This window comes from Buttiauxella sp. JUb87 (genome assembly GCF_004361975.1).
GTDB lineage: Bacteria > Pseudomonadota > Gammaproteobacteria > Enterobacterales > Enterobacteriaceae > Buttiauxella > Buttiauxella ferragutiae.
Window position 1 is genome coordinate 461373 of sequence record NZ_SNVY01000001.1, and the last position, 57671, is coordinate 519043.

54 protein-coding genes (2 of these 54 cut by a window edge) are annotated in these 57671 nt (G+C 49.7%); 18 read left to right on the forward strand and 36 right to left on the reverse strand.

Features of this window, described 5'->3' with window-relative positions:
- Positions 1-108, reverse strand: partial view of a cytochrome b561 gene (gene cybB, locus EC843_RS02060; RefSeq protein ID WP_064546492.1) — the 5' end (the start) only. Its footprint begins 423 nt before the window's first position; the window shows 108 of its 531 coding nt (coding positions 1-108); its start codon is at positions 106-108; its stop codon lies off the left edge, out of view.
- 190 nt (positions 109-298) lie between these two features.
- Here cybB and gap point away from each other — a divergent pair, with 190 nt between their 5' ends.
- Positions 299-1300 carry a type I glyceraldehyde-3-phosphate dehydrogenase gene (gene gap / locus EC843_RS02065; RefSeq protein WP_133521514.1) on the forward strand — a complete coding sequence of 334 codons (1002 nt, stop codon included), beginning with the start codon at positions 299-301 and terminating at the stop codon, positions 1298-1300.
- Positions 1301-1347: 47 nt separating this feature from the next.
- On the opposite strand, the gene dbpA is transcribed toward gap, so the two are convergent.
- Entirely contained in the window at positions 1348-2721 is a 1374-nt protein-coding gene (gene dbpA, locus EC843_RS02070; RefSeq protein WP_064546489.1) for an ATP-dependent RNA helicase DbpA, read from the reverse strand.
- A 353-nt stretch (positions 2722-3074) separates the two neighbouring features.
- Between dbpA and EC843_RS02075 the strand changes: the two genes are divergently transcribed.
- Together EC843_RS02075 and ttcA are read left to right on the forward strand one after the other, a co-directional pair.
- Positions 3075-3365: a Bor family protein gene (locus EC843_RS02075; RefSeq protein ID WP_064546488.1), complete on the forward strand. Its 291-nt coding sequence runs from the start codon at positions 3075-3077 to the stop codon at positions 3363-3365.
- Between the two features lie 228 nt (positions 3366-3593).
- A complete protein-coding gene (gene ttcA / locus EC843_RS02080; RefSeq protein ID WP_133521515.1) occupies positions 3594-4514 on the forward strand; it encodes a tRNA 2-thiocytidine(32) synthetase TtcA in 921 nt (306 codons plus the stop codon).
- Between the two features lie 37 nt (positions 4515-4551).
- On the opposite strand, the gene EC843_RS24460 is transcribed toward ttcA, so the two are convergent.
- Positions 4552-4701 carry a hypothetical protein gene (locus tag EC843_RS24460; RefSeq protein ID WP_157092952.1) on the reverse strand — a complete coding sequence of 50 codons (150 nt, stop codon included), beginning with the start codon at positions 4699-4701 and terminating at the stop codon, positions 4552-4554.
- A gap of 276 nt (positions 4702-4977) precedes the next feature.
- Complete coding sequence (gene zntB / locus EC843_RS02085) at positions 4978-5961, reverse strand: zinc transporter ZntB (RefSeq protein ID WP_064546484.1); 984 nt, start codon at positions 5959-5961, stop codon at positions 4978-4980.
- 218 nt (positions 5962-6179) lie between these two features.
- Between zntB and EC843_RS02090 the strand changes: the two genes are divergently transcribed.
- The gene (locus EC843_RS02090; protein WP_121813537.1) at positions 6180-7268 is read left to right on the forward strand and encodes a GGDEF domain-containing protein; all 1089 of its coding nucleotides are present in this window, start codon (positions 6180-6182) and stop codon (positions 7266-7268) included.
- A gap of 14 nt (positions 7269-7282) precedes the next feature.
- Positions 7283-7381 carry a YoaK family small membrane protein gene (locus EC843_RS24465; protein ID WP_157092951.1) on the forward strand — a complete coding sequence of 33 codons (99 nt, stop codon included), beginning with the start codon at positions 7283-7285 and terminating at the stop codon, positions 7379-7381.
- Positions 7382-7443: 62 nt separating this feature from the next.
- On the opposite strand, the gene EC843_RS02095 is transcribed toward EC843_RS24465, so the two are convergent.
- Positions 7444-9063 (reverse strand): ABC transporter substrate-binding protein, encoded by a 1620-nt coding sequence (locus tag EC843_RS02095; protein WP_133521516.1) that lies wholly within the window; start codon positions 9061-9063, stop codon positions 7444-7446.
- Between the two features lie 357 nt (positions 9064-9420).
- On the opposite strand from EC843_RS02095, the gene mpaA reads away from it, so the two are divergent.
- Positions 9421-10131, forward strand: a complete 711-nt coding sequence (gene mpaA, locus EC843_RS02100) for a murein tripeptide amidase MpaA (RefSeq protein ID WP_064546478.1) — start codon at positions 9421-9423, stop codon at positions 10129-10131.
- A 4-nt stretch (positions 10132-10135) separates the two neighbouring features.
- Here mpaA and ycjG read toward each other — a convergent pair whose 3' ends face one another.
- Positions 10136-11101, reverse strand: coding sequence for an L-Ala-D/L-Glu epimerase (gene ycjG, locus EC843_RS02105; RefSeq protein WP_133521517.1), 966 nt, complete (start codon positions 11099-11101; stop codon positions 10136-10138).
- A gap of 141 nt (positions 11102-11242) precedes the next feature.
- Between ycjG and tpx the strand changes: the two genes are divergently transcribed.
- Positions 11243-11749: a thiol peroxidase gene (tpx, locus tag EC843_RS02110; RefSeq protein WP_133521518.1), complete on the forward strand. Its 507-nt coding sequence runs from the start codon at positions 11243-11245 to the stop codon at positions 11747-11749.
- A gap of 193 nt (positions 11750-11942) precedes the next feature.
- Here tpx and tyrR read toward each other — a convergent pair whose 3' ends face one another.
- From tyrR to EC843_RS02125, 3 genes are all read right to left on the reverse strand, one after another.
- Positions 11943-13505 carry a transcriptional regulator TyrR gene (gene tyrR / locus EC843_RS02115; protein ID WP_064546470.1) on the reverse strand — a complete coding sequence of 521 codons (1563 nt, stop codon included), beginning with the start codon at positions 13503-13505 and terminating at the stop codon, positions 11943-11945.
- A 217-nt stretch (positions 13506-13722) separates the two neighbouring features.
- Positions 13723-14784, reverse strand: coding sequence for a YcjF family protein (locus EC843_RS02120; RefSeq protein WP_133521519.1), 1062 nt, complete (start codon positions 14782-14784; stop codon positions 13723-13725).
- The gene (locus EC843_RS02125; protein WP_133521520.1) at positions 14781-16178 is read right to left on the reverse strand and encodes a YcjX family protein; all 1398 of its coding nucleotides are present in this window, start codon (positions 16176-16178) and stop codon (positions 14781-14783) included. The genes EC843_RS02120 and EC843_RS02125 overlap by 4 nt, the downstream gene beginning before the upstream one ends.
- A 182-nt stretch (positions 16179-16360) precedes the next feature.
- Between EC843_RS02125 and EC843_RS02130 the strand changes: the two genes are divergently transcribed.
- Positions 16361-17371 carry a LacI family DNA-binding transcriptional regulator gene (locus tag EC843_RS02130; RefSeq protein ID WP_064546465.1) on the forward strand — a complete coding sequence of 337 codons (1011 nt, stop codon included), beginning with the start codon at positions 16361-16363 and terminating at the stop codon, positions 17369-17371.
- Positions 17372-17469: 98 nt separating this feature from the next.
- Here the strand turns inward: EC843_RS02130 and EC843_RS02135 are convergent, their stop codons facing one another.
- The 25 genes from EC843_RS02135 to pspA all read right to left on the reverse strand — a co-directional run bounded on the left by EC843_RS02135 (position 17470) and on the right by pspA (position 42914).
- Positions 17470-18381 carry an OmpG family monomeric porin gene (locus tag EC843_RS02135; RefSeq protein ID WP_133521521.1) on the reverse strand — a complete coding sequence of 304 codons (912 nt, stop codon included), beginning with the start codon at positions 18379-18381 and terminating at the stop codon, positions 17470-17472.
- Between the two features lie 75 nt (positions 18382-18456).
- Positions 18457-19536, reverse strand: a complete 1080-nt coding sequence (locus EC843_RS02140) for an ABC transporter ATP-binding protein (protein ID WP_064546460.1) — start codon at positions 19534-19536, stop codon at positions 18457-18459.
- A gap of 15 nt (positions 19537-19551) precedes the next feature.
- Positions 19552-20229 (reverse strand): beta-phosphoglucomutase, encoded by a 678-nt coding sequence (gene pgmB / locus EC843_RS02145; protein WP_133521522.1) that lies wholly within the window; start codon positions 20227-20229, stop codon positions 19552-19554.
- Positions 20226-22508, reverse strand: coding sequence for a glycoside hydrolase family 65 protein (locus EC843_RS02150; RefSeq protein WP_133521523.1), 2283 nt, complete (start codon positions 22506-22508; stop codon positions 20226-20228). Before EC843_RS02150 ends, pgmB begins: the two co-directional genes overlap by 4 nt.
- Complete coding sequence (locus EC843_RS02155; protein ID WP_064546454.1) at positions 22505-23545, reverse strand: Gfo/Idh/MocA family oxidoreductase; 1041 nt, start codon at positions 23543-23545, stop codon at positions 22505-22507. Before EC843_RS02155 ends, EC843_RS02150 begins: the two co-directional genes overlap by 4 nt.
- Before the next feature lie 13 nt (positions 23546-23558).
- Positions 23559-24347 (reverse strand): sugar phosphate isomerase/epimerase, encoded by a 789-nt coding sequence (locus EC843_RS02160; protein WP_133521524.1) that lies wholly within the window; start codon positions 24345-24347, stop codon positions 23559-23561.
- Between the two features lie 154 nt (positions 24348-24501).
- Positions 24502-25551: a zinc-binding alcohol dehydrogenase gene (locus EC843_RS02165; RefSeq protein ID WP_133521525.1), complete on the reverse strand. Its 1050-nt coding sequence runs from the start codon at positions 25549-25551 to the stop codon at positions 24502-24504.
- 78 nt (positions 25552-25629) lie between these two features.
- A complete protein-coding gene (locus EC843_RS02170; RefSeq protein ID WP_133521526.1) occupies positions 25630-26475 on the reverse strand; it encodes a carbohydrate ABC transporter permease in 846 nt (281 codons plus the stop codon).
- Positions 26472-27344, reverse strand: coding sequence for a sugar ABC transporter permease (locus tag EC843_RS02175; protein WP_133521527.1), 873 nt, complete (start codon positions 27342-27344; stop codon positions 26472-26474). The genes EC843_RS02170 and EC843_RS02175 overlap by 4 nt, the downstream gene beginning before the upstream one ends.
- A gap of 30 nt (positions 27345-27374) precedes the next feature.
- On the reverse strand, positions 27375-28667 hold the full coding sequence (locus tag EC843_RS02180) for an extracellular solute-binding protein (protein WP_133521528.1): 1293 nt from the start codon (positions 28665-28667) through the stop codon (positions 27375-27377).
- Between the two features lie 15 nt (positions 28668-28682).
- The gene (locus tag EC843_RS02185) at positions 28683-30368 is read right to left on the reverse strand and encodes a sugar phosphorylase (RefSeq protein ID WP_133521529.1); all 1686 of its coding nucleotides are present in this window, start codon (positions 30366-30368) and stop codon (positions 28683-28685) included.
- A gap of 262 nt (positions 30369-30630) precedes the next feature.
- The gene (locus EC843_RS02190; RefSeq protein WP_133521530.1) at positions 30631-31791 is read right to left on the reverse strand and encodes a PapG chaperone-binding domain-containing protein; all 1161 of its coding nucleotides are present in this window, start codon (positions 31789-31791) and stop codon (positions 30631-30633) included.
- An 81-nt stretch (positions 31792-31872) separates the two neighbouring features.
- Entirely contained in the window at positions 31873-33033 is a 1161-nt protein-coding gene (locus tag EC843_RS02195; protein ID WP_133521531.1) for a PapG chaperone-binding domain-containing protein, read from the reverse strand.
- A gap of 11 nt (positions 33034-33044) precedes the next feature.
- The gene (locus tag EC843_RS02200; protein WP_133521532.1) at positions 33045-33593 is read right to left on the reverse strand and encodes a fimbrial protein; all 549 of its coding nucleotides are present in this window, start codon (positions 33591-33593) and stop codon (positions 33045-33047) included.
- A gap of 10 nt (positions 33594-33603) precedes the next feature.
- Positions 33604-34164: a fimbrial protein gene (locus tag EC843_RS02205; RefSeq protein WP_133521533.1), complete on the reverse strand. Its 561-nt coding sequence runs from the start codon at positions 34162-34164 to the stop codon at positions 33604-33606.
- Positions 34161-34661, reverse strand: coding sequence for a pilus-assembly fibrillin subunit (locus tag EC843_RS02210; RefSeq protein WP_133521534.1), 501 nt, complete (start codon positions 34659-34661; stop codon positions 34161-34163). The genes EC843_RS02205 and EC843_RS02210 overlap by 4 nt, the downstream gene beginning before the upstream one ends.
- A gap of 22 nt (positions 34662-34683) precedes the next feature.
- Positions 34684-35403, reverse strand: a complete 720-nt coding sequence (locus EC843_RS02215) for a fimbria/pilus periplasmic chaperone (protein ID WP_064546432.1) — start codon at positions 35401-35403, stop codon at positions 34684-34686.
- 83 nt (positions 35404-35486) lie between these two features.
- Positions 35487-37961, reverse strand: a complete 2475-nt coding sequence (locus tag EC843_RS02220; protein ID WP_121813549.1) for a fimbria/pilus outer membrane usher protein — start codon at positions 37959-37961, stop codon at positions 35487-35489.
- A 171-nt stretch (positions 37962-38132) separates the two neighbouring features.
- Positions 38133-38735 carry a fimbrial protein gene (locus EC843_RS02225; protein WP_157092949.1) on the reverse strand — a complete coding sequence of 201 codons (603 nt, stop codon included), beginning with the start codon at positions 38733-38735 and terminating at the stop codon, positions 38133-38135.
- 61 nt (positions 38736-38796) lie between these two features.
- Positions 38797-39330 (reverse strand): fimbrial protein, encoded by a 534-nt coding sequence (locus tag EC843_RS02230; protein ID WP_064546428.1) that lies wholly within the window; start codon positions 39328-39330, stop codon positions 38797-38799.
- A 920-nt stretch (positions 39331-40250) separates the two neighbouring features.
- Complete coding sequence (locus EC843_RS02235) at positions 40251-40841, reverse strand: tyrosine-type DNA invertase (RefSeq protein ID WP_064546426.1); 591 nt, start codon at positions 40839-40841, stop codon at positions 40251-40253.
- A gap of 448 nt (positions 40842-41289) precedes the next feature.
- On the reverse strand, positions 41290-41520 hold the full coding sequence (pspD, locus tag EC843_RS02240) for a phage shock protein PspD (protein WP_064546424.1): 231 nt from the start codon (positions 41518-41520) through the stop codon (positions 41290-41292).
- A gap of 74 nt (positions 41521-41594) precedes the next feature.
- Positions 41595-41954 (reverse strand): envelope stress response membrane protein PspC, encoded by a 360-nt coding sequence (gene pspC, locus EC843_RS02245; RefSeq protein ID WP_064546422.1) that lies wholly within the window; start codon positions 41952-41954, stop codon positions 41595-41597.
- Complete coding sequence (gene pspB / locus EC843_RS02250) at positions 41954-42181, reverse strand: envelope stress response membrane protein PspB (protein WP_064546420.1); 228 nt, start codon at positions 42179-42181, stop codon at positions 41954-41956. The genes pspC and pspB overlap by 1 nt, the downstream gene beginning before the upstream one ends.
- Before the next feature lie 61 nt (positions 42182-42242).
- A complete protein-coding gene (gene pspA, locus EC843_RS02255; protein WP_064546418.1) occupies positions 42243-42914 on the reverse strand; it encodes a phage shock protein PspA in 672 nt (223 codons plus the stop codon).
- 173 nt (positions 42915-43087) lie between these two features.
- Between pspA and pspF the strand changes: the two genes are divergently transcribed.
- From pspF to sapF, 6 genes are all read left to right on the forward strand, one after another.
- Complete coding sequence (gene pspF / locus EC843_RS02260) at positions 43088-44068, forward strand: phage shock protein operon transcriptional activator (RefSeq protein ID WP_133521535.1); 981 nt, start codon at positions 43088-43090, stop codon at positions 44066-44068.
- Between the two features lie 156 nt (positions 44069-44224).
- Positions 44225-45877 carry an ABC transporter substrate-binding protein SapA gene (sapA, locus tag EC843_RS02265; RefSeq protein ID WP_064546414.1) on the forward strand — a complete coding sequence of 551 codons (1653 nt, stop codon included), beginning with the start codon at positions 44225-44227 and terminating at the stop codon, positions 45875-45877.
- Positions 45874-46839 (forward strand): putrescine export ABC transporter permease SapB, encoded by a 966-nt coding sequence (sapB, locus tag EC843_RS02270; RefSeq protein WP_064546413.1) that lies wholly within the window; start codon positions 45874-45876, stop codon positions 46837-46839. Before sapA ends, sapB begins: the two co-directional genes overlap by 4 nt.
- Positions 46826-47716 (forward strand): putrescine export ABC transporter permease SapC, encoded by an 891-nt coding sequence (gene sapC, locus EC843_RS02275; RefSeq protein WP_064546411.1) that lies wholly within the window; start codon positions 46826-46828, stop codon positions 47714-47716. The genes sapB and sapC overlap by 14 nt, the downstream gene beginning before the upstream one ends.
- Positions 47717-48709, forward strand: a complete 993-nt coding sequence (gene sapD / locus EC843_RS02280; RefSeq protein WP_064546409.1) for a putrescine export ABC transporter ATP-binding protein SapD — start codon at positions 47717-47719, stop codon at positions 48707-48709.
- The gene (sapF, locus tag EC843_RS02285) at positions 48709-49515 is read left to right on the forward strand and encodes a putrescine export ABC transporter ATP-binding protein SapF (RefSeq protein ID WP_064546407.1); all 807 of its coding nucleotides are present in this window, start codon (positions 48709-48711) and stop codon (positions 49513-49515) included. The genes sapD and sapF overlap by 1 nt, the downstream gene beginning before the upstream one ends.
- Before the next feature lie 107 nt (positions 49516-49622).
- On the opposite strand, the gene EC843_RS02290 is transcribed toward sapF, so the two are convergent.
- Both EC843_RS02290 and EC843_RS02295 read right to left on the reverse strand, forming a co-directional pair.
- Positions 49623-50960: a carbohydrate porin gene (locus EC843_RS02290; protein ID WP_064546405.1), complete on the reverse strand. Its 1338-nt coding sequence runs from the start codon at positions 50958-50960 to the stop codon at positions 49623-49625.
- A 510-nt stretch (positions 50961-51470) separates the two neighbouring features.
- Positions 51471-51881 (reverse strand): SRPBCC family protein, encoded by a 411-nt coding sequence (locus EC843_RS02295; protein WP_208111302.1) that lies wholly within the window; start codon positions 51879-51881, stop codon positions 51471-51473.
- 246 nt (positions 51882-52127) lie between these two features.
- On the opposite strand from EC843_RS02295, the gene fabI reads away from it, so the two are divergent.
- From fabI to pdeR, 4 genes are all read left to right on the forward strand, one after another.
- Positions 52128-52919: an enoyl-ACP reductase FabI gene (fabI, locus tag EC843_RS02300; RefSeq protein WP_064546403.1), complete on the forward strand. Its 792-nt coding sequence runs from the start codon at positions 52128-52130 to the stop codon at positions 52917-52919.
- Positions 52920-53119: 200 nt separating this feature from the next.
- On the forward strand, positions 53120-54280 hold the full coding sequence (locus tag EC843_RS02305; RefSeq protein WP_133521536.1) for a CMD domain-containing protein: 1161 nt from the start codon (positions 53120-53122) through the stop codon (positions 54278-54280).
- A gap of 101 nt (positions 54281-54381) precedes the next feature.
- On the forward strand, positions 54382-56316 hold the full coding sequence (locus EC843_RS02310) for an exoribonuclease II (protein ID WP_121813554.1): 1935 nt from the start codon (positions 54382-54384) through the stop codon (positions 56314-56316).
- A gap of 301 nt (positions 56317-56617) precedes the next feature.
- Positions 56618-57671: the 5' portion of a cyclic di-GMP phosphodiesterase gene (gene pdeR / locus EC843_RS02315; protein WP_064546397.1), read on the forward strand. It continues 938 nt past the right edge of the window; 1054 of the gene's 1992 nt are visible here — the first part of the coding sequence; the start codon lies at positions 56618-56620; its stop codon lies beyond the right edge, outside the window.

The following is a 57671-nucleotide window of genomic DNA, read 5'->3' on the forward strand; positions in this document are numbered from 1 at the left end:
AGAACGAGGTGCAAAACCTTTGAGTTCCATCGCGCAATACGCCCCAACGACCAGTAAAAAAACCAACCAATGAAGCGTTATCTGTAACGCGGTGTATTTGCTACGCATTTGACTGCCCTGCTTTGTGACAATGATTTTGCCAGGATAACGGCAATTACTTAGAAAATCATTAACATCACCTAAAATGACCTAACATTTCCGCTAACAGCGGGAGTTTGCCACCCCCTCATTTCTGAACTATCACTACAGTTGATTAAGATTTAAGCAGCCATCAACAGTTAGACATGAGGTTCTGGTCATGAAAAAAATCGGTATTAATGGTTTTGGACGTATTGGTCGACTGGTGTTGCGCCGCGTTCTGGAAACCAAAAGTGAAGTTGAGATTGTGGCTATCAATGATTTGACGTCGCCAAAGGTGCTGGCTTACTTGCTCAAGCATGACTCCAGCTATCGTAACTTCGACGGCACCGTAGATTTCACCGACGATTCTCTGGTGGTCAATGGCAATAAAATAGCGGTGTATGCCGAGAAAGACGCCAAAAATATCCCATGGGGGAAAGATGGCGTTGAGATAGTGATTGAATGCACTGGCTTCTATACTTCGGAAGAAAAAGCCAGTGCGCATCTGGAGGCTGGAGCGAAGAAAGTGTTAATTTCTGCCCCAGCGGGGGATATGAAAACCATCGTGTTCAACGTTAACTGCAACACCATCACGCCTGAGGATAAAATACTTTCCGTCGCCTCCTGCACTACGAATTGTCTGGCACCAATGGCAAAAGCGCTGCACGACAACTTTGGCATTAAACTCGGCACTATGACCACGATTCATGCCTATACCGGTACGCAATCGCTGGTTGACGGCCCGCGAGGCAAAGATCTGCGTGCTTCTCGTGCCGCCGCGCAAAATATCATTCCCCATACTACCGGTGCGGCAAAAGCCATTGGGCTGGTTATCCCTGAACTGCAAGGCAAACTCAAAGGACACGCGCAACGCGTGCCAACGTTGACTGGTTCAGTCACGGAGCTGGTGTCGATTCTGGGGAAAAAGGTCACGGTCGAAGAGATTAATGCAGCGTTGAAAAAGGCCACCGAGGGCAATGAGTCGTTTGGTTATACCGACGAAGAGATTGTTTCGTCCGATATTGTCGGGACACATTTTGGTTCCGTGTTCGATGCGACTCAAACAGAAGTGACTGAGGTCGGTGATTTGCAGTTAGTGAAAACTGTGGCCTGGTACGATAACGAATACGGTTTTGTGACTCAGTTGGTGCGGGTTTTGGACGCTGTAGCGAAAGAGTGATAGCTACCCTCTCCCTGCGCTTATCCGGCGGGGAGAGGGTTATAAACTTACTTCAGCAAACGCACTTTAACGGATTTGCCTTTGATTTTACCCTGCTGCAATTGCTTCCAGGCATGACGTGCAACGGATTCACGAACCGCGACATAAACGTGCATTGGATGAACATCAATCTTACCGATATCCGCACCATCCAGCCCCATATCACCGGTCAATGCGCCGAGGATATCACCCGGACGCATTTTCGCTTTCTTGCCACCATCGATGCAGAGTGTAGTCATGGTCGCTTCAAGCGGCTTAATGCTGCCGCCCGTTGGGGCTGGTTGCCAGTTCAGAGACAAATTCAGCATTTCAGCTAACACACTGGCACGCTGTGCTTCTTCTGGAGCGCACAGGCTAATCGCCAGGCCGCTTTCGCCTGCACGAGCAGTACGCCCGATGCGGTGCACGTGGACTTCCGGGTCCCACGACAACTCGTAGTTAATGACCATTTCCAGTGCTTTGATATCCAGACCACGCGCGGCAACATCGGTCGCCACCAGCACGCGGCTGCTGCCATTGGCGAAACGCACCAGCGTTTGATCGCGGTCGCGCTGTTCCATATCACCGTGTAGCGCCAACACACTTTGGTTGCTTTCCGTCAGCGCATCGCATACGGCCTGGCAATCTTTTTTGGTATTACAGAACACGACACAAGACGCAGGCTGATGCTTGCTGAGTAATTTTTGCAACAGGCTGATTTTGCCGCTGCGGGAGATTTCATAAAACTGCTGCTCAACAGACGGCAATTCGTCTACTGAATCAATTTCGATAGTTTCTGGCGTGCGCTGCACACGAGAACTGATAGCGGCAATGGCGGTTGGCCACGTTGCGGAGAACAGCAACGTTTGCCTGTCTTGCGGCGCATGGCTGATGACTTCGTCAATTGCATCCGCAAAGCCCATATCCAACATCCGGTCAGCTTCATCCAGTACCAGTGTTTGCAGGGCATCTAAATTAACGGTCTCTTTTTTCAGGTGATCGAGCAAACGACCTGGCGTTGCCACAATCACATGAGGCGCGTGTTGCAGCGAGTCGCGCTGCGCACCAAACGGCTGGCCACCACAAAGCGTCAACACTTTGATATTTGGCATATAGCGCGCGAGACGACGTAGCTCTTTCGCCACCTGGTCTGCGAGTTCACGAGTTGGGCATAACACTAACGATTGAGTAATAAACTGGCTGGCATCAATGTGTTGCAGCAAGCCCAGACCGAATGCTGCCGTTTTACCACTGCCAGTTTTCGCCTGTGCACGGACATCTTTCCCAGCCAGAATCGCGGGTAATGCGGCCGCCTGAACAGGCGTCATGGTGTGGTAACCAAGTTCGGTGAGATTGGCGAGTTGTTCTGCTGGCAGAACGTTTAGGGTAGAAAAAGATGTCACAGTTATACTCTCAATTAATGGGCTGTCAGACAGCGTCTGGCGCGCATGTTAGCAGATTTGAGGGGGCTTCGCGGCAGTTTCCAGCAAAAGGAAGGCAATTAAAGGTACGACCTATATTTAAGTTGCAGCAGTCGATCCTGAATTGAATAAAGCCAGATGTGGGTAAAATATTGTGTTTTGTGCAAACGGTATCCGAAACGGACCAGGTAATAATGGATAAGTTTGGATTTACAGATATTAAACGGTGGTTAAACGAATATAAGTAAATTCTCATACAGCTAATCGCAAGGCTGTAAATCCCTATATTTCAATGCGAGACTACGCGAAGTTCACACATAAAAAATAGGGTTGTTATGAAAAAGTTAATGATAGCGGTAGTAGCAGCAGCGGCATTATCTGGTTGTGCACAGCAGACTTTCACAATTAACAAAGATATTGCTGAGAAACCACAGCAAACAACGACACATCACTTCTTTGTTAGCGGAATTGGCCAGACCAAAACTGTTGATGCGGCGGCTGTATGTGGCGGTGCCGATAAAGTGGTTCGTACTGAAGTTCAACAAACGTTTGCCGATGGTTTCCTGGGCTTTATTACCTTTGGTATCTATACCCCACGTGATGCACGCGTTTACTGCTCTAAATAAGTATCATTGCCGGTGTCATTCACCGGCAGTTAATTATAAAAATAACCTTCCAGAATGATGCTATCCGACCATTGTCAGGCTGGCTGAAACGACAACCGTACTTCACTTGATGTTCATACCTCTTCCGAAACAGCGGTTACTGCAAAACGTGCTGGCATTCGGCGCGCTAATCCGTACCATACACGCCAGAATTACGCGTTATGCGTGTTGGTTTAGCCTGAGAACTTCATGACCAGTCAAAAAGAAACTTACAACCTGAACAAATTACAGAAGCGCCTGCGTCGTAACGTGGGTGAAGCGATCGCTGATTACAATATGATTGAAGAAGGCGACCGCATTATGGTCTGCCTGTCTGGCGGCAAAGACAGCTACACCATGCTGGAAATTCTGCGCAATTTGCAGCAGAGCGCGCCAATCAACTTCAGCCTGGTTGCCGTTAACCTCGATCAGAAACAACCGGGGTTCCCTGAGCATATCCTGCCCCAGTATCTGGAAAGCATCGGCGTTGAGTACAAAATCGTCGAAGAAAACACTTACAGTATCGTCAAAGATAAGATCCCAGAAGGCAAAACCACCTGCTCGCTGTGCTCTCGTTTACGCCGTGGCATTCTTTATCGTACTGCTACTGAGTTGGGCGCGACGAAAATCGCCCTGGGTCATCACCGCGACGACATCCTCCAGACGCTGTTCCTGAATATGTTCTACGGCGGCAAGATGAAAGGCATGCCACCAAAGCTGATGAGCGATGACGGCAAGCATATTGTGATTCGTCCGCTGGCTTACTGCCGTGAAAAAGACATCGAGCGCTTTGCCATTGCTCGTGAGTACCCGATTATTCCGTGTAATTTATGCGGTTCGCAGCCGAATCTGCAACGTCAGGTGATAGGCGATATGCTGCGTGACTGGGATAAACGCTACCCTGGCCGTATCGAAACCATGTTCAGTGCGATGCAGAATGTGGTGCCTTCACACATGTGTGATACCGAACTGTTTGACTTTAAAGGTCTTCAACATGGTGCCGATGTGGTTGATGGCGGCGATTTAGCCTTTGACCGCGAAGAGTTGCCGATGCAACCAGTGAGCTGGCAGCCAGAAGAAGACGACAACGAGCAACCTTTGCAGCGCCTGGATATTCTCGAAATCAAATAAACACCTCGTCCCTCTCTCGCCCGAGAGAGGGAATTCCCTACATGTGCGGTGGCGGATCAATAATCGGCTTTGGGTCGGGGTCTAACGGATCGGGAAGTGGTTGCGGTCTTGGGATCGGGTCTGGAACGGGAGTCGGTTCACTCGGAAAGGTCGGGTCGCTCATCGTTAGGCTTCGATATGCAGTCATGATTGCCTCCTGTAGTACTCCGTTGAAACACGTTCCTTAAGCATAGACAACAAATCGCAGACAAAAAAAAGCCGACTTATAGTCGGCTCGTACGAATCAATTGTGCTATGCAGTAATTCTAAAAAAGGAAGTAAGACAATATGGAGCGCAACGCCCATCGCTTGACGTTGCATTCACCTGCGAGAGAGATAGTGCCTTGAACCGACGTTCCATTTATTGACCTCGCTCAATTATCACCGCCTTTTTTAGTCCGCCTGATGTTAAAAATGTTAAATTTTACAGCCATTTACTACGATGTAACCACCAGGCAACACCACCTATAAGAACCACCAACATGATGCAGAACATGCTGAAACCAAAATGCCAGCCGCCGCCAGGAATTCCTCCTAAATTCACCCCAAACAACCCAGTCAAAAATGTGCTGGGTAAAAAGACCATCGCCATCAACGACATGGTGTAAGTGCGTCGCCCCATCGCTTCCTGCATCACCTGAGCGATTTCGTCCGTCATCACAGCGGTACGCGCAATACACGCATCTATTTCATCCAGTCCGCGTCCTAGCCTGTCGGAAATATCCTGCATCCGGCGACGATGATCGTCGGTCATCCACGGTAAGCGTTCGCTGGAAAGCCGGGCGTAAACATCACGTTGTGGTGCCATATAACGGCGCATTACGATCAGTTGTTTGCGCAGCAGGGCAAGATAGCCGCGTGGCGGGATTTGCTGGTCAAGCAGGTTATCTTCCAGGTCGATGATTTTATCGTGCAGCTGTTCGATAAATTCGCTGGCGTGATCGGTCAGCGCATCACAAACATCCACCAGCCAGGAGCCGCTGTCGTTCGGGCCTGCGCCCTCTTTAAGATCGTTGACCACATCATCCAGCGCTAATACCTGTCGCTGACGCGTAGAGACAATCAGCCGTTCATCGATATACAAACGCATGGCGACAAGCTGGTCCGGGCGTTCATCTGTGCTACCGTTAATGCAACGCAGAGTGATAAGAGTGCCCTCTCCTATGCGTGACACGCGCGGGCGCAAGCTTTCCCCTGCCAGAGCATCGCGAGCATAATTTGGTAGCACTGACGTCTTCGCCAGCCAGTTCGCACTCTCTGAATGGGTATAATTCAAATGCAGCCAGGCAGGATGCTCAGCATCAATAGTGTCGTTACTCTCGATGCTATCGACACCGCCTTTGCCATCCAATTGCCAGGCAAATACAGCATCCGGCACAATTAACTGATGTCCCTTGATGGTTTCCACTGCATTTCTCCACGTGTGACCACATTAATGCAGTTAGTCTAGCCGTCTTCTTTTGTTATGTAACTCGGAAAAATAGGCAAACACGCTGAATTTGCTCAATAAATAATGTTACATTTCTGTTGGTTTTTTAAATATTGCAATGCCAAAGCGGCATACGGAGATAAGCTTTGCGAGAAAGACGTAACGAGAGTCCTGATTTAGACTTTCGCCTTAAGAGCATGCGACAGCGCGCTATCACCGTGAGCGGCCCATGGTTTCTATGGGTTAACCTATTGTTCTGTTTATTTATATTAGGCCGTCATTATTTCTCACCGCTGAAGCAGGTGGCCAGTATTACGCAGTCTTACCCCGCTATGGAAATCATCATGGCGCTGATTCTGGTTATTGCATCGTCGGCAATTTTTATTCTGCGTATGGCTCATGATCAATATGCGGAGTGGTTGAGCAAGTTTCTGCACGGAGCCCTAATGTGCATCAGCGCGTTATGGGTGGGCTGTTTTTACTTGTTTCTCGCCAGCGGTGATTCACGGATTGTTTTTCCCTTCGCAGCGCTACTGATTTTCACTGCGCTAATTTCACTTTATTTTGATGGCCGCGTGTTGCTCAGTTTCACTTTGCCTATTTGGGTGGTGATTCTGATATGTAATTTTGTCTACCCCTCAGAACTGACCGTACTCAATGCCTTACTCTACGTGCTGCTGGCCTGTCTTTTTGAGTCTGGTCGCCGGATTTTACGCGGCTGGTTTGTGTTAGCCATCAACCGCGAGCAAGAAAACAGAGTACTGATTAAGCAATTACAGAATCTGGCGAACCACGACCCACTGACTGGCCTTGCCAATCGCCGCTCTTTCCACTTGCTGTTGGATAAAGCAATGCAACGCCACGAGCAATGCGGTACGTCCGTATCGTTAATTATGTTGGATGTCGATTATTTTAAGAAATATAACGACCATTACGGGCATCAGGCGGGTGACGAGTGTCTGGTGAAGATTGCAAAATGCCTTGAGGCTGCAACACGTTCAATACATGATGTTGCCGCACGTTTTGGCGGAGAGGAATTTATTATATTGCTGCCTGAAGCCAATCAGCAGCAGGCCATTGAAGTGGCAAAACGAATCCAACAAAATATCCAGGATCTGGCGATTCAACATGCCGCCTCGCCTGTTGCACCTTATGTAACCATAAGCCTGGGTATTACGAATTTAACACCTGCGACTAACGCAACGCGTTTTATCGCTCAAGCCGATGCGGCGTTGTATAAAGCCAAAGAAGCGGGCCGCAACCAGTGGCAAATTTTTTCTAACTGACAAATGAGATAAAAATGAAAATTGGCGTTCTGTTTCCTATTGCGATCATCATTGCTGCAATCGTCTTCATCACCTGGTTTATTGTCGGCGGCTACGCAACCTCAACCTCCTGAAACGCAGTTTACTAAGGCTTATCCGCCCTTTTTAGTCGCGCGGATAAGCGTAGTGTTACCGGTTAATGTGCCACGATATACATGGTGCGGCTGTACGCGACATCTTCAGGGTTATTAATCGGATAACCTTTCAGCCACGGTTTGATCAAGCGACCATTGGTGTATTGATAAATCGGGGCGATTGGCGCCTGTTCCTGAATGATTCGCTCAGCCTGGTTGTAATCTTTATTCCGCGCAACATCCGTTGTTTCCTGGCTTGCCTGTTGCATCAGCTTGTCATATTCCGGCGAATTGAAGCGCGAAATATTACCACTGTGAGTAGAAGTTAACAGTGACAAGAAGGTGGATGGTTCATTGTAATCACCAACCCAGGACGCACGAATAACATCGAAATTGCCGGTATTACGGCTGTCGATATACGTTTTCCATTCCTGGTTTTGCAGTTTCACGTCCACGCCAAGGTTCTTCTTCCACATAGATGCCACCGCAATAGCAATCTTCTGATGGTTTTCCGAAGTGTTGTACAGCAGTGTCAGATTAAGTGGTTTGTTGGGGCCATAACCTGCCGCTTGCAGCAAAGTTTTTGCCTGAGCGTTGGCCTCTTCCTGGCTCATTTGCTCAAATGGTGAAGGTTCTGGTTTAAAGCCTGCGGTCACATCAGGGGTAAAGCGCCACGCTGGCTTCTCACCGGTACCCAACACCTTATCTGCCATGATGTGACGGTCAATGGTCATGCTCAGAGCCAGACGAACGCGTGCATCAGCGGTTGGCCCTTTCTGGGTATTAAACGCGTAGTAATACGTTCCTAATTGTGGCGGCGTATAAACCTGGCCTGGAATATCTTTTAGCAGCTTTTGGTAGAGATTTTTTGGGAAGGATTCGGTGATATCGATATCCCCTGCCAGGTAACGTTTGGTCGCTGACGACTCCTGGTTAATCGGAATAAAGGTCACCTGGGTAATGACCGTTTTGCTGTTATCCCAGTAATTTTTGTTCTGCACCGCGACCAGTTTTTCGTTCACAACACGGTCTTTCAGGGTGTAAGCACCATTGCCCACCAAATTACCGGGTTTGGTCCAGTCGTTACCGAATTTCTCTACCACTGCTTTGGGTACTGGATAGAACGAGAAGTTGGCCGTCAGATTGGGGAAATATGGCACCGGTTTATCCAACTGGATGCGCAATGTTCTGGCATCGACTGCCGTTACACCCAGTTTATCTGCTGGCATTTTTCCATCTATGATAGCTTGCGCATTATTGATACCCGCAAGGGCGGCAAACCAGGCGAAAGGTGAAGTGTTTTTTGGGTCAACCAGCCGCTGCCAGCTATAGACGAAATCTTGTGCTGTGACTGGCGTACCGTCCGACCAACGTGCGTCATTGCGTAAAGTAAATGTCCAGGTGCGGTTGTCATTACTTTGCCATTTGGTGGCCACACCAGGCTCCAGTTGCCCTTTTTCATTTTGGTTTACCAGGCCTTCAAACAGATCGCGAATGACCTGAATTTCTGGTAATCCCACCGCTTTTACCGGATCCAGAGAAGCGGGCTCATCTTTGATATGGCGCACCAGACTCTGGTCGGAGGCAAGTTGAGTCCCTGCAGGAATATCTGCTGCCCAGACCTGTGAAAACGAGCAAGCGAGTGTTAATGCACAAGTGGTGATACGAAACCGATTTCTCATCAGTGCCCCTTTAGTTGTTTATTTTTGTAAGAGTAATACCTTGCCCAGATCGAACCATTAATGTAGCGCAATTACTTGTTTTGCCAATAAGAAAAACACTCCCCCAAGATGCAATTTATGTGGAGCATCTCACTCAAATGACCTTTTTACTCTTCCTGCGGGCATAATTTCGAATTCTTCTTGCGCACCGTTTAAACGCATTTTTTAAACCTCTTTAGCTGTCTCCATTTGAAAGTGAGGTGGCCGGATACCCAGCCTTAAGATACATAATGGCCTGGCATACAGTTGTTTCAGATGAGATTTTAACTAAACACTGCTATTAATAATGTCTTGCAACTCGTCACAGTAAGGACATTTATGCCCGGTCATCGCCCTCGCCCGCAACGAGGACATCTCCCTCCAGGAAGCGAACGCTTTGGAAAATCAGTTTTCGGCGCTCCGCTTATCTGGTTCCCAGCAGCACCCAGTGAGCAACGCAGCGGTTTGATCATTGCCGGAACACATGGCGATGAAAACGCAGCGATGGTCACGCTGTCCTGCGCACTGCGCACTCTTGAGCCTGAACATCGCCGCCATCATGTGGTGCTTGCGGTGAATCCTGACGGCTGCCAGCTGGGTTTGCGCGCCAATGCCAACGGAGTGGATTTGAATCGAAATTTCCCGGCGGCCAACTGGAAATCGGGCGAAACGGTTTATCGCTGGAACAGTAGCGCTGACAAACGTGATGTCGTGCTGTCGACGGGTAAAAAACCGGCGTCCGAACCGGAAACCGCAGCGCTGTGCCAGTTAATTCACACCTTGCAGCCCGCGTGGATTGTCTCTTTCCATGACCCACTGGGATGTATCGAAGATCCTGATAACTCGGTACTCGGAGCCTGGCTTGCCAAAGCGTTTGAATTACCGCTGGTGACCAGCGTAGGCTACGAAACGCCCGGTTCATTTGGCAGCTGGTGCGCAGATTTAGGCTTGCCGTGTATTACCGCAGAATTCCCGCCCATCTCAGCTGACGAAGCGAGTGAGCGGTATCTGGATGCCATGATGGGCTTACTGCATTGGCAGAAGTCATAGAAATTTACGGATAAAGTTTGCCGGTTTCGAAGTGCAGCCCTGGCTCGACATCAACGGCCAGCCAGGTTGGACCATCGAGATCGGCAAAACGGACCTTCGCCGCTAGCGGCAATGCGGCGGCGATGGCCCGTGATGTGCACAACATGCAGCCGAGCATCACATCAAACCCTTGCTCACGCGCCGCTTGCGTTAACGCCAGCGCCTCGGTTAACCCACCGGTTTTATCCAGCTTCACATTCACCATTTCGTAGCGCCCTTTCAGCGCCGCCAGGCTTTCACGCGTATGGCAGCTTTCATCGGCACAAATCGGTAATGGGTGAATAAAGTTTGCCAGCTGGCTGTCTTGCCCTGCGGGTAATGGTTGCTCAAGCATCGCCACATTCAAATCAGCCAACAATTGGCAACGCGCTGCCAGACCTTCACTGTGCCAGGCTTCGTTAGCGTCAACAATAATGACAGCCTCCGGGGCTGCTGCACGAATCGCTACCATGCGCTCAGTAATCAACCGGTCATCAATTTTGACTTTCAGCAAACGTGCGCCTTTGTCCCATAACAGTTTTGCGGCTGCCGCCATTTGCTGTGGTTCAGCAATACTGACGGTTTGCGCCGTGGTGACCAACTCTGGTAATTCAACACCGGCCATATACGCCAGGGTACGTTTACTGTGCCGGGCTTCCAAATCCCACAACGCGCTGTCGATGGCGTTACGTGCCGCGCCTGCTGGAAGTGCGGCCTGTAATTGCACTCGCGTCATCCCTTTTTCTAACTCAGGAATCAGGGTAGTAATTTGAGCCAGGACAGAAGCAACGCTTTCGCCATAGCGTGGATACGGTGTGCACTCGCCTACGGCTTTAATTCCATCCTCTTCAAGCTCCACCACCACGACTACGGCTTCGCTACGGGTACCGCGTGAAATCACAAAAGGTGTGTGAAGCGGCCAGGCTTCTTGATAAACCTTAACTGTTCTCATTGTTTTTCCAGTGTTCCAGGACATTCGCTGAGTATAGCCAGAGAACACTTTCACTTGCAGTATCAGTTTTTTATATTCAGAAGCTGAATACTGACATACACTGTTCGCGGCGTTAATTATATGTAAAAAGGAAAATCAAACATGTCACAAATCGTTCATTTCCAGGGCAACCCTGTAGCGGTTGCAGGTCAAATCCCACAAACTGGCAACAAAGCTGAAGCTTTTACTCTGGTAGCAAAAGATCTCTCTGATGTTGCACTGAGCCAGTTCGATGGAAAACGTAAAGTACTGAACATTTTCCCAAGCATCGATACCGGCGTTTGCGCCGCTTCCGTGCGCAAATTCAACCAACTGGCGACTGAAATGGATAACACAGTTGTGCTGTGTGTTTCTGCAGATCTGCCATTTGCACAGTCTCGCTTCTGCGGCGCTGAAGGCCTGAGCAACGTGATTACGCTGTCTACTCTGCGTAACCCGGAATTCCAGCAGGCGTACGGTGTGGGTATTGCTGAAGGCGCACTGAAAGGCCTGACTGCCCGTGCGGTTGTGGTTCTTAATGAGAAAAATGAAGTGGTATTCAGCCAGTTAGTGAATGAAATTACTAACGAGCCGGATTATACCGCAGCACTGGAAGCCCTTCAGGCTTAAGTGTGAATGCCCCGCTAACCGGGGGCATTGTCCAGATGGCTGACAAAGGTCACTAAACAGGTGTTGTAGGGTGGATAAGCGCAAGCGTCATCCACCATTTTCGCCAGTTTTGTCGGATGACGCTTGCGCTTATCCGACCTACGAAAAGGTTTGTCATCAGTCTCGAATGCCCCGCTAACCAGGGGCATTATTCTTACGACTCTGTTTTTCTTTGGCTCAAGCCGTATTCACGCAATTTATTCGCAATCGCGGTATGTGAAACGCCAAGGCGTTTAGCCAGTTTACGCGTACTTGGATAAGTACGATAAAGCTGCGTCAGCACCGAGCGTTCAAAACGGCTGGTAATATCATCCAGCGACCCTTCCATCGCCTCTTCCCCAACCACCAAACTCGCGGTATCAAAATCAGGCAGCAGAATATCTTGTGGACGAAGTTCGTAACCTTCTAACTGGGTTAATGCGCGATAGATCGCATTTTTCAACTGACGCACGTTGCCCGGCCAGCCATAACGCGTGAGCACATTGCTCAAATCATTAGAGAGTTTCGGACGCGGCACCCCTTGTTCATCGGCAAACCGTGCCACAAACAGCTCAGTCAGCGGCATGATGTCTTGCGGTCTGTCGCGCAGCGGCGGCAAATTCAGCGTCAGGACGTTCAGCCGATAATAGAGATCTTCGCGGAACTCCCCTTTTTGTACCATCTCAATCAGGTTCTTTTGCGTCGCGCAAATCACCCGCACATCGACATGGACTTCATGCTCTTCACCTACCCGACGGAAAGTTCCGTCGTTGAGGAAACGCAGCAGCTTGGTCTGCATGCGCGGTGACATTTCGCCAATTTCATCCAGCAGTACGGAACCGCCATTCGCCTGTTCAAAGAAGCCTTTTTTACCTTCTACAGCATTCGCATAAGCGCCTGGCGCATGGCCAAACAGCTCGCTTTCAACCACATCATCAGGCATCGAACCGCAATTCAGTGCCAGATAAGGTTTTTGCGCTCGTGGGCTACCAAGATGGCAAGCATGCGCCAGCAAATCTTTACCGGTGCCGGTGTCACCAACAATCAACAGCGGCGCGTTTAGCATGGCCAGTTTGTGTGCCTGCTCGACGACATGGCGCATTTTCGGGCTGACGGCGACAATCTGGCTGAATGCACCCACATCGGTATTGGAGAGGTTTTGCAGTTGGCGACCCATACGCACCGTGGAGCGCAGCATTACTACCGCACCAACCAGCGAAGGACCGTCGTTTTCGTTATCCAAATGAACCGGCGTGATTTCCATCAGGAAATTTTGCCCGTTGATCACCACGTGTTCGGTATGTGACTCAACCGGCGCACTTTCAAGCCAGCGCATAAAGTTAAAACCGTTCACCAGGCTGGCAGCGTTATGGTTACGCAGTTTGTCTTCGTTTTGCCCAAACAGCGTGCAGCTTGCCGGGTTCGCCAGCTCCACTTTGCTTCTCATATCCAGCGAAAGTACCGGCTCTGGCAGCGCTTCAAGTAAAGCGCTCAGCGCACGATGCTCACGCTCAGAAGGCATCCACGGCACAGTACGCACGTCCGTGACCCCAGGAATACGGCGGATTTCAGCCATTAAACTGCTGAACGTGTCGAAATCGAGGGTAGAGAAATTCAGGTAAATTCGCCCAATTGGATCAATTTCGATCCCTCGCAAATCGATACTACGCAGCACAAGTAAATCAAGTAATTCTCGAGTCAGACCAAGGCGGTCCTCGCAAAAGACTTCCAGACGCATGGAGGTGTCCTTCAAATGCAAATTACGGAGTCATTGGGGATACTAATGATACCCCAGATACCGGGCAGTCTAAAGTGATGTGTGAAGAAAAGTTGACAGATAAGCTGATGATACGGGAGGGTTGTACAATTCCAGGACGGATAAGCGCCAGCGTCATCCACCGTTGTCATCCGTCATTTACATAACGACCAATGACAGTGGCTGGCGCGTACCCGTGTTACGAAGGTGTATTGGGCTTTTTGTTCATGGTCTCTTTGAGCTGCACCAACAGCTGCTTGCGGAAATCCCCGAGCCGCGGTTTATCACCGTCAATCCACGGTAGCGGGCGGCACAGCTCCATCGCTTTAATCCCCAAGCGCGCTGTCAGTAAACCCGCGCCAATTCCCTGCGCTGCACGCGTGGAAAGCCGTGCCGCCAGATCCTGGCCAATCCAGTCCATACCCACTTCACGCACCAGTTCACTGGCACCGGCAAAGGCGATATTCAACAACACCAGGCGGAACAAACGTATACGGCTGAAATAGCCCAATTCGATGCCATACAGCGTGGCAATGCGGTTAATCAGGCGCAAGTTACGCCAGGCGATAAACGCCATATCCACCAGCGCCAGCGGGCTGACCGCAATCATTAAGGTCGATTCCGCAGCCGAACGGCTGATTTCCCGACGCGCCTGGTTATCAAGCACGGGCTGCACCAAACGTGCGTACAGCTCAACTACTTCGCGGTCGTTTTGCGTTTCATGAATCGCGGCATACCAGCGTTGTAATGCCGGATGCCCGTCATCAAGCCCAGCCTGGCGCGCCAGCTTTTCACAAAATGCCCGACCCTTACCCATTCCGTGACTGTGCATCAAATCGCGTGCTTCATCGCGCTCTTCTGCACGCTGGCGTAAACGCCATAAACGACGCCACTCCGTTGCCACCGAACCGACACCCGCGGCGATAATTAACCCACCGGCGATGCCGCCGCCGAGCGCTATCCAGTCTTGCGTAACAAAAGCGTTATGCGTCCACTGGACGCCTTGCGCCACCACGCTGACACCAAACAGCCCAAGGCCCACCTGAACCATGCGCCGCCATATACTGCGTTTAGGATGTAACGCGGCTTCAATAACCGCTTCGGCCTGCCCTTCATCTTCCACTTCATCCAGCGAATTTAAGACAGGAGTAAACTTTTCAGCTTCCGGCTCACTAAAAGCATGCGCGGCTTTGAAACTCGGTTCTTGTTCCACATCCAACGGTTGCGCGAAATCGACACGCGGTTTTAATGGTTCGTTCATCGCAATTTATCCCCAATTAAAAACTCCAGTGCCGCATCCATCCGAATGTGTGGCATTGGCCGGTCCACATCCATGACTTGTGGGCGGAACTGTTCAAACTGAAAACCTTGTTTCTCCCAGAAGGTACTACCAGGCAAACGCGCTGGAACCTCACCAGGATAAACCGTCAGCGCCTCGCCATCACTTAAACGGTTCCCACGCAGCGCCGGAATTTGCTCTCCTTTCACATCAACCAGGCCACTCTGTGTGGCTTGCACCGAGGCAAGACCCATGCAGTCCATGTCGATACCTTCGAACGCGGCATTTTGCCAGGCGTCCTGCACCAGTTGCTGGAGCAGCGCCACCATGTTGGCATGTTGATCAACCGTAACGTGGTCGGCCTTTGTCGCGGCAAACAACAGCTTGTCGATAACCGGTGAAAACAGGCGGCGGAACAAGGTGCGCTGGCCATAATGGAAACTTTGCATCAGTTGCGTCAGAGCCAGACGCATATCGTTAAACGCTTGCGGGCCGCTATTGAGCGGTTGCAGGCAATCCACCAACACAATCTGGCGGTCAAAACGCAGGAAGTGGTTTTTATAAAAGCCCTTCACCACCTTTTCGCAGTAGTAATCAAAGCGCGCGCGCAGCATGCCAATGTTGGTGGTTTTATCGGCCTGCGCGAGTTTCGATTCGCCGACCGCGTCCACATCCGGCCACGGGAAAAATTGCAGTGCTGGCGCTCCCGCCATGTCGCCGGGTAACACGAAGCGGCCAGGCTGGATAAAGTGCAAACCTTCACGTTTGCAGCGCAACAAATAGTCAGTCCAGGCTTCTGAAATCGCCGCCAGGCGGTTTTCATCGGCTGGTGCGAGCGGGTCTAACCCTTCGCATAATTTGCGCCAAAGTGCGGACCATTCAGCGCGATCGCCCTGCAACAGGCCGGTCATTTGACGCGACCAGCTCAGGTAGTTTTGCGCCAGCATAGGCAAATCCAGCAACCATTCGCCAGGGTAGTCGACAATTTCCAGATACAGCGTCGAGGTGTCTTTGAAATGGCGTAACAACGAATCGTTTGAGCGATAGCGCAACGCAAGGCGCATTTCGCTGACACCCCGAGTCGGCGTCGGCCAGTTCGGCGGCGAACCGTAAAGTTGCGCCAGCCCTTCATCATAAGTGAAACGTTGAATACCCAGGTCGCGCTGGGGAACACGTTTCACGCCAAGGAGTCTTTCTTCACGCACCGCATTGAGCAACGGCAAACGCGCCCCGTTATGTACGCTCAGTAATTGATTCACCATCGCGGTAATAAACGCTGTCTTGCCGCTACGGCTTAAACCCGTGACGGCAAGACGTAAATGTCGGTCCACGCCCCGGTTCATCAGGGCATTTATTTCATTCTTGATTCTGTTCATCTGCGTCCTGGTTGCACCCTTTTGAAGCTGTTATGAGGGAGGTTATGGGGGTAAATAGTGGCAAATCAAAGGGTATAGCTCAATTTTATAGCCAATTGAAGGCGGCGTATCATGCATAGACAGCCTCATCGAGCTTAAGTAATATGCGTTATCTTTTGGCGCAGAACAGGACCGGTTCAGTCATGTCGCCCACCATTTATGATATTGCCCGTTTGGCGAACGTTTCTAAATCAACCGTATCGCGGGTGCTTAATAAGCAGACTAATATTTCCCCTGAAGCACTTGAACGTGTTTTAAAAGCGATTGAAGAGTTAAATTACCAGCCTAATAAATTAGCGCGCGCCCTGACTTCATCGGGTTTTGACGCGATTATGGTTATCTCAACTCGCTCAACCAAAACGACCGCAGGAAATCCATTTTTCTCTGAAGTCCTGCATGCTATTACCGCCAGGGCAGAACAAGAAGGATTTGACGTCATATTGCAGACATCCAAAAATAGTAAAGAAGACCTGCAAAAGTGTGTCAGCAAAATTAAGCAAAAAATGATCAAGGGCATTATTATGCTCAGCTCCCCCACTGATGAATCATTCTTCGAGGAACTGGATCAATACGCTATTCCTGTGGTCGTGATTGGGAAAGTAGATGGTGAGTTCAAGCATGTTTGTTCGGTGGATACGGATAATTATCGCGACAGCATTGCGTTAACCCAAACACTGATCAATAACGGGCATCGTAAAATAGCCTGCATTCATGCCCCGCTTGATTATCACGTTTCGGTAGACCGGCTCGCTGGGTTCAGAGATTGCCTGCTTGAGCAAAATATTAGTTTGCCTGAAGAGTGGGTCGTTGATGGTGGCTATACTAATGAAACAGCACTTGAAGCTGCTCAACAATTATTGAGCCATCAGGATCTTCCTGATGCGATATTCGCCACCGACAGCCTGAAGTTAATGAGTATCTACCGTATCGCCCAAGAAAAAGGCATTAAGATCCCCGGGCAACTTTCAGTGGTGGGATACAGCAACGACATGTTGAGTTTTCTGCTCTCCCCACCGCCAGGCGGAATTGAAGTCCCGACACTGGAATTAGGCACTGCCGGTAGCGCGCTATTGTTTGAAAGAATTTCCGGAAAGTATGCCGCTCCCAGAACATTAATTCCAACGAAGATCACGTTGACGGGCTCTATCTCCTGAGATTAATTCACTTCAAAATGGTGGATAATGCTATCGCTTATCCACCTACAACGGCTAAACAGTTTCGTAGGTCGGATAAGCGCAGCGAAATCCGAAACTTAAAACGCGTAATTCACACCAATACCTGCATAGTGGAATTTATCATTATCACCTTCGTCATGGTTTTCCCACTCGAATGCATACTCCAGCGTCATTGACAGGCCGTTCCGGAAATCATAGGCATACAATAAACCCAGACGATTATAGTCATGGTTTTCAGTGTCAATATCCTCAGACCAATCCCAGTTCGTCCAGCGATCCAACCCCAGACGGGTGTATGGCGTCAAAGTGGTATTGCCAAGCGCAATCGGCAGATAGATACGCATTTCCTGGGTAGAAAACTCACCGTTATTTTTATCGCTATCGGTATTAAAGCCGCGTTCTAAATAGTAGTTAGTGCGTAGTGTAACGGTTTCATTAATTCGCCAGCTGAACCCCGTTTCCGTTTCAACACGGCTGTCGGAATAGCCGGTCTGGTCAAGATCGTTATCAAAGCGGTAGTATGCCAACCAACCGCTGAAACTCCAGTCAGGGTTAATTTTCACATTCCAGTCCGGCTGGAATTTATAACGCTGGGTATTTGCCGTACCATTGCTGGAACCATCATCATTTTTGAAATGGTAGCCGTAATTACGCATGCCGCCAGTGAAACCTAATGACCAGTCATCATTGTCGATAATTTGATAACGAATATCGATTTCCGGGCGGTTAAAGTAAGTACCACGGGATAAGTCGCTGTAATCCGCCGAACCTTCCTGATACATGGTTAATGCGATAGACCAGTCACCATAGCTGGCATTAAAGTAGACAGAGGGTTCATATAATCCATCTTTATCCTCACCCTGACCTTCAACGTTTTCTATTTCATACATCGTACCAATATTATAATTCCAGCCGTTATTTTCCGCAGCTTGCACGCAGGCCGCTCCTGCACAGGCAATAAGCACTGTGCATTGCATTAGCTTTTTCATTTTTGTATTCCTTGTGAAATTTACACAGAGAGAAAAAGCCGGGAGTGTTAATTCCCGGCAGGGTACAGAATATTATTAGTTAATCGCGTATTCGGTTTCAGAATCAAAGAAATGACTTTTATTCATATCGAACGTTATTTTTATATTTTGTGCAGCCCGATAATCACTATCTGAATTGGCGCGTAAGGTTAATTCATGGCCACCTACGGTGGCGTATAACATAAACTCCGCTCCGGTTAGCTCAGCCACTGTAATATGAGCATCAATGCCTTTATCCTGTAACACCGGGATAATATCTTCAGGGCGAATACCTAATATTACCGGTTTATGTTGATAATTAGCTAAGTTCATTGCCGCATATTTATCATCCGGGATAGGCAGCTTTAATGTTTCAGTGACAAAGCAGCCGTCATCCAGTGTGCCACGGATAAAGTTCATCGATGGCGAGCCAATAAACCCGGCAACAAACATATTGGCCGGATGGTTATAAACCGTTTTAGGCGCCCCAACCTGCTGAATAATGCCATCTTTCATGATAACGATGCGCGTTGCCATGGTCATCGCTTCGGTCTGATCGTGGGTCACGTAGATCATGGTGGTATTCAGTTTTTGATGGAGCTTGCTGATTTCAGCACGCATTTGTACTCGCAACCGCGCATCCAGGTTGGATAGCGGTTCATCCATCAAAAATACACCGGCTTCGCGTACGATGGCGCGTCCTAGCGCCACGCGCTGGCGTTGCCCACCGGAAAGAGCAGCAGGTTTACGGTCGAGGTAGGTTTTTAACCCCAGAATAGAGGCGGCCCACTGTACGCGTTCATCAATAATGTTGGCGTCGAGTTTCTGCATCTTCAGCCCGAACGCCATGTTGTCGTAAACCGACATATGCGGATACAGCGCGTAGTTCTGGAACACCATAGCGATACCGCGCGACTTGGCAGGCACGTCATTCATGCACACGCCATCAATCAACAGTTCGCCACCACTGATTTCTTCCAGTCCGGCAATCATCCGCAAAGTGGTCGATTTTCCGCAGCCCGATGGCCCAACGAACACGATAAATTCTTTGTCCTCGATTTCGAGGGTGAAATCTTTCACCACATGAACCTGGTTGTTATAAATCTTTTGAATGTGCTGTAACGAGAGTTGTGCCATCACTTGTTCCTTTTTTCACACCGCGTGTGCACTGTGTTTGGTTAACCAGAATGTTTGCAAAAGTGGCCAGTTCAATTCTGCCGTCGTCGGCAGAAGCAAATCGGCGTGTTCAAGCCCCGAGCCAACCCCTACCGAGAGCATGCCGCTGGCGTTAATCGCCTCAATTCCCGCTTGTGCATCTTCAATGCCAATACATCTGGCCGGTTCGACACCCAGCCCTGCACAAGCGGCAAGGAAGATTTCAGGGTCGGGTTTTGAATGCTCGATTTGGCTGGCGTCCGCGCAGAAATCGAACTGACCTTTAAGCCGCAACGCTTGCAGAATGCGTGGCGCATTCAAGGAAACAGAAGCCAGCCCGACACGAATATGCTGGTGGTGAAGCTCTTCGAGCAACGCCGCAATTCCCGGCAGGATCGCCGCAGGATCGAGGTGCTGAAGTGACGCGACATAGAGCGTGTTTTTACGCTCGGCAAGTTTGATTTTTGCCTGGCTGTCAAAACGCTGCTCTGCTCCCCCGCTGCGCAAAATGCGCGCCAGGGAATCCATGCGGCTGATACCTTTGAGCTGCTCGTTAATCCGCTCGTCGATCTCAATACCAATTTCACCAGCAACCTGCCGCCATGCCAGGAAATGCAAATGAGCGGTGTCCGTCACCACGCCGTCTAAATCAAAAATTACTGCTTCAGGCTTCATAGTGGTGTTCCTTTTGTGGTACCGCTCCCAGTTAAAGGTGTGAAAAAATCAGCCAGCGAAAAAGTCGCAGCCCTCGTGATTTGCAGAGCGGTGTTGCCAAGGTGAAGATTGATCGGTTTTTCGGACGATGAAGTCACACTCAACTGTTGGTGAGTTAACGTCAGTTGGATGCGCGCCCCTTGCCAGACAAACGGCAGCGAGATGGATTGCCACTGTTCGGGCAAACATGGGTTCAGATGCAGTTCTCCACATTCCACGGTTAGCCCAGCAAAACCCTGCACCGCACCGAGCCAGATTGCGCCGGTCGCGGCGGCGTGAATGCCGTCGTCACAGCTGTGCGGTTCATCACCGAGATCGATAAGACATGCCTGCTGCCAGAATTGATATGCCTGTTCACGGCGTCCACAACGTGCAGCAATGACGCCATGAATGGCTTTGCTGAGCGAAGAGTCGTGAATGGTGCGCGGTTCATAGTAATCGAGATTGGCTGCCAGTTGGGCTGGCGTAAACTGCCACGGCAACATGTAGGCCAGCATCACCACATCCGCCTGTTTAAGGATTTGCATCTCGTTAACTTCAGCGCGTGAGTAATCCAGCAAGATAGCTTGAGTGCCCTGCTGCTCTTTATAGCCTGTGAGATCAAGGGTCGGTTTACTGAAGAAGCTGTCGTCTTGCGCAATAACATGGTCTTCACGGGCTTCAGGCAACCAAATACGTGCAAGGAAACGATCGGCCTGGCGGAAGAAATCGTCGTCCGGTAACGCAAACTGCTGTAAATAGTGCCTGGCTCGTTCAACGTTGTGATACGCCAGATAGTTGGTATAGGCGTTGTTATCAACATGCTCGGTGTACTCGTCCGGCCCAATGACATCGTGCAGTTCCAGCCTGCCATTAGCCTCAACTGCGCGGCTCATCCAGAAACGTGCGGTTTCAAGCAACAGCGCCACTCCGCGTTCACGCATAAAGCCATCGTCGCCGGTGACTTGATAATATGCGTCTACCGCCCAGGCAATATCTGCCACCAAATGGTGTTCAGCCACGGCTGAGGCGACTTTCTGGCGCAAGCCAGTACGGATATTAATTGCCGCAAACTCTGGTGTTTCTTCTTCCCCGGACCAGGCGCTTTCCCACGGGAACAATGCGCCCTGCCAGCCATTTTTGCGCGCTTTCTCCAGTGCGCCCGCGAGGTTATGCCAGCGATAACTCAACAACTGGCGAGCGATTTCTGGTTGCGTCATCAGATGGAATGGCAGCAAGAACACTTCGGTATCCCAGAAAACATGGCCTTTGTAGCCTTCGCCGGTCAGCCCTTTCGCCGCAATACTGCATTTCTCGTTATGCGCGGGGGTCATCGCAAACAGGTGATACAACGCAAAATCTAACGCAATTTGATCCTGGCTATTTTGGCTTTCAAGCTGCACACGGCTGCGTTGCCAGTATGTCTCCCAAACCTGGTTGGACTCGGCCAGCAGTTGCTCATAACCCCGTTCCACACACTGCATCAGCTTGTTCAACGCCTGTTCGCTGCAACTGGCTGCGTGGTAGTCGCTATCTAACGAGCTGGTAATCCAGCTGGTTTTCACCAACTCGAATGTCTGGCCTTTCGCTACCTTGCCGCTACAGTGCTGGGTCAGACGGCGGTTCTTCGCATAAAAGCTGCTGCAACTCTCCGCTGGCAAGGCACAGAAACTGCTAATCACCACTTCGTTGCTGCCGTCCAGAGTGCGATAACAACCCTGTAAATACCGCTGTTCAAAGACCCGGACACTGGTTTCATCCAGATGCTGACGGCCTGAGTTAGTTTGGGTGGCATCGATACCGGTGCTGATGGTGACCCGTGCATTGTCGTCGAGCGGCGTGATAGCCACACGCGAGCACAACAAGGAATGCTGTGCCGCCGACAGGAATCGCTGGCACACGATCTGATAACGTTTACCGTTTGGCGCATGCCACACCAGGCTGCGACGCAGTTCTCCACAAGCCAAATCAAGCTCGCGATGATAATCAGTCACCGTCCCTGAAAGCAGGGTAAATATTTCGCCATCCAGTTCGATGCGCATTTGCAGCACATCAGGCAAATTCACCAGTTCGGTGGTTTCTACGGCTGAACTGCGATGATAAAACCCCGCCAGATACATACCGTGAGTCTGCTCGGTGTAGGCTTCTTCATGGCAGGCCCGTAGCCCCAGATAGCCATTTCCAGCGGCCATTAAGGTGGCAAATTTATTCAGCGTGTGTTGGCTAAATTGCAGGTCTTGCAGTCGGGTAAGAGTGCTCATAAATCGATGCTCGCTCCTGATTCCGCTGCGCGATAAATCGCCGCAACCAGTTGCTGAATAAGGTAGCCCTGCTCGGCATCCGCGATGCTGACTGGCTCACCAAGGACATGATCGACAAACGCCTGCATGCTTTTGAAATGGCGCTGGCTGTCAGCGGTTTCTCTTTGTGACAACGTCACCAGCTCTCCAGCTTCATCCTGGTAGATATGCGCCGGGAACAGCGTGGCCCCCGCGTTTACCCCACAGAATTCCACATTCATCACCGATTGCTGGGCAATGTTCAGCGCAAACGAAGTTTCAAGACGCAGAATGCCGCCGTTGTGAAACTCGATAGTGGCGAACAGCGCATCTTCTACGGTGTAGGTTTTTGGGTCCCACTCACCGAATTGCCCGCTGTGTTTACGGGTGCCAAGCTTCTGGAACGAGTGCGCCGATACCCGCCGCACTGCCGGAAAACCGAGCACATACATTGCGGCATCGAGCATATGAATACCGATGTCGATAAGCGGCCCGCCGCCCTGTAACTCTTTATTGGTGAAAACACCCCAGCCCGGTACACCGCAGCGGCGCAACGCTTTAGCGGTGGTGACATAAATTTCGCCGAGCGTGCCGGCAACCACTTGCTGGCGTAAAAACTGCGTGTCGCTGGCAAAACGGTGGTGAAAATCGTAGGCCAGCACTTTCCCGGCTTTGCGGGCAGCATCGCGCATTTCAGCCGCTTGCTCCGGCGTCATGGCCGGTGGCTTTTCACACATCACATGGCAGTTGTGCTCCAGAGCCTGCATCACATGTTGATGATGGAAACGGTTCGGCGTGCAGACGCTGACAATGTCGGGCGCACATGTGCGATACATTTCATCTGCATCGCTGAAGGCATGTGGGATACCGAGTTTGTCTGCCAGCGCCTGCGCACGACCGGTGTGGCTATCAACGACAGCCACCAGTTCCAGTTCACTTCTTGTCAGGTAATACGACGCATGGACGGTTTGGGCGACCTGCCCGCCACCGATAATAGCCACCCTGAGTTTTCGACTCATCTCACGTTGCCTCTTAGCAGGTACGCAAAAATTGCAACGACTGTTGGTACGCCGCCGCCGGATCTTCCGCGCGAATGCGACCTTCGTAGACGATGTAACCGTCATAGCCATCCGCGCGAAGCTGTTCAAAATGCTTTTTGAAATCGATGCTGCCGCTGCCTGGCTGGTAACGATGGTTGTCGGCAATATGCACATGACCAAGCAGGTCACGGTTAGCATGAAACGCCGTGCTGATGTCGTCTTCTTCGATATTCATGTGATAGAAATCGCCGATGATTTGCGTGTGTTTTAGCTGGTTTTCTTCGATATACCAACGCGCATCGGCCAGCGTGTTGATCATATGATCCTGGTAACGGTTAAGCGGTTCGAGGTAAACCGTGGTCCCGGTACGTGCCGCGACTTCATCCAGATAACGCAGCGAATCACTAACCGCTTTACGATCCCCTGCCAGGCTGCGCGGTGAGTTCATTGGCGGCAAGCGAAACGTGAACATGCCCCATGCCGCTGGAACCACAATCCCTTTGCCTCCCACTTGCGCCAATGCTTCAAGAATGCGGGTAATTTGTTGCAGGCCATTCAAACGACGCTCTTCAATAAAGTCGCCAATCCAGCCATCGTAACCGCCACATGCGGTAGTGACCGGCAAACCAGTAGCGGCAATCGCCGCTTTCACTGCCTGCACATTTTCGACAAGCAGTTTGCCGTCGATTTCGAAACCATCGAAGCCCATCGCTTTGACGTATTTGAATTTTTCCAGAATATCTGCCGGGAAAAACGCCTGGTTTTGAGTACCGATTTTCATGATTTATTCCTTAATTATTCCTGAAAATATTTCCCTAAGTATTTCGAGGTGCAGAAAGGCGGCAAGAGAGTAAATCCCCTGGAGCTTACTCAAGTAAGTGACTGGGATGCACGAAAGCAGCCAACATATCTGCAACTTGAAAGACGACGGGAAATTAGAAGGTTACGCCCATCTTGATGCTCAAATCCGGATGCTTATCGACATACTTCATGTAGCTTTCGGCGCTGTCATTGAATGTCACTACCGGGTCAATCAGGTCTTCGCAGTTCAGATAACCGTTCATCAACAGCTCCCAGCAGGTTTGTTCAATACGCTTACGATCCCAGCGCGGATAGTCCGGATTTGGTTCGCTGCTGCCGCGGGAAAAGACGATTTTGGCGTTATTGAAGTGAGCTTCGCGACCCAGGTTGAAGTCATGGAAAGGTTTGGCAAAAGCGACGTAAGAGATGGTGCCGCCGTAGGCGATACCGCGCAGTGCGGCTTGCAGCGCCTGGTCGTTGCCGCTGGTTTCGATAATCACGTCCGCGCCAAGCTTATTGGTGATCTTTTTGATTTCCAGGCCCACGTCGGTGCCAATCGGGTTCAGGCAGAAATCTGCGCCGTGACGTTTGGCTATTTCACAACGATGCGCAATAGGGTCAACGCCAATCACGACGGATGCACCAGCTTTTTTCGCCAGTTGAATGGCAATTTGGCCAATAGCACCGAGACCGACGACGACTACAAAATCCCCTACCCGCACATTGCCATCGCGCACACCGCTCATGGCGAACTGCGCCGGATCGTAGCAAACCGCGTTTTTCCAGTTCGCTCCGGCAGGCATTTTGCGCAGTTTGTAGTTGTTAACGCCGTTGGCGATAACCGTTTCCTGTAATGGGCCGTAAGTGCAAACCTGGTTGCCCATTTGATATTCGGTGACGTCAGCACCGCATTCGATGACTTCACCGACGACCATATTGCCGAGCTGGAATTTGCCAAATTCAATACCACGGGCTGCACCTTCTGCGCGTGGCACAAACATATTCCATTCCGTCGAAAATTCTTCGTCGATAAACGGGCTGGCGGCGCGGAAATCCACCACTTCGGTGCCGTGTTTTGGCGCACCGAAGGCCACTTTGATTTTCACTTCGTGTGCCTGTACGGCACGATCTTCATAGTCCACTAAGGCCGCGATACGCGGTGCGGTTGCGACTAACTTCTTCATTTTTAACTCCAGTAATTAAATGTTGTGGTGGATGACGCAGCGCTTATCCACCCTACAAAACAGTGCAAATGAACCTGCTTAACCTTTAACGCCGCCTGCAGTCAGGCCGCTTTTAATAAAGCGTTCGGAAAGTGCGTACATCACCACCACTGGCAATGCAGTCACCAGCGAGGCCGCCATCATTCTTCCCCACACGTAATCCGGGGTGCTGAACAGCGTGCTTAAGCCGACTGGCAGCGTGAAGTTTGCCGAGCTGGAGAGGAAAATAGAGGCAAACAGATAGTCGTTCCACGCCACCATAAAGCAGTAGACGAATACCGAAACCAGCCCGGAAATCGCCAGCGGCACGGTGATGTAGAAGATGATTTGCAGGCGGTTTAAGCCGTCCATCATCGCTGCTTCTTCTATTTCATCCGGAATGGTGTCGAAGTAGCTTTTCAGCATAAAGACCGCAGTTGGCAAGGTCTGCGTCACCATCGTGATGATCAGCGCCAGTTCGGTATCATAAATCCCCAGTGCGGTGATGATTTTGAACAATGGCACCACCAGCAAAATGCCGGAAAACATATACACCGCGTAGAAACTGGCGTTGATGGTCATCCGCCCTTTAAAGCGCAATTTGGAAAGTGCATATGCGCCCAGGATGCCGATCAACACCGCAATGGCAGAGGAAGTCAGCGATACCACCAGGCTGTTTTTGAAATAGGTCAAAAACGGGAAGATGGCTGGGTTAAAAATGTCGATGTAATGCTGCAACGTCCACTCTTGCGGGAAGATGGTCGGATGCAACGAGATGGCCTCTTTCGGACTTTTAAACGAAGTCATCAGCATGACAAAGAACGGGAATAGCGTGATTGCCAGGAACAATGCCAGCCCAGAGTAAAAGCCCACGCGCCCTAACAGTTTGCGATGATTAGCGGTCATTTAAGATTCACCCGTTTTCTGGTCAGCAAGATGACGGCGAAGATAATGACGAACAGCACCACGGAAATGGCGGCTGCTTTTCCTAAGTCATTAAAGGAAAAGGCCGTTTTATAGAGATAGACGCCGAGAATGTTGACCTTAGTGGTTAACAACCAGACATCCGCAAACATGTAGAACATCCAGATGGTGCGCAGCGTCACCACCGTTGCCAGTACCGGCATAATGGCTGGCAGCGTAACAATTTTGAATTTCTGCCAGCCGTTCGCCCCGTCCATTTCAGCCGCTTCGTACAGCGATTTGTCGATGGTCTGCAAAATCGCCAGGAATGAGATAAACGCATATGGGAAGTAGCGCCAGATGGCGAAGAGCACTACTAAAAAGAAGCTGCTGCCGGGGTTGTCGAACCACAACGGCGCTTCGTTGAACAGATGCAGCATGTCGACGCCGAGATAGTTCACGATGCCGTAGCCGCTGTTAAACATATATTTCCAGGCGAACACCAAAGAGATTGACGGTGTCACGTAAGAAAGGATCACCAGCGAGCGAGCTGTTTTACGTAACCGAAACTCGCGGTTAAAGAACAGCGCCACGCCCAGCCCTAACCCTGTACTGCCAAGAACCACCAGCGCGGTGTACCAGAACGTGGTCCATAGCGAGTGCCAGAACGCCGTATCGCTCAGGATGTTGAGGTAATTTTCCAGCCCGATAAACCGCGAGCTGATGTTCGGGTTAAGCGGCAAGCGCAAAAAACTGATTTCGATGTTCGATAGCATCGGCCAGGCCACTAATCCCCCCAGCAATAACAAGCTGGGGGCGAGTAGCATCATGGCAAATGGCATATCAGAGCGGCCTGAGAACCACTTCTTCATAGTGACTTATCCTGTGATTTCAGTGTGGTTTCAGTGTTGTTTCATCAATTCGACGATGCGCTGCTGGCTGTTATCCAGTGCCGGAGCGGTGGCTTGTTTACCCACCGTGACCTGGTTGACCATTTCACTCAAAATGGCTGAGCCGGTGATGTCGCCCATGCGGGTAAAGTTTTTCTCCCCCACTGAGCCAAAGACCTGCACGTTCGGGAATTGGGCAATCAGTTCGGCGGGAAGCGTGCCAAAGGCTTTGATTACCTCGTTATTTTTGTAGCTGTCGGTTTGTGCGACGGCTTTAGTGACCGGTAATGCCGCACCCGGTGACATCAGCACCCAATCAGCCGAGTTCTGCGCAGTCTCCATGAATGAGATAAATTTCTGTGCCGCTTCGGTTTCTGGCTTGCTTTGACCAGAGGTAATGGTCAGCGAGGTGATCATGCCGTACACCGCCGGGGATTTTTCCGTAGGCACTACGAAGCCGAGATCCTGCGGTGAACCGTCTTTATAGAAAGCTGGCAAGATGTAGGTGGAATAAACCGCCATCGAGGTGGTGCCATTCATAAAGGCATCTTTTATTTCCATCACATCGTTGGAACCTGGCATGGTGTACTGCGCCAGCTCGCGGTAATAGTTGAGCGAGGTCAGCATTTCAGGTGAGTTCGCGATGACGTTTCCGGCAGCATCAAAGACGTTGGCACCATTTGAGAGCGCGAATTGCGAGAAGGTTTGTTCGGTCATCACGCTTTCAGCCGTGGGCAGCGCAATACCGTATTTCTTGTGGGCGCTATCGGTCATGACGCCCGCCGCGTTGAGCAATTCCGTCCAGTTGGTGGGTTCGTTCACTCCGGCTTTCGCCAGCGCGGATTTGCGATACCAGATGCCGCCCAACCAGGCGCTGATAGGCACACCGGTAAAAGCACTGCCGTCTTCGGTGCGCACCACGCGTAAAATGCCATCGTAGAAACTACTTTCGCCGACGCCTGAAATCACAGTTTTGATGGCATCACGATCGATAAGCTGCTCTTTATCCATCACTTTGGCGTAATCGTGGCTGACTTCGATAACCTCGGGCAGCGCGCCGGAACGTGCCAGGGTGATCACTTTGGTGTTATAGGCGTCTTCTTCGACAGGCACCTGCTTAACGATGATTTGTGGGTTTTCCTCGCTGAAACGAGCGATCAATTTGGTGATGACCGCCTGGCGTTCCTGTTCAACCGACGAATGCATAAATTCAATAGTGACCTGCTCAGAATCGTCTTGCTTACATCCTGAGAGCAAAGCAGCGGCTACCAGTGCTGTTAACAGCACTGCTTTTTTCGTTTTCATGGTTATTCCTTTATATTAATAGCTAAGCCACAACACCTGATAAGGTTGTATTTTGTAAGATTGCTTTCCGTTAATTTTTATACCGGAAATTAAATCCTTAACATTATTACCTGGCAGAGTAATCTGTTGGCGATGATGGCTCAGATTGAATAATGCCGTAACATGATTTCCCTCTTTCGAGGTTCGTTTTATTTCTAACAAACTGCCATTAATGCATTGCGTAATAAAACTGCTGTCAGGATGGAATGCCGGGTGATTTTTACGAACATTGATCAGATGAGATAATTGTTTATACACTTGCTGGCGTAAACTATTTTCATCCAGAAGCTGGCTTTCAATTGCATGCCGTTCATATTTCTGACGGTTGATAGCGCGGTTATAACCCAGGCGCTCGACTCCGGCTTCATCATTACGTGACCCCAGAATACTTTGCACGTAAATGGCAGGGACACCCGGAAATGCAAGCAATATGGCATGAGCCAGGATAAATCTGGCCAGACGTTCCTCATCACTGCTATCCCGACGGTTTAGCGCATCCATATACGTGACGTTTATTTCATAGGGGCTGCGCGTACCATCAGGATTATTTTTCCAGTTGACTCGTGCACCTTCATCCTGAAGCTGATTCACCAGCTGTAAAATATCTTCTTCCGGTAATATTCCGCGCAACGGATTGAGCCCAATGCCGTCGTGGGAGGCGAGGAAATTAAACCATGTCGTATTGCCATTTGTGGCATCAGATAAAGAGTTTGCCCACTGGCTTAACACCTGCGCAGAACCGGTATGGATCGCGTGTAACACCAGCGGCGGCAAAGGGAATTGATACACCATCTGGGCTTCATCATGGCCGTTACCCAGATAGGAAATATTGTCTTTGTGCGGGACATTTGTCTCGGTAATCAATACGGTACCAGGTGCTACGGTGTCCACAACCGCACGGAACAACTTCACCAACTGGTGGGTTTTTTCCAGGTGAATACAGCTCGTGCCAATGGTTTTCCACATATAGCCCACCGCGTCCAGACGGATATAATCGGCTCCCTCTTGCAAATAGCGCAGCAGGACATCGACCATGGCCAACAGCACCAGTGGATTGGCAAAGTTGAGGTCGATTTGGTCATCGCTAAAAGTGGTCCAGATATGTTGCTGCGAGCCATCAGCCAGGGTAAATGGTGAGAGTAATGGCAGCGCGCGCGGACGAGTAACCGTGGATAAATCTGTCCGCGGTTCAACAGAAATAAAGAAATTCTGATATTCAGGATTTCCCGCAAGATATTCTGTGAACCAGTGGCTTTTTGCCGATATATGGTTGCAGACAAAATCGAACATCAGACTGGTTGATTTATTTAATTGTGCGACGTCCTGCCAGTCACCACATACTGCATCAACCTGATGATAATCAATAACCGAAAACCCATCATCAGATGACCATGGGTAAAAAGGCAGTAAGTGGACATGGGAGAAACTATTGGCTAGCCAGCGATGATAAAAATCATTCAGCGTTTTTAAGGTTTTTTCATTTTGTTGATGAAACTGATCGGCATAGGTGATAAGCACCACATCACGCTCATCCCACCCCTGCTTACGGGTTTTCAGATTCGTATCTTTGGCCTTCTTCACCCTGGAAATAAAAGCATCAATGACTGATTCATCTAACGGGTCATCATAAATAGCGGATAGTAATTCTATAATTTTTTTCATTTTGATTTTCTCATGGGAGCGGTACCACGAGAAGCGAGACTACTCCCGCTTTATTTTTCTGTCAACGCGAGGAAAGCTGAAGATTAATAATTGTGAGGTAACGCAAATTAAAATGAAAAAGCAGAAAGGTAACGGTACAAGAAGCCCCAGTTCGGTTCCAGAATGAACAGAACTGGTTTAAGCGCACTGCCAGCAACATTTTCTGTGGGCGGCCTGAGCGAGTTTCGATTCGCCGACCGCGTCCACATCTGGCCTGGCCTGATTACAAGATATTGACGATTGCCACCGCAGAACCGGTATAGGAACCGGGTAGTAAATCAGAACCGGCTTGTAACTCAGATTGTAAATAAAAAGTGGTTGCCCCATTGACTAATGCAGCCCCGGTTAATGTTCTTGCCCAATCGGTTTGATTTAACGATACAGACAGATAACTGCTTAAACCCGGACCTGGCCCCATATTAACCACCGTATAGGGATCATGAGTGTTATCCATACCCTGGAGAGTAATATCCACGGTGGTTTCGCCATCACAGGTGATAGCAAATGACTCTTGTTTTATATTTCTGTGTGCGTTGTTATATAAAACATTGCCATGTGACAAGGTAATATCTGTTGATGATAAAGAACAAATAACATCTGGGTTACCAGGTTCGCCGGTATCGTCAATGCGGATATCGAGCGGTAAATAAATCGTTTGTTTGTACTCAGGTGTTCCTGCTGGGTTTGTCGTCCACCAATTATTGGCACCCGACATAAACCAGGTACTTGTGCCCGCGAGTAGTATTGGAATGCTAACGGTGTAATTACCCGTCTGGATATTCAGTGCATCAATTAACACATCAATTGTTTTGGTTATTTGAAAATTACCATTACTCGTCACCCCAATCATATATGAACCCTGATAAGAGCGTATGGTTTCAATGATTCTCACTGCACCGGGATCGGTTTCATTCACAATCCTCATCTCTTGTGTTCCGCTGCCGCCGCCTTCCGGAGATAAATAGGTTTTCAGGGTCCCACCACCGACGCTCACATCCTGTGTACGCCCTTCAACAATATGCCCTTCCATACAATTTGATTGATAATCGGGAAGGACACCGGGCGGAAGACTATTTGGTGCCCAGTTAAAATTATTCAGCGAGTTATCATAATATTTAGCACCTTGGTCCATACTAATATTTAATGTTACCCGATATTTTCCCTGGCCGGCTGTGTTACCCATCCATTCTTGTCTTTCTATATTCACATACACCCCAAAATCATCAGAGGTTCCCTTCCACCAGGTGCCTGTCGCATCAACCAGATTGCATTCGCCCGCTGTCGCTTGAACCGCACTGCCCATTCCAATAATGAGGAGCATTAAACGCCATAACTTCATACATTTATAGGGGCTGGAGGACGATTTTCTACCTGCGATGATCACGCTTTTATCTCCTGAAATACAAACTCCGTGAATGCGCGATTCTGGCAAACAACAGACTGTTAAGTGAATAGATGAAAATAACTAAATGATATTTACAATAGCTACAGCTGAACCCGTATAGGAACCAGGGAGGAGATCAGAACCGGCCTGTAAATTAGATTGCAAATAAAAAGTGGAGGCGCCATTTATTAATACCGTACCCGCCAATGTACTGGACCAGGTTGTTTGATCTAACGACACAGACAGTTGACTGATTAAACCTGGACCAGGTCCCATGTTGACCTCTGTATAGGAGTCCTGAGTGTTATTGTTGCCCTGAAGCATAATATCTGCAGTGGTTTCACCATCACAGGTAATAGAAAATGACTCCTGTTTGATGTTACCTTGCGCATTGTTGTATAAAATATTCCCGTGGGACAAAGTGATATCTGTTGTGGACAAAGAACAAATAACATCTGGGTTGCCAGGTTCGCCGGTGTCGTCAATACGAATATCGAGTGGTAAATAAACACTTTCTTTGTAATCAGGTGTTCCTGCTGGGTTTGATGTCCACCAATTATTGGCACCTGACATAAACCAGGTACTTGTCCCGGCAAGATTTATTGGAATGCTCACGGAGTAATTTCCCGGCTGAATATTTAACGCATCAACTAATACATCAATGGATTTTGTGGTTTGAAAATCTCCATTGTTTGCAATCCCAACCATATAATCACCTTTATACAGGTGTATTGTTTCGATGGTTCTTACGGCGCCGGGATCGTTCTCAGAAATGAGCCTCATTTCTTGTGATCCACTCTCCGCCCCAACATCTGCCAGGTAAATTTTCAATACTCCACCACCCACGCTAAGATCCTGGGCGCGTGCGAAAGTGCTATATCCTTCCATACAGTTTGTCTGTTCAAAAGGGACGATTCCATCCGCCGGTAGGATATTCGAACTCCAATTGCTGTTATTTGGCGATGACATGTAATATTTAACACCCTGATCCATGGTGATATTTAGACTCACACGGTATCGCCCCTGACCGGATGCGTTGCCCAGCCATTCCTGGCTTTGAATGTTAACGTTTACGCCATAAGTGGACGTTCCTTTCCACCACATCCCTCTCACGCCAATCATGTCGCACTCTTCGGCAATAGCTTGAGCAGTACCAGTGATACCGATAATCAAGACGACGATGCGCCAAAGCATTAGTCGAAAACTGACTAACGATCGCCCCCTGCTGCTTACATTTTTCACGGGCTTTTCTCCTACAGATAACTGATGCTCATCGTCGCCGTGGCACTGAAGGCACCCGCTTCCAGACTGCCTCCTTGCTTGTACGGCACCGCGGTCAGAGTGAATTGGCTGCTGGCGGTGCCATTGCCCGTCCAGCCTTGGGTGAGTGGATAACCATAGCCGTTACTGCCACCACCCAGTGTTAAAGGGAAACTGCTGTTCACTCCGTTCCCCTGGTACAATGCCACGCCGAGGATGTCGGCATTGCCTCCGGTAGCATCCGTTTTCAGCACATTAGTAGGCGCGCCAGTTAGCTGCGAACCGGTTACCCTGACATACGCGGCTCCGCTGTAATAGGTACAGCTGACGGGCACGGTGATGGATTTGGCGTAGGCCTGGCCATCCACCTTTTGGGCGTCCATATCGCCAAAATCCACGGTAATCAGACTGTCGCCGTTAACCACGCAAGGCGGGATGTAGATTTCGCTGGTGATGGTGATATTAATGTTTGCTCTTGCCGTCGTTGCGCTGAATAGTATTCCTGTCAACAGCAGCGCAGATGCGATTTGCCTGGTTTTCATCACCATCACCTCACTCATAATTCAGCACAAAATTGGCCTGCGCACTGTAATCGCCAGCAACGACACTCTGGTCTGCCAGAGCGTCCGGTGTGGCTTGTACCACCGCTTTAAAGTTCAGCACGATGGTGCTGCTGTCTAACTGAGTACCCGCCCCCTGGTTATGCGGCTCACCGAGCTTCAGTGGTGAAGTCCCGTCAACGTCCAGTATTCCCACCGCCAGTTTTCCGACATTCGGCCCGGTTCCCATGCGTAACCAGTAATCTGACTGGCTTCCCATGTTGGTTTCCCGGACGCCATCAAACGTCAGTTTGACCACGCTATAAAGCGTGGTAGTGGTGCAGTTATTCAGCTGAATGGAAAAACTCTCCTCCGGGCTGCGTCCTGGTGGATATTGAAAATCCTTGAGCGGCCGGTCGCCAAATAGTACGGTTTGCCCCTGGCTTTCTGGCGCCAGTTCACACGGGGATTCCCACAATACCCCTTTGAATTCCATAGGCGTTTCAGCCAGGATTGGCGTCGAAAATATAAAACCCAGCCCGAACAGCACCGACAACTTATTGATATTGATCATTCATACTCCAGACTCAGGCGCAGCAGCGCACCCTGCAACAGCATGTGCTGGCTCAATTTATAGGTCAGTTGGTTATCTCCGGATCGCAACGCCACTGCTTCTTCCGGCAGTTGAAGTTCTGGATACATCGGCTCTTCGCCATCAACCGAATCCTTCAACAATGCACTGCGGATAACATGGATGGGTGCCGCATTGTCTTCACTGGTCACGCCACCTTCACCACAACCTGTCAGTGTCAAATTCACCGGGACGACCCCGCCGACAACCGGAGTCCATGTGGTTTCCTGGGTTTTCAGAGTACAGGGAGAGGTGACTAGTGTTCCGCTGACAGCCAGAAAACCCACCTGACCATTACGCTCATTCACTTGCTGATGATTAGATTCATCAGGGATGAAAATTATTTTTTGGGACTGAACTTCGGCTGCCCGCGCCGCACTGCTTATCGACACCGCAGATACCAGTGTCAGCCCCATAATTATCAGCGTGTTTGGCTTCATTCCCCGCTCTCCTGGTTGATAATTACTTATCCGTTTCCACCGCAGTACAGCGGTTGCTGCTGCACTGGAACGTCAAGGACGGGCGGCCACCGTAATCGTTGATATAAGTCAGAACCGGCGCGTTGTAGTTACCCGCTTTCACACTTTGCGATGACTTAGGTGCCAGCATGACCGCTTCGAACTTTCCGACCTGTGTTTGTTTGGCCCCTTCACCAATGCCAATCACCGTGATGAAATAGGGCGTCGGGTTTTCTATGCGGTAGCCACCGCTTTCTTTGGTGAGAACCAGTTTGTCCTGCCACACCGCATTAGGTTTAGTTTTGATTGATGCCGGGCGGTAGAACAACTTCACACGCGTCTGTAGGGCGATTTGTAGCGAGTTAGCTTTTTCACTACGTGGCGGAATTTCCCGCAAATTGAAGTAAAACAGCGATTCACGATCCTGTGGCAGCTTCGCGATATCCGGAGTGGTGGATAAACGCAGCAGGCTTTTTACCCCAGGCTCAAGGCGCTGGACTGGTGGCGTAACGACTATCGGCCCGGTGGTAATTTTGGTTTGCCTGGCATCTTCTAACCACGCCTGCGCCAGGTACGGTAATTGTTTGTTGTCATTAGCAATATTCAATGTCATCGACTTATCGCCGCCATTAAAAATGACCCGCGTTCGGTCCAGCGAGATGGCAGCGTGAGCGCCAGACAAGGTACTCAAACATAAACCCACTACCGCTGTTGTTTTCATCATCGTGTTCACAATCTGATCTTCCTTACTGTGTTAATTCGGGTTACCGCCACCGCGGGTAAAGCGGTGTGTTATTGATAGATTTGTCAGGCCTTTTCGTTCTGACATGGCAATAAAAGTTGCTGTTCAGGTGGCACAGTTTCTGGCAATGCAATACTGCACTGCTGCTGACCGTCCCAACCGACTTGCAGTGTTTCGCCTAACGCCACACCGCTGAGCCAAACCAGACCTTCGTCACTGACCATTCCAACTTCGGTCCCTTTGGTATTGGTGACGCTTGCGCCAAATGGCGGCACCGTACCGTCTTTTCTTTTCACCACCGCAAACAGTTTCGCACCCTTCAACACCCCGAATTCCCGGTAACCAATAGCCCCTTCAGTCAGTACGGATTCCACCACGGAGCGAGTTGCTTCCATGTCTTCCGGGAGTTTGTTCAAATCAATGCTGGTGGTATTGCGGTAATAGCTACTCATCCCAGTGACGACCCCGGTTCCCCAACGGTTGGTGGTTACCCTTCCGCCATTGACTGGCACACCGGCAACCCCTTCGGTGTCAACCAACAGACGCGTTCCGCCGTTCGTCCCACCTGCATGCAGAGCGGCACCTTTCGCGGTAAGCGTCGCCCCGCCTGAGAGGTTCAGACCGAGCGAGGTGTAATCGTTGCTCACCCACGCAAGGTTGGTTGAAAGGTTGGCCCGCGTTCCCGTATGGCTGTAGTAGCCATTGAACTGTCCGTCCGTCGATTCGCCGCCCCCGGTGTTCACACCCGCATTAATGCTGTAGTTATCCAGGCCCTTATTGAGCGAGTTGCTGTACCCGGCAGTCTGGCTCACGCGCCCTTCCGTGGTGTTGAGGTTATAACTGGCTGTTCCGCCGCCGCCCGTCGGGATCGAGATGCGGAAATAGAGTGAGTCATTGTCCTCATCGTAATAACGCGATCGGGAGGCCGACAGGCTCATCGATATGCCACGAAAATCGCCGATGTCCATGTAGTGGTTGATACTTAGCGTGTAATAGTTGGACTGTTTAGTGTCATCCCAATAAGTCTGGTGGCTAAGTTGTAACCCCACAGAGGTTCGGCCATTTTCCCCAAGGCTTTTGTTCAGCGTGGCGGTATAGAGTTGCTTTTCACGGCCAGTGAAATCATCACGATATCGGGCATCCAGATATTGCTGCATGCTCATGTAATCGTTTTCGGAGAAACGGTAACCGGCAAAGTTAATGTCTGCGTTAGCCTCATCAAAGCGTTTGGAATAACTCATCCGCCAGGATTTCCCTTTCATGGTGCCGTGCTCGTCATCAAAATTGGCAATCGACTGGGTAAGGTCGGTTGATAGTGTGCCTAAGGCGTTCATATCACGACCCAAACCGATAGCTAAGGCGTTATAATCATTACCACTTATGATGCCGCCACCATATAAAGACCAACTGTTGTTGATACCCCATGAGGCTTCGCCACTGACAAAGAACGGCCCTTCCAAATCATGCCCGTTGGTGCGTGACTTCCCGCTAATCAGTTTGTATCGCACTTGTCCTGGACGGGTCAGATACGGAACGTAGGCGGTATCCACCTGGAAGGTTTTCTTCTGGCCGTTTTGTTCGATGACTTCGACATCCAGTCGCCCACGAATCGAGCTATCCAGATCCTGAATCGTAAATGGCCCAGCAGGTACCGTGGCGTCATATAAAATGCGCCCCTGCTGCGATATGACTACGCGCGCATTGGTTTCTGCCACCCCTGAAACCTGCGGAGCATAGCCACGTAATTTAGGTGGCAACATGCGATCATCACTTTCCAGACTCACGCCGGTGTAGTTCCAGGCGCTGAAAATATCGGAGCTTATGTAATTTTCGCCTAACGTCAGGTTCGCTTGTAGCTTCGGGATGGCGCGATACAGGTACACACGATTCCAGTCAAACTGATTGTCATCGCTCTCACCATCAACCTGGGTAATGTTCCCCTGGTAGTCCGCGCGAAGACGCCAGGGGCCAAAGTTGGCTCCTGTTGTACCGTTGAAGCTAAAATTTCGCGATTCTTCCCGTTCCTGTGGTTGGGTGACTGTGGCGTTAAGGTTGTAATCCAGCATCAAGCCTGGAATACCATTGTCCCAACGTGAAGGTGGCAACCAGGTTGCATCGGAATATTCAAGCCAGGCTTGTGGCATATTAATGAGTAGCGTTCCATCGGACAGATCTGCCTGTATTTCAACCCCTGGTAGCTGGCTAAAATCCGCGCATTCGGTTTCGCCAAAGGGTATCCAGAGCAACTTACCTTGTGAGGTCTCCGTTAATCCCATTTGTGCCACTATTTCGCGCGTCAGGCAGGCCTGAGGCAAACTTTTCTTATCCCCTTCCTCGACGGTTTTTTTCAGCTCAGCAAACGTCACCGGAAGAGTGGACGAACTCATTGATTGTCCGTTGATGACCACCTGTAATTGATACTGGCCGGGCATGACATAGCCTGCCTGAGAGAAGCGGCTAACATTGATATTCTGACGGTCGGAGGCATCCAGGACGTCCGTGTTAAATTCGACAGCCTCGGCATCGCGAATGGTTAACATCAACAGCACCGGCGCAATCGGGCAACAGGATAAATAGGCTGTGAGTTTTCGATTAGTTAACATGTTGTCATCGCAAATAATCTATTGATGAGCCAAAACCCCGTGAACCTCTTCCTCCTTATTGAGATAAGGAAAATGTATCGGCGAAACGAACTCGGCCACAGAAAGTCATTACTCGTAATCCACCTTCAGACGTACCACTGCGTAGTAATCACCACCCCGCAGGGGCTCGCCATTGCGTATCAACCGCAGAGCGTACTGAAGCCGCTGTTCACTGCCTTTTAATAATTGAGGCGGCATCGCCTTACCGGCAAACGCCCGGTTTCCCTGACTATCGAGGATTTGTAATTCCACGCCTCGAGCTTGCCCCAACACGCCAAATCTATCCGGGGAATGTCCACGCAAGCCGTCAAAGGTGACACGCACTTGGGAGTCCGGCAGTACGGCATCCGGTTTTACATCGTCCTCACTGGTCAGCTCACAATTCTCTAGCCCGAGGTAAAAAATTTTCTCAGGTCCGGGAATACTCGCCTGCATGTCTTTCATGCGCGTGGTTCCCATCTCAATGACTTGCCAAACATCTTCCATACCAAGCGTGCAAGCTGGAGCGATAATCTGACCGCCAAAATTAGCGCTTCCATGCCACCAGACACCTTCTGGCCCCTGGTATTCTGGCGCGTTCTGACTGGATGACTGGGTCGAAGTTGATGTTGCCAATGCCCCTTCCGACAGCACTATCAGCAGTGTCAGCCCGCAGAGATATTCCCTGAGCATTCCGCCTCCTTCGCGTGGCTAACAAAAACGGGACAACCCCGAAGGGCTGCCCCGAAAAATTTTACTGATAAGCGAGGGTAAAGTTGGTCACCGCGGTGAAGTCACCTTCAGCAACGACGCCACCAGTCGCCATTTTTACCCAGCTGGCGTAACGGAGGGTGTTATTGCCATCACCGATAATCTGTGGGTTACCCGGCTGGCCAAATACCACATCGCCACTCGCTGGGGAGTTAATGATGATTGCAGTGCCGGTATTACCGGTTGTGCCCAATTCTGTTGGTGCGGCAGGAATTGCTGCACCGTTGAATGTGACGGTTACGGTTTTGTCGACCAGGCTTGTTGGGTCACAATTTGTCAACAGGATGTCAATATCACGCAGTTCCGAGATGCCGCCGGACGCAAGATGCGTTTTGGAAATCTGACCAAAGTCTATGGTCTGGTCTGCTGATTCAGGCGCAATGCTACAAGCTGCATTGATTACGGACCCGGTGAAGTTCACAACACCTTCGCCACCATTGGCAGCCTGAGCACTGAAAGCCACCAGGGACAAAGCTACTGCACTCGTTAATGTTGTGAAGGTTGTTTTAAAGCTCATTTCTCAATTCCTTGATTAATAATGAATAACATTCGTTATCGCTCACCCGAACACCGGCTCGTTAAAAACGGAACGAGTGAAGTCAACTTGCCGGTGTTCATAGCAAGGCAGAGCGATGTGGATTCTTTTGTTATTTTTTGCCTTCCAGGCGGGGTAATTCTTACCTTCAGGCCGAGTTGGGATTGACAATTAGTTCCAATTTGACAAGTCCAGCCCAAGAGTCCAGAAATGCACGAAAAAGCAGTCAAATAAACTGATTTTAATTTTATTTGTGATTTTTAATTCTTCACGTGGTGACAAATAAGACACGGAAAATTGAGGGTGAGAAATGCCTGGAGTAATATCATGAAGAGGTCTTGTGACTTATCGTTATAGTCAAAAAATTTCCAATACATTGTTATTTAAAAATAAATAAAAACCTCCATTGTTATTTTAATGTAAATGCTAGATTCTAGTTTCGTTATTGAGCGGACTTGTCAAATTGGAACTAATTGTCTACTTTTCAGTTTTCAATCAACAGGTAAATGCACAAGAAACCACCCTCAACCCACCGTATATTATTCACACAGAGAATATCACGGAAATTAATCACGCCTGAATGAAACCAATAAAACCACATTATTTTATTTGCCCAGCCCAATCACTCAGATAGTTTTCTAAGCTTACAGTCATAATTAAAATAATTAGCTATAAATTGCACTGTTTAATTGCATAGCTTTTTCTTCAGTCGCACTAATTACCATTATTAAGTAATGTACAAATGGGCCTTTGTTAGAATAGTCACTAAGTATAAATTAAAGTCAGGAGATGTATTTTTCGAAAAAAGAGGTTACTACTGGTTGTTTCACACAGGCAAGAATGCGCCAGAAAGCATGGGGCACCGCTCCATTGATAGGCTACTGGCACATGGGTGATATTTATCAGGAAAGAACTAATAGCTTGTTTCTGCGCATATTTTTCTCTTTCCAAATCCCCTCAAAACGCGCCGCATTGCTGGCGGTATAACGTACCGTGTGGCGGATGTTACGATGCCCCAGATAGTCCTGTATTAAGCGTGTATCAATCCCGTTGTCTGCCATGGCGAACCCACAGGCATGGCGCAACATGTGAGGATGTGAACATAACGGCAGTCCTGCTCTTTTCCCCAGCGCATTGATAATGTTGTAACCCTGTTGACGTGAAAGAGGTTTACCATTTCGTGAAATAAACAGTGAATCATCATCCAGCGAGGCCCAGTTCTGGCGGGTATTAAGCCATAACTCAAGCAGGCTCACCTCACAAGGAATCATAGGATGAATGGTTGAAAAACCATTCTTCAGACGGTGAATATTGAGCGTCCGTGTCGGTAAATCAATATCTGACAGCCGCAGTTTTAACAGTTCGCTGATGCGGAATCCGTGAAGATAACACATGGCTACCATGCAGCGATTACGTTCGGGATTCAAACCTTGTTTGGCCGAATCAAGCAGGCGTTGAACTTCATCGGTAGTAAGATAGTTGCGTTGGGACATAGCATGACCTTATTGTTGACAACCGAATGCTTTATAAAAAACGCGACATATTGACTCGCTTTTATGGTGAGGGATTAGCACAAACGATGGAGCCAATCCTATTATGTCGATACTTCGCTCATTGATTTTAAAATAAAAAAATCCGCAGCTTATTTTGGTAAACTCCAAAAGCTGTGATTATTTTAACAAGCCATTTTATTATAGTTGAAATCTTACAAAACCCGTCTGGCAAAATCCTTTTAGCCCGAGAAATTATCCATAAATCTAGCTATCGATATGTATTAATGAGTTACACAGTATAACCACAGGCTATGGATTATTTCACGCAATATAATCGACAAAGTTTTCCTGTGAACCGTTTCATGACAAAAGTTGTGAGGCTGGGAAATTAAGAGGTGACGAGTAAACGCTGCGGGAAGATTAGCTATCTTCCCGCAAGGGTGAGGATTTAAAGCGGGGATGTACCATTAAAGCGAGCCGAAACCTTGCGCAACAGACGAGCAAGCATCGGCTCAAGTGTTAGCACCAGCAGCATTTTCAACGGACGACGTGCTACGGATTTTATCGCCCATCCCGCGACGCCCGCAGGGCCATAACGCAGAGCGACCAAAAACACGAGTTTACCGATAATTTTCAGGCCTGGTTTTGCCTTATTGGCAGCCGTCTGGAATTTGGACATGTGTCCTCCTGGGGGAAATAGTCAGCCATATGCCCTCACCCCGGCCCTCTCCCACAGGAGAGGGAGAAACCGAGTTAAAGCTGGCGGAAACGGCTACGTAACGTGAAGGTATCAGAGGTTATATAGCGTTCCATGGAACGCAAACGCTGCTCGCCCGCCGCCAGTTGGGCGTCGACTTCGTCGAGCAAATCTCGGTTGGTCGGTTGCGGCTTTTCTTGCGAAGCCCCCGCAGGCATTGGGTCAAGGATAAAGGTCAATGCGATGTAGGCCACCAAAACAAAGAAGAACAGGCCAAATACCATCGCCAAAACAGTAATCAGGCGTACCAGCTTCACAGGCACATCAAGGTATTGTGCGATACCCGCGCACACCCCTTTCACCATCCCTTTTTCTGGGATGCGCCACAGTTTGCGACCGGAAATTGATTTCACCATTATTTATCTCTCCAGTTCGGATGTTCAGCATCAAGGATCTGTTCCAGCGTCTGAATGCGCTCACCCATACGTCGTGCTTCATCAGTCAGTTGCGCCAACCGCTGTTGTTCGCCCTGAGAAAGTTGCCCGCCATTTTCGGCACGGTTGTTGTAGTGCAGCCACAGCCAAATGGGAGCGACGAACAACACAAAAATCGTTAATGGGATGGCAATAAAAAGCGCGCTCATGTGTACTCCTTACAAGTCAGCCTTGACTATGGCGCCGTTTCCCGACGCCGCAGTCAGTTAATTACCCACGATCCTGGTTGTTCATTTTAGCTTTCAGCGCCGCCAGTTGTTCGCTGATTTCGTCGTCAGCTTTCAGTTCAGCAAACTGTGAGTCGAGGTTTTTCTGTTTGCCAAAGCTGTGGCTTTCCGCTTCTGATTCCATTTGGTCGATACGGCGCTCAAAGGATTCAAAACGGGCCATTGCTTCGTCGATCTTTCCACTGTCTAACTGGCGACGAACATCACGGGAAGAAGAAGCCGCCTGATGACGCAGTGTGAGTGCCTGCTGGCGCGCGCGGGTTTCGCTGAGTTTGTTCTCAAGCTCACCGATCTCTTTTTTCATACGCGCCAGTGTTTCATCAACATGTACTACTTCATCTTCCAGGGTAGCAATCATGTCGGTCATTTTTTGCTTTTCAATTAATGCCGCACGCGCCAGATCTTCTTTATCTTTACGCAGCGCCAGTTCCGCTTTTTCCTGCCATTCAGCTTGCTGTGCCGTCGCTTGTTCTACACGACGGGAGAGCTGTTTCTTTTCGGCCAGCGCACGCGCAGAAGTGGAACGCACTTCAACCAATGTATCTTCCATTTCCTGAATCATCAGGCGTACTAGCTTCTGCGGATCTTCTGCTTTCTCAAGCAGCGAGTTGATGTTGGCATTCACGATGTCGGCAAAACGAGAAAAAATACCCATAATTCAATCCTCTTTAGTCATTATTTCAGGTGCCTGGCACCCTGCACGAAATGAATATTGCAAGTGATGTGCCAACTTTTTATTTTATTGATTTTAATAGAAATGATTAAATTTGACTCGCTACCCACAACGTATATAGTGGTTAAATTCACTAACTATTGGTTAATTTAATCATGGCAGATAGCAAAGATAACCTGATCGGCGAGGCAAACAGTTTCCTTGAAGTGCTGGAGCAAGTCTCCCGTCTGGCTCCGCTGGAAAAACCGGTGTTAGTGATTGGCGAACGCGGCACCGGCAAAGAGCTAATTGCTAACCGTCTACACTTCCTGTCGCGTCGTTGGCAAGGGCCGTTTATTTCACTTAACTGCGCCGCGCTGAATGATAACTTGCTCGACTCTGAGCTTTTTGGACATGAAGCTGGCGCTTTTACCGGCGCGCAAAAACGCCATCCGGGACGTTTTGAACGAGCCGATGGCGGCACGTTGTTTCTGGATGAACTGGCGACCGCGCCGATGATGGTGCAGGAAAAATTGCTGCGCGTAGTGGAGTATGGCGAACTGGAGCGTGTCGGCGGTAGCCAACCGTTGCAAGTCAATGTACGGCTGGTTTGTGCCACTAATGCTGATCTGCCTAAACTTGCCGAAGAGGGTAAATTCCGCGCCGATTTACTTGATCGCCTTGCCTTTGATGTGGTCAAACTGCCCCCGCTGCGCGAGCGCCAGCCCGATATCATGTTAATGGCCGAGCATTTTGCCATTCAAATGTGCCGAGAGTTACAGCTTCCCCTATTCCCGGGGTTTACTGAGCAAGCACAGCAAACGCTGCTTAATTACGGCTGGCCTGGCAATATTCGGGAATTAAAAAATGTGGTAGAGCGTTCGATGTATCGCCACGGTACCAGCGATGAGCCCGTTGATGAAGTGATCCTCGATCCGTTTGCGCGGCAGTCGGTTGCTGTGCTGTATCACGATGAAACACTACCCACATTACCGATGGATTTGCGTGGTTGGCAAAATCAGCAGGAAAAGGAGTTACTGGAAAAAAGCTTACAACAGGCGAAATATAACCAGCGCAAGGCCGCCGATTTACTGGGGCTGACTTACCATCAATTACGTGCACTGCTTAAAAAGCACGACGTTGTTCAACCTGAATAAGGAGCAGCTTTGCCATCAAAACGCTGTAAAAAACAACATCGCCCGGCCTTTTTTACCGGCATTGATTATAAAAAAAGCAAAATAGCCTGACATATTTTGGGAAGCCCTCAAGAGTACGATACACTTTGGCTATCACCCGTGAAAACTCAAAAACTTATGCGCGCAATTGTATCTTCCCTGTTACTGGCAGTGAGCTGCCTGAGTGGCGTAGCTTTTGCTGCACCGCCAGCTGAAACACCTGTCCAAAAACCAGCAGATATCCGTAACAGCGGATTTGTTTATTGTGTCAGCGGTCAGGTCAATACCTTTAATCCGCAGATGGCGAGCGGTGGTTTGACTGTCGACACCCTTGCCGCACAGTTATATGATCGATTATTGGATGTCGATCCATATACTTACCGCCTGGTGTCCGAGTTAGCAGAAAGCTGGGAAGTGCTGGATAACGGTGCCACTTACCGCTTCCATTTACGCCCAAACGTGCAGTTCCAGACCACTCCGTGGTTTAAACCCACTCGCGCACTCAATGCCGATGATGTGGTATTCAGTTTCCAGCGTGTTTTTAATCGCGACCACCCATGGCACAACGTCAACGGGGGTAACTACCCTTATTTTGACAGCCTCCAGTTCCCAGACGCGGTAAAAAGCATCCGTAAACTGGATAACAATACCGTTGAGTTCCGCCTTGAGAAACCTGATGCGTCGTTCCTGTGGCACATGGCGACTCATTACGCATCCGTCATGTCTGCGGAATACGCAGCGCAACTGACCAAAGCCGATCGAAAAGAGATGATGGATCGCGAACCTGTTGGCACCGGGCCATTCCAGGTGAGCGAATTTCGTTCCGGACAATATATTCGCCTGGCTCGTCACCCTAAGTTCTGGCGCGGTGTACCATTAATGCCGCAGGTAGTGTTGGACTTGGGTTCTGGGGGCACAGGACGTTTATCTAAACTGATCACCGGGGAATGTGATGTTCTCGCCTATCCTGCCGCCAGTCAGTTGACCATATTGCGTGATGACCCGCGTTTGCGTCTGACTTTACGTCCAGGCATGAACATTGCTTATCTGGCTTTCAATACCAATAAAGCGCCATTGAATAATCCTGAAGTGCGCCATGCGCTGGCGCTGGCGATTAATAACCAGCGTCTGATGCAATCTATTTATTACGGCACTGCTGAAACTGCTGCGTCTATTTTGCCCCGTGCATCATGGGCTTATGACAGCGATTCCAAAATCACCGAATACAATCCCGCCAAAGCTCGTCAGCAGTTAAAAGCTCTGGGGCTTAACAATCTGGAATTGCGCTTGTGGGTGCCAACCAGTTCACAGGCATGGAACCCGAGTCCGTTGAAAACCGCAGAGCTTATTCAGGCAGATATGGCGCAAATTGGCGTGAAAGTCATTATCGTGCCAGTCGAAGGCCGCTTCCAGGAAGCGCGTTTGATGGACATGAACCACGATCTCACGCTGGCAGGTTGGGCGACTGACAGTAACGACCCGGATAGCTTCTTCCGCCCAATGCTAAGTTGCGCGGCGATTCGTTCACAGACCAACTATGCTCGCTGGTGTGATCCTAAATTTGATGAAGTCCTGCAAAAAGCGCTGTCTTCTCAAGAACTGGCGTCACGTATTGAGGCTTATCGTGAAGCGCAGGATATTCTCGCCCAACAGTTGCCGGTATTACCGCTGGCATCATCGCTGCGCCTGCAAGCCTATCGCTACGACATTAAAGGCCTGGTGCTAAGTCCGTTTGGTAACGCATCGTTTGCGGGCGTATCCCGTGAAAATGTTGAGGTGAAAAAACCATGATCATCTATACCCTGCGCCGCCTGCTGCTGCTGCTGGTGACGCTGTTTTTTCTGACACTTATTGGCTTTAGCCTCAACTACTTTACCCCGCACGCACCATTACAAGGCGCGTCGCTGTGGAACGCGTGGGTGTTCTGGTTTGAAAGTATTCTGGACTGGGACTTTGGCGTATCGAGCATTAATGGTCAGTCGATTAACGAACAGTTGAGCCTGGTTTTCCCGGCGACGATGGAGCTCTGTTTGCTCGCTTTCGGCCTGGCTTTGCTCATCGGTATTCCGGTGGGGATGCTGGCTGGCATCATGCACAACAAATGGCAGGACAGGCTGATCAGTGCGCTGGCTCTGGTTGGCTTTTCGATTCCCGTATTCTGGTTTGCACTATTACTGACGATGTTTTTCTCACTGACGTTAGGCTGGCTGCCAGTCTCAGGGCGTTTCGATTTACTCTATGAAGTGAAGTCTGTCACCGGTTTTGCATTAGTTGACGCCTGGTTGTCGGACTCGCCATATCGTGACGAGATGATTATGAGTGCCATCCGCCATATGATTTTGCCGGTCGTGACGCTTGCAGTCGCCCCCACCACCGAGGTGGTGCGTTTAATGCGCATCAGCACCATTGACGTATTCGACCAAAATTACATTAAAGCGGCCGCCACTCGCGGATTATCGCGCCTGACAATCCTGCATCGACACGTATTACACAATGCGCTGCCACCGGTGATCCCCCGTCTCGGCTTACAATTTTCAACCATGTTAACGCTGGCGATGATCACCGAAGTGGTGTTCAGTTGGCCGGGGCTTGGGCGTTGGCTGATAAATGCCATTCGTCAACAAGACTATACGGCCATCTCTGCTGGCGTGATGGTCATCGGTTCATTGGTTATCATCGTGAATGTTATCTCCGATATTTTGGGTGCTATGGCTAACCCACTGACACATAAGGAATGGTATGCCTTACGATAGCGTCTATCGCGAGAAACGCCCGCCGAGCACACTGCGACTGACCTGGCGAAAATTTTACGGCGACACCACAGCGATGATTGGCCTGTATGGCTGTGGGGCGCTGGTGCTGTTGTGTGTATTCGGTAGCGTTTTTGCACCTTATGGCATCGACCAGCAATTCCTCGGTTATCAGTTGTTACCGCCGTCCTGGTCGCGCTATGGCGACGTGTCGTTCTTTCTGGGAACTGATGACCTTGGGCGCGATGTATTAAGCCGTTTATTAAGCGGTGCCGCGCCGACGGTCGGTGGCGCGTTTGTTGTGACGTTGGCTGCCGCTGTATTCGGCATTGTTTTGGGTGTTTTTGCTGGTTCTACTCATGGGCTGCGCTCTGCGGTGATGAACCACATTCTCGATACATTGCTGTCGATTCCTACCCTATTGCTGGCAATCATTGTGGTGGCGTTTGTCGGCCCACATCTGGTTCACGCCATGTTTGCAGTCTGGCTGGCGCTGCTGCCGCGCATGGTACGTTCAGTCTATAGCGCCGTACATGACGAGCTGGAAAAAGATTACGTGGTTGCCGCTCGTCTGGATGGCGCATCAACGCTTAATATTCTGTGGTTCGCGGTGATGCCTAATACCGCCGCCATTCTGATTACAGAAATCACCCGTGCGTTGTCGATGGCCATTCTGGATATTGCTGCGCTAGGTTTTCTCGATTTGGGTGCACAGCTTCCGTCGCCGGAATGGGGCGCAATGCTGGGTGATGCACTGGAGCTGATTTATGTGGCTCCGTGGACCGTCATGTTGCCCGGAGGGGCTATCATGGTAAGTGTACTTCTGGTCAACCTGCTGGGCGACGGACTACGCCGCGCAATAAATGCGGGGGTGCAATAAATGCCATTACTTGATATCCGAAATCTGACCATCGAGTTTATGACCTCCGAAGGTTGGGTCAAAGCCGTCGACCGTGTCAGTATGACCCTCAACGAAGGGGAAATTCGCGGCCTGGTGGGTGAATCAGGCTCGGGCAAGAGCCTGATTGCAAAAGCCATTTGCGGTGTCACAAAGGACAACTGGCGCGTCACGGCAGACCGTATGCGTTTTGATGATATTGATTTGTTACGGCTGAGCGGACGAGAGCGCCGACGTCTGGTTGGCCATAACGTTTCGATGATCTTCCAGGAACCCCAATCTTGCCTTGATCCCTCAGAGCGCGTGGGTCGCCAGCTGATGCAAAATATCCCGGGCTGGACCTTTAAGGGTCGCTGGTGGAAACGTTTTGGCTGGCGTAAACGTCGCGCCATCGAACTGTTGCATCGCGTCGGGATTAAAGATCACAAAGATGCGATGCGCAGTTATCCCTACGAACTGACGGACGGTGAATGCCAGAAAGTCATGATTGCCATTGCGCTGGCAAACCAGCCGCGTTTGTTGATTGCCGATGAGCCGACAAATGCCATGGAACCCACCACGCAATTGCAGATTTTCAAATTACTGACACGTTTGAATCAGTACAACAACACGACGATTTTGCTGATAAGCCACGACTTGCAGATGTTGAGCCAGTGGGCGGATAAAATTAACGTGATGTACTGTGGGCAAACCGTGGAAAGCGCAACCAGTGAAGAGCTGATTGCCACGCCGCATCACCCTTATACTCAGGCGCTTATCCGGGCGATCCCTGACTTTGGCAGCTCAATGCCGCATAAAAGCCGCCTGAATACCATGCCCGGCGCTATCCCGTTACTGGAACACTTGCCGATGGGCTGCCGGCTCGGGCCACGTTGCCCTTATGCACAACGTGAGTGTATCGAAACGCCACGCCTGACCGGGGCAAAAACACATCTTTATGCCTGCCACTTCCCGCTGAATATGGAGAGTCAGTAATGGTCGAAACGCTGCTCGAAGTCCGCAATTTAAGTAAAACGTTTCGTTACCGAACTGGCCTGTTCCGTCGTCAGCACGTTGACGCGGTAAAACCATTGAGTTTCACCTTGCGTGAAAAGCAAACGCTGGCAATCATTGGCGAAAATGGCTCAGGTAAATCCACGCTGGCAAAAATGCTCGCAGGAATGATTGAGCCAACGACAGGTGAAGTGTTGATTGACGACCATTTGCTGCATTACGGCGACTATACCTACCGTAGCCAGCATATTCGTATGATTTTCCAGGATCCCAGTACTTCGCTGAATCCTCGCCAACGCATTTCGCAGATTCTTGATTTCCCACTGCGCCTGAATACTAACCTTGAGCCGGAAGCGCGCCATAAGCAGATTATCGAGACTCTCAGAATGGTCGGGTTGCTACCCGACCACGCCAGTTATTACCCCCACATGCTCGCCCCAGGGCAAAAGCAGCGTTTGGGTTTGGCCCGCGCATTAATTTTGCGTCCGAAAGTCATTATTGCCGATGAAGCGCTGGCGTCACTTGATATGTCAATGCGTTCGCAGCTCATTAACCTGATGCTGGAATTGCAGGAAAAACAGGGAATTGCCTACATCTACGTGACTCAGCACATTGGCATGATGAAACATATCAGCGACCAGGTGATGGTGTTACACCAGGGTGAAGTTGTGGAACGCGGTAGTACAGCCGATGTTCTCGCCTCCCCGCTCCACGATTTGACTAAGCGCCTGATTGCCAGCCACTTTGGCGAAGCGCTGACGGCCGATGCGTGGCGCAAAGATCGGTAAAGTTATCCCAAACCAGGCTATTAATTGAAGTGTATTTATGAGCGTATGACGCGATATTGCGGGCAACTGCAGAATTTTCTACGTTGCCCGCGGTTCAAATATTCTTGTTACCAGAATACATTAGCCTGCAGACCAACCGCCCATGTGTCGCTGGAATGGCCGTTTTCAAAGGCGTTTCCAGTATCATCCCAGTTATCGGTGCTGCTATCAAAATAACTGGCGAACAGACGTAGTTCAGGTTTGTCTCGACCGAAGGATAACGCCTGGGCGACGGTGTACTTCGAACCACTACGTTCATAGTTTGTGCCATCCACCGTTTTCTCATCATCGAAGTAACCTAGCTCAACATAGGTGCGGGTATAGTCCGACCAGTGATAGGTAACTTTGGCACTGGCGGAAACTGTTGTACCATCCCCTTTTTTGCCATCCCACCGCTCAATATCGTTGGCAGCTGCATAATTGATGGCATGACTCAGATCCCAGTCTTCAGCCAGTGGAATTACACCATAGTTACGCATTGCCCATCCGTTACCACTTTTCACTGTGCCGTTCAATGTATCAGCGGCGCCAAAGGTGACCCCTTGCAGAGCTGAACCATCCGCATAATATTGCACCACGGTATTGTTGATACCCTTCTCAAAGACCTGCTGCTGCAACATGACCATAGCGGTCTGACCATCTGAATAATCATGGTTGTTATGCTGAATTTGCTCATCACTGGCATCAGCATTGAGGTACTTATAGCCCACAGCCAGGCTAGCGCCACGCCACAATGGCTGACTGTCATACATCAATTCCAGTTGGTTGGAATCGACTAAATCATCAATATCTACACTGTCGAGATCGCCATCAGCTCCCATTGAATTATCTTCTTCAATATCACGATGCAGCGCGGCTATTGACAATTTCCCTTGCCCTACCGACATTTTTTCAATACCGCCGCCAACGTTTGTCTTATTCCAGAAAAAATAATCGTTAGCATCGATGCTGTATTTATTGTACTGGCGAATACCGACCCATGTTGTTTCATCAAACCCCATGAAGTTACGGAACTGCATATTCAGATTCTCCCAGCCAAATGGGTTATCCCCATTATTACTGTTAGAGTCGCCATCATACATATTAATCATGGTCTGTATGTAAACAGATTGGCTACCTGCATTATATAACTCTTTACCAAAGCCAATTTCGGCATAGGTATCAAATTCGTTACCAAGACGACCTAGTTTATTTTTCTGGAAACTACCACCGACAGCTTCGTTCATCGAACCACTTTCTCCACCGGCAATCCCTGATCGAAAATAGCCAAAGAAATCAATACCTGAAAGTGGATCTGTGAAAGCTACGCTTTTAGATGCAGGCTCCGCAGCCTCACTTGCAAATACAACTGAGGGGAGTACTGAAAGTCCTACGGACACAGCAAGGGGTAAGAGTTTTATCTTCATTATATTTCTTCCTGAATTAAAATAATCAATGCAAAGTTAGAGCGACTCCAGAATAACAACAGGCATGGGAAATACATTACACAAGCCACAGAACGAGTGCCTGTTATTAAAGTTAGTAATATCAAATTATTTTTACACTATATCTCTCAGCAGGATAAATAAGCCACAACAAAACCATTGAGATTTATTCAAAAATAAATTTCACTAGTTATAATAGTTTTGTGAGCAGCGTAACGAAAATAAGCTTTTATTAGATGCAGGTCTCATAAAACGAATGGGGGGAACACTGTCTATTTAGACAGCCAGGACAAATTTATTAAATCTGCGAATGTGAAGTATTTTAATCATCGTGTACTTAAAATATATAAATCCATTTGCATCACTGCATTATAATTAGCGGGTTAACTTATTTTTGCAAAATGATTGAACACGGCTCAATTGATGTACTCCTATCCACCCTACAACCGCATTGTGCAAGGCGGATAAGTGAAGATGTCAGCCTTTTAAACGTTATGTTTTTGCTTCCACATAACGTGCAAAATTATCCAGAATAGCCTGCCAGCCGCTCTTTTGATGCTCGACGGGATATTGCCCATCAGGATCGAATTCCAGACGAACGTCGACACCCTTATCTACTGGAGTAAACTCCACCTTCGCTTCACGATCGCCAAACTTATATTCTATTAATTTATGCGGCACGATGCGGGTGTAGACACCTGCAAAATCAAATCCCATGCTGCCGTCTTTGGCTTCCATCCGAAATGAGAATGGCCCGCCTTCCCGAAAATCTACCGCTGCAGTCGGCGTGTGCCAGTCCGGTGATGCGGTATTCCACTGTTTGATGGCTTCCGGGTCGATATAAGCCTGCCAAACCTTCTCAACAGGTGCATCTACCTGCGTTTCGACATTTATCTTCATCATTACGCTCTCAGTTAGTGACCAGTGAACAAAAAATATCCTCTAAAGCGTAGTACGTGAATCATGGTCTGGCTGTTCCGACCTCTGGTGACGTGATAGCCAGTCAGCCTGGGCGGTAAAAATAAGGTGACACAACTGCAGTGGAGTGGGATATAATTTCACTTTCGTGTTGAAAAATTGTGACTAACTAATCGTAATTTGATGATTTTAAAGTCATAAAATTAGCAGAAACTATAAGGATTCAAAGCTATGGGTTTTCTTACCGGTAAGCGCATTCTGATCACTGGCGTCGCCAGTAAACTCTCCATTGCCTACGGTATCGCACAGGCGATGCACCGCGAAGGTGCTGAACTGGCTTTCACTTACCAGAATGAAAAACTGAAAGGCCGTGTTGAAGGCTTTGCAGCCGATCTGGGTTCAAGCCTGGTCCTGCCGTGTGACGTGGCTGAAGATGCAAGCATCGATGCAATGTTTGCCGAGCTGGCTAAAACCTGGCCGAAGTTTGACGGTTTCGTTCACTCTATCGGTTTCGCACCAGGCGACCAGTTAGATGGCGACTACGTGAATGCAGTTACCCGTGAAGGCTTCAAAATCGCTCATGACATCAGCTCTTACAGCTTTGTCGCAATGGCAAAAGTATGTCGCGAAATGCTCAATCCAGGTTCTGCTCTGCTGACTCTGTCTTACCTGGGTGCTGAGCGTGCAATCCCTAACTACAACGTTATGGGTCTGGCTAAAGCATCTCTGGAAGCAAACGTGCGCTACATGGCAAACGCGATGGGTCCAGAAGGTGTACGTGTTAACGCCATTTCTGCAGGTCCAATCCGTACTCTGGCAGCATCTGGTATTAAAGATTTCCGTAAAATGCTGTCACATTGCGAAGCGGTTACTCCGATTCGTCGTACTGTGACCATTGAAGATGTGGGTAACTCCGCAGCGTTCCTGTGTTCAGACTTGTCTGCCGGTGTATCCGGTGAAGTTCTGCACGTTGACGGCGGTTTCAGCATCGCTGCCATGAACGAACTGGAACTGAAAGACTAATTCGGTTCATATGGGGTGGGCTGCCGCCTGCCCCATAAACTCCCTCGCCTCGCCCCCACTTTACTTCCATATACCTTTCCGATATTTATTATCACCGATCATTCTTTTGTCGCCTCACGTGGTTAAGCCAGGATAAAGCAGCAAATCAGGCCCTCAGGTGTTTCACCCGGGCTTGTAAACTCTTTGACCAAGGAACGACCATGGAACAACGCCGAATCTCTGGTAAAGGCCACTGGTATCATGAAACACAGTCCAGCCGCAGCGACGCCGCCGTATTACCGTTAGTTCCCGAGGCCGCTTACCTCGAAAACCGTTTTTTACTCGATCTAGAATTGAGTACCGAGCAACATGCTTCCGAAGCAGCCTGGCTTTCTGTCGCCCTCAAGGGCGCGACATGTTTACTGCCTGAAAACAGCCCTGTCACCCGTTTACACACGCTCAGTTGTTATGACAGGTTGAGCACCGCGCTGACTGTCGCGCAAGTGTATGGCGTACAACGGCTGTGCAACCATTACGCCGCCCGCCTTGCACCACAACCCGGGCCAGACTCCTCCCGCGAGAGCAATCGCCGCCTGACACAAATTACTCAGTACGCCCGCCAGTTGGCCAGCCAGCCCACCTTGATTGATGATAATTCTCGCCAGCAACTCGATGAAGTCGCTCTATCAGTAAATGACATAGTGACATTTAACCAATTGATTGGGTTTATCGGTTTTCAGGCTCGTGTGATTGCCGTCTTTCAGGCGCTTCAGGGTCTACCTGTGCGTTGGCTTCCTGGGCTTGATACCCAACAAGATGCCAGCGCGAATTTGTTCCTTGATGGCGATAAATCCTGGCAACCTGATTTACCCCCTGTCGAGCAACGTTACGCGAACACGCAGCAGCTCGATGTTTTGAACCTGAGCCAGTCACAAAGCGTTTTAAACCCGATTGGCTGGCTGCTGGCGCACGATGCTGAACCACTTTCTGTGCTGAGTCAGCTTATCAGCCTGTTACTCCCGCCCGATGGCGAAATCGGTGACGATCTCGTGCTGGTGAACCTGCTGACGGCACGCATTAATGGAAGCGTCAGTTGCTTTAGTCATGCGACTGCTCATTGGCATGCAGAAAATGGTTTACCCGAAGCGATACGCAATGGAGAACGGGCGCTACAGGCCTGGAGCCACAATCATCCTCGGGAGCGCGCGATCATACAGGCTGTTCGCGTATTAACTCGAGCACCAGGCAGCTTCAGTGCCGCCCAGCTTCAACCCTTATTTGAACAAGGTTTTAGCAACGATGATGCGTTGCGATTACTGGTGATTTCAGGGCTGTATGGCTGGTTGAATCGACTGAAAATTGGGTTGGGAAATGCCAGCTAGACATTGTATATCCCACGTTTTTACGGCAATCATCGCTTGCCGCAATGAGTGGTTTCGCGTAAAACTGTCAGCCGCTCTTTTGGCCACGAAAACTAAAATACATGTTCCAGGATAACCCGCTGCTCGCGCAGCTTAAACAGCAACTGCATTCCCAAACTCCACGCGTTGAAGGCGTGGTTAAAGGCACGGAAAAAGGCTTTGGCTTCCTCGAAGTGGATTCCCAGAAAAGTTACTTTATTCCGCCTCCGCAAATGAAAAAAGTGATGCACGGTGACCGCGTGAGCGCGGTGATTCATACCGACAAGGACCGCGAAACCGCTGAGCCAGAAGAGCTTATCGAACCGTTCCTCAGCCGGTTTGTTGGCCGTGTACAACGTAAAGACGACCGCCTGTCTATCGTGCCGGATCATCCGTTATTACGTGACGCGATTCAGTGTCGTGCGGATCGTAACGTGACGCATGATTTCCAGAATGGCGACTGGGCCGTAGCTGAAATGAAGCGCCACCCGCTGAAAGGCGATCGCGCTTTTTACGCTGAATTAACGCAGTTCATTACCTTCGGCGACGATCATCTTGCCCCGTGGTGGGTGACACTGTCGCGCCACAATCTGGAACGCGAAGCACCTAACGGTGTGTCGACTGAAATGTTAGATGAAGGCCTGGTGCGTGAAGATTTAACCGCCCTTGATTTCGTCACCATTGATAGCGCCAGCACGGAAGATATGGATGATGCGCTGTACGTTGAAGAACTGGCCGACGGAAAATTGCAACTGACGGTTGCCATTGCTGACCCTACCGCCTGGATTGCTGAAGGCAGCAAGCTTGACGGCATCGCCAAAGTTCGCGCATTCACCAACTACCTGCCGGGCTTTAACATCCCGATGCTGCCACGTGAATTATCTGATGACCTGTGTTCATTACGTGCCAACGTCACGCGCCCGGTTGTTGCTTGCCGCATGGTTATCGCGCAAGACGGCAGTATCGATGAAGGCATTAATTTCTTCGTCGCCACCATCGAATCTAAAGCCAAACTGGCCTATGAAGATGTATCCGACTGGCTGGAAGAAAAAGGCGACTGGCAGCCGCCAGGTGACGCCATTGCCAAACAAATCCGTTTGCTGGAACGCGTTTGTCTAAGCCGCGCTGAATGGCGTCGTACGCATGCACTGGTGTTCAAAGACCGCCCTGATTACCGCTTTGTATTAGGTGAAAAAGGCGAAGTATTGGATATCGTCGCTGAGTCGCGTCGTATTGCGAACCGCATCGTTGAAGAAGCCATGATTGCCGCCAACGTCTGTGCGGCCATTGTATTGCGTGAAAAGCTCGGTTTTGGCGTTTATAACGTCCATACCGGTTTTGACCCAGCTAACATTGATCAGCTCGCAAACATGTTGCAAGGCCACGGTCTGGAAGTTGACGCCCAGGAAGTGCTGACGTTGAACGGCTTCTGTAAACTGCGCCGTGAGCTTGATGCACAACCAACCAGTTTCCTTGATAGCCGTATTCGTCGTTACCAGTCATTTGCTGAAATCAGCACTGAACCTGGTCCGCATTACGGTCTTGGCCTCGAAGCTTACGCCACCTGGACTTCACCGATTCGTAAATACGGCGATATGATCAACCATCGTCTGTTAAAGGCGATCATCAAAGGTGAAACCGCAACGCGTCCGCAAGATGAGATCACGGTACAGATGGCGGAGCGCCGTCGCCTGAACCGTATGGCAGAACGCGATGTCGGCGACTGGTTATATGCGCGCTTCCTGCAAGATAAAGCGGGAACCGACACACGCTTTGCAGCTGAAATCATTGATGTCAGCCGTGGCGGGATGCGTGTACGCCTGATTGAAAACGGCGCGGTAGCCTTCATCCCTGCTCCATTCATTCACTCTGTTCGTGATGAAATGGTGTGCAGCCAGGAGCTTGGTACAGTGCAAATTAAAGGTGAAGTCGCCTTTAAAGTGACTGACGTTATCGATGTAACTATCGCCGAAGTGCGTATGGAAACGCGTAGCGTGATTGCCCGTCCAGCAATTTAAACGCAAGTTTAAAAATCTTCCTAAAAAGCTGAACCTTGTGTTCAGCTTTTTTATTGGAACTTTTCCACCGACAACTGGATTTCGGGGAATAGTAACAATGGGGAAATGATTAGAGTTGTAACACTTTTTTTACTTGCTTTGACTCCCGAAAAACTGCCAATCTAGCGCCGAAGATTCAGATTTCTCACATCTTCTGCAAAAACAATGTCTTTTACAGACAGTTGTCGCTTTGAGATCGGTTTTATATTGCTAATATAAATATCAGACTGACACGATATGTCGGCCCGGTTCAGGAGAGAGCATGAAAGACGATTTGGAGCAGAATCTGCTCTACCGTTATTTAGGGACAACCAGCCCATATTGGCGTTTGCCAACCGACAGTAATGCGCTGCAATTAGCAGCCAGCGAAGATTCAGATGTGAGTCAGGTCATCGCTTTGGATCCCGAACAGGCAGAGCAAATCCGCCAAATGACGGTGATTACCTCAAGCGTAACCATGTCAATTTCTTTGTTTGGCAGCGAAGTTTCTGTCCATCTGGTAGGACGAAAAGTATCAAAAAAGGAGTGGGCCGGTACGGCCTCAGCATGGAATGATACCCCTTCTGTTGCGCGTGATTTAGTACAAGGCCTCTCTTTTGCAGAACAGGTGGTTTCTGAGGCAAACTCGGTGATCGTCATTCTCGACCGATTAGGGAATATTCAGCGCTTCAATCGCTTGAGTGAAGAATATACCGGTCTTAAAGAACAAGATGTCATTGGGCAAAACGTCTTTAAATTATTCATGAGCCGTAGTGAAGCCGCCGCATCCAAACGCAATATTAGCGGTTTCTTTCTCAACGGAAACTCTTACGAAGTCGAACGCTGGATAAAAACCCGCAAAGGACAGCGGCTATTTTTGTTTCGCAATAAATTCGTCCACAGTGGCAGTGGCAAGAACGAAATCTATCTGATTTGTTCTGGTACCGACATTACCGAAGAACGCCGCGCACAAGAACGCCTGCGAGTGCTGGCAAATACCGATACGATTACCGGCCTCCCCAATCGCAATGCCATTAATGACCTCATCACTGCCGCTATCGATAATCGCGGTGAAACTCAGGCTGGCATCGTTTATCTGGACCTCGATAACTTTAAAAAAGTGAACGATGCTTATGGCCATATGTTTGGCGATCAGCTTTTGCAGGCGGTGTCGTTAGCGATTTTGAGTTGTCTTGATGATGGGCAAATTCTGGCCCGCCTTGGGGGTGATGAGTTTATTGTTCTGGCTACTGACACTTCGCAAGCCACTCTGGAAGCGATGTCGTCGCGAATTTTAACCCGCCTGAAGCAACCTTTCCGTATCGGGTTAATTGAAG

What these genes read in the sequence shown, in the direction of transcription:
- gap (WP_133521514.1), top strand. Translation starts at nt 299, where the DNA reads ATGAAAAAAATCGGTATTAATGGTTTTGGACGTATTGGTCGACTGGTG.
- EC843_RS02075 (WP_064546488.1), top strand. Translation starts at nt 3,075, where the DNA reads ATGAAAAAGTTAATGATAGCGGTAGTAGCAGCAGCGGCATTATCTGGT.
- ttcA (WP_133521515.1), top strand. Translation starts at nt 3,594, where the DNA reads ATGACCAGTCAAAAAGAAACTTACAACCTGAACAAATTACAGAAGCGC.
- EC843_RS24460 (WP_157092952.1), bottom strand. Translation starts at nt 4,701, where the DNA reads ATGACTGCATATCGAAGCCTAACGATGAGCGACCCGACCTTTCCGAGT.
- EC843_RS02090 (WP_121813537.1), top strand. Translation starts at nt 6,180, where the DNA reads ATGCGACAGCGCGCTATCACCGTGAGCGGCCCATGGTTTCTATGGGTT.
- EC843_RS24465 (WP_157092951.1), top strand. Translation starts at nt 7,283, where the DNA reads ATGAAAATTGGCGTTCTGTTTCCTATTGCGATCATCATTGCTGCAATC.
- EC843_RS02095 (WP_133521516.1), bottom strand. Translation starts at nt 9,063, where the DNA reads ATGAGAAATCGGTTTCGTATCACCACTTGTGCATTAACACTCGCTTGC.
- mpaA (WP_064546478.1), top strand. Translation starts at nt 9,421, where the DNA reads ATGCCCGGTCATCGCCCTCGCCCGCAACGAGGACATCTCCCTCCAGGA.
- ycjG (WP_133521517.1), bottom strand. Translation starts at nt 11,101, where the DNA reads ATGAGAACAGTTAAGGTTTATCAAGAAGCCTGGCCGCTTCACACACCT.
- tpx (WP_133521518.1), top strand. Translation starts at nt 11,243, where the DNA reads ATGTCACAAATCGTTCATTTCCAGGGCAACCCTGTAGCGGTTGCAGGT.
- tyrR (WP_064546470.1), bottom strand. Translation starts at nt 13,505, where the DNA reads ATGCGTCTGGAAGTCTTTTGCGAGGACCGCCTTGGTCTGACTCGAGAA.
- EC843_RS02120 (WP_133521519.1), bottom strand. Translation starts at nt 14,784, where the DNA reads ATGAACGAACCATTAAAACCGCGTGTCGATTTCGCGCAACCGTTGGAT.
- EC843_RS02125 (WP_133521520.1), bottom strand. Translation starts at nt 16,178, where the DNA reads ATGAACAGAATCAAGAATGAAATAAATGCCCTGATGAACCGGGGCGTG.
- EC843_RS02130 (WP_064546465.1), top strand. Translation starts at nt 16,361, where the DNA reads ATGTCGCCCACCATTTATGATATTGCCCGTTTGGCGAACGTTTCTAAA.
- EC843_RS02135 (WP_133521521.1), bottom strand. Translation starts at nt 18,381, where the DNA reads ATGAAAAAGCTAATGCAATGCACAGTGCTTATTGCCTGTGCAGGAGCG.
- EC843_RS02140 (WP_064546460.1), bottom strand. Translation starts at nt 19,536, where the DNA reads ATGGCACAACTCTCGTTACAGCACATTCAAAAGATTTATAACAACCAG.
- pgmB (WP_133521522.1), bottom strand. Translation starts at nt 20,229, where the DNA reads ATGAAGCCTGAAGCAGTAATTTTTGATTTAGACGGCGTGGTGACGGAC.
- EC843_RS02150 (WP_133521523.1), bottom strand. Translation starts at nt 22,508, where the DNA reads ATGAGCACTCTTACCCGACTGCAAGACCTGCAATTTAGCCAACACACG.
- EC843_RS02155 (WP_064546454.1), bottom strand. Translation starts at nt 23,545, where the DNA reads ATGAGTCGAAAACTCAGGGTGGCTATTATCGGTGGCGGGCAGGTCGCC.
- EC843_RS02160 (WP_133521524.1), bottom strand. Translation starts at nt 24,347, where the DNA reads ATGAAAATCGGTACTCAAAACCAGGCGTTTTTCCCGGCAGATATTCTG.
- EC843_RS02165 (WP_133521525.1), bottom strand. Translation starts at nt 25,551, where the DNA reads ATGAAGAAGTTAGTCGCAACCGCACCGCGTATCGCGGCCTTAGTGGAC.
- EC843_RS02170 (WP_133521526.1), bottom strand. Translation starts at nt 26,475, where the DNA reads ATGACCGCTAATCATCGCAAACTGTTAGGGCGCGTGGGCTTTTACTCT.
- EC843_RS02175 (WP_133521527.1), bottom strand. Translation starts at nt 27,344, where the DNA reads ATGAAGAAGTGGTTCTCAGGCCGCTCTGATATGCCATTTGCCATGATG.
- EC843_RS02180 (WP_133521528.1), bottom strand. Translation starts at nt 28,667, where the DNA reads ATGAAAACGAAAAAAGCAGTGCTGTTAACAGCACTGGTAGCCGCTGCT.
- EC843_RS02185 (WP_133521529.1), bottom strand. Translation starts at nt 30,368, where the DNA reads ATGAAAAAAATTATAGAATTACTATCCGCTATTTATGATGACCCGTTA.
- EC843_RS02200 (WP_133521532.1), bottom strand. Translation starts at nt 33,593, where the DNA reads ATGAAAACCAGGCAAATCGCATCTGCGCTGCTGTTGACAGGAATACTA.
- EC843_RS02205 (WP_133521533.1), bottom strand. Translation starts at nt 34,164, where the DNA reads ATGATCAATATCAATAAGTTGTCGGTGCTGTTCGGGCTGGGTTTTATA.
- EC843_RS02210 (WP_133521534.1), bottom strand. Translation starts at nt 34,661, where the DNA reads ATGAAGCCAAACACGCTGATAATTATGGGGCTGACACTGGTATCTGCG.
- EC843_RS02215 (WP_064546432.1), bottom strand. Translation starts at nt 35,403, where the DNA reads ATGATGAAAACAACAGCGGTAGTGGGTTTATGTTTGAGTACCTTGTCT.
- EC843_RS02220 (WP_121813549.1), bottom strand. Translation starts at nt 37,961, where the DNA reads ATGTTAACCATTCGCGATGCCGAGGCTGTCGAATTTAACACGGACGTC.
- EC843_RS02225 (WP_157092949.1), bottom strand. Translation starts at nt 38,735, where the DNA reads ATGCTCAGGGAATATCTCTGCGGGCTGACACTGCTGATAGTGCTGTCG.
- EC843_RS02230 (WP_064546428.1), bottom strand. Translation starts at nt 39,330, where the DNA reads ATGAGCTTTAAAACAACCTTCACAACATTAACGAGTGCAGTAGCTTTG.
- EC843_RS02235 (WP_064546426.1), bottom strand. Translation starts at nt 40,841, where the DNA reads ATGTCCCAACGCAACTATCTTACTACCGATGAAGTTCAACGCCTGCTT.
- pspD (WP_064546424.1), bottom strand. Translation starts at nt 41,520, where the DNA reads ATGTCCAAATTCCAGACGGCTGCCAATAAGGCAAAACCAGGCCTGAAA.
- pspC (WP_064546422.1), bottom strand. Translation starts at nt 41,954, where the DNA reads ATGGTGAAATCAATTTCCGGTCGCAAACTGTGGCGCATCCCAGAAAAA.
- pspB (WP_064546420.1), bottom strand. Translation starts at nt 42,181, where the DNA reads ATGAGCGCGCTTTTTATTGCCATCCCATTAACGATTTTTGTGTTGTTC.
- pspA (WP_064546418.1), bottom strand. Translation starts at nt 42,914, where the DNA reads ATGGGTATTTTTTCTCGTTTTGCCGACATCGTGAATGCCAACATCAAC.
- pspF (WP_133521535.1), top strand. Translation starts at nt 43,088, where the DNA reads ATGGCAGATAGCAAAGATAACCTGATCGGCGAGGCAAACAGTTTCCTT.
- sapA (WP_064546414.1), top strand. Translation starts at nt 44,225, where the DNA reads ATGCGCGCAATTGTATCTTCCCTGTTACTGGCAGTGAGCTGCCTGAGT.
- sapB (WP_064546413.1), top strand. Translation starts at nt 45,874, where the DNA reads ATGATCATCTATACCCTGCGCCGCCTGCTGCTGCTGCTGGTGACGCTG.
- sapC (WP_064546411.1), top strand. Translation starts at nt 46,826, where the DNA reads ATGCCTTACGATAGCGTCTATCGCGAGAAACGCCCGCCGAGCACACTG.
- sapD (WP_064546409.1), top strand. Translation starts at nt 47,717, where the DNA reads ATGCCATTACTTGATATCCGAAATCTGACCATCGAGTTTATGACCTCC.
- sapF (WP_064546407.1), top strand. Translation starts at nt 48,709, where the DNA reads ATGGTCGAAACGCTGCTCGAAGTCCGCAATTTAAGTAAAACGTTTCGT.
- EC843_RS02290 (WP_064546405.1), bottom strand. Translation starts at nt 50,960, where the DNA reads ATGAAGATAAAACTCTTACCCCTTGCTGTGTCCGTAGGACTTTCAGTA.
- EC843_RS02295 (WP_208111302.1), bottom strand. Translation starts at nt 51,881, where the DNA reads ATGATGAAGATAAATGTCGAAACGCAGGTAGATGCACCTGTTGAGAAG.
- fabI (WP_064546403.1), top strand. Translation starts at nt 52,128, where the DNA reads ATGGGTTTTCTTACCGGTAAGCGCATTCTGATCACTGGCGTCGCCAGT.
- EC843_RS02305 (WP_133521536.1), top strand. Translation starts at nt 53,120, where the DNA reads ATGGAACAACGCCGAATCTCTGGTAAAGGCCACTGGTATCATGAAACA.
- EC843_RS02310 (WP_121813554.1), top strand. Translation starts at nt 54,382, where the DNA reads ATGTTCCAGGATAACCCGCTGCTCGCGCAGCTTAAACAGCAACTGCAT.